Below are 57,671 nucleotides of genomic sequence, written 5' to 3' on the forward strand. Positions count from 1 at the left end.
TTTGCAGCCTGGGCGCATCCATCGAAGCAGTAGATATTGCCTCGATCACAGTGGCGGCAGATAATGACCGGTTGGTGGCAACGAGCGCAGTGGTAGCGCCGTGCAGTGTCCAGGTCGTCCATCGGCAATCCCTGCCGGGTAGCTCTGGATTGAAACCTAATGAAGTGCGATACTTCACTTGGCTGTGTGAAAACACGGTTGGGGATGCGGCGTCAGATCGGACCGTCAAATCAGGACTGGCGTCGCGTCTTTCTACACGGCCATTCCTTCCTATCAGTTGATTGAGTCTGTGTCACGCGAATCAGAGGATCGGTAACAAACTAACCTGGAACCCTGAACAGAAGTGATGAGCAGGGTTGTTTTATAATGCACTAGCTCCCCGGCAACTATGCGCGGGTATTGAGCGTCGTATACAGTCGGTTGCTTTTGGACAATGCATGAGCAATTAAAACTCGATGATACTGTTGGTATCGATCAATTTTTTCTGAGACTGACTCACTCATAAAAGCAAACCGTTTAAGCAAACATTAGACACTGCCGGCAGTTTGACGTAGTGCCAGACTTCGTATTGGAACACATCATCGGAAAGCACCCTGCTGAATGACCGGTTTAAGCACATACCGGACGATATCAAAGTCTGATTCAAGTGACTCAGGTAAAACTACCGCTTGTGACCGATAGGCGAACTCTGGCCAATCAGATGTGACCGTCCGGTTTAAGCACACAGCGGACCTAGCTGAAAGTTAACTATACATTTACGGCCGGCATTGTTCGACAACAGTCCTGATCTGAACTTCGAGAAAGTGAGTATACCGACAACCGGGCTAAACACTCCGGAGAACGTCGCCAACCATGCGCTGCAAAGCAGCAAACGTTTTGAACTGTATAGTGACGAACGAATCGGGATCTAGAATTCCGACGACAATCGGCAATCTGTAAAGCCTCAGATGTTAGACGCGACTCTTCGCATATCCAGAACGATCACGGCAGTGCCTCACTTTCGATCGCCTTCGAGGCAACTTAATTATTTGCTGGACAACTTACCTGGAGTTCACCCGTTTTAGTGGACACCGGGGTTATGCCACTTCAGCAGAAACAGATTGACTATTTTTTCTGAACTGGGCGGGACTAGTGTAACCGAGTTGTGAGTGTTTCCGGACCCGGTTATAGAACACTTCTATGTACTCGAATATAGCTGCTGCAGCTTCCCGTCTAGTCGTGAAAGTGAACCGGTGGATCAGCTCCTTCTTGATGGTTGCGAAGAAGCTTTCCGAGACTGCGTTGTCCCAGCAGTTGCCCTTGCGGCTCATGCTGCACTGTATGCCTCGATCTGACAGCGCCTTGCGGTAATCCTTGGCTGTGTTAGTTGCTGCCCCTGTCAGAGTGGTGGATGAGCCCTTCAGGTGGATTACGAAACTCCAGAGCCATGTCCAAGGCGTTCAATGTCAGTGTCGTATCATTGCTATCTCCCATCGCCCAACCAACCACTTCGCGGTTATACAGATCGATCATTGAGGCCAGATAGAGCTAGCCCTCCTCGGTGGGTACGAAGGTGACGTCTGTTACCCATTTTTCGTTCACACGCGTTGCCGTGAAATCCCTATCTAGCTCATTAGTCGCTACAGCATTGAGCTGATCAGCCTTGGTCGTGATGCATCGCCAGGTACGCACAGAGCCCACTACAATGCCGTTCTCGCGCATGATGCGGGCGACTCGCTTCTCAGAGATCTTGTGTCCTAGCTCCTTGAGTGTTGCGTGGATACGTGGGCTGCCGTAGGTCTCGCTGCTGGACTTGAAGATTGATTAGATCAGGTCCAGCCAACTCTCGTCTTCCACCTGCCGCTGGCTCTTCTCGCGCTTGCTCCGGGCATAGTAACCAGAGGTGGAAACCTCCAGAGCATTGCACAGTTCGGTGACTGGGAAATGGGTCTTCTGCGCCGCGACAAACTCGAATTTCACAGAGTTTCCTTGGCGAAGAAGGCCGTTTTTTTAATATATCGCGCTCCGACTTCAATCGTTTGTTCTCGGCACGCAACCGTTCCAGCTCCTGCTGATCGGTCTCGGACAAGCTATTCTGTGTCATCGTTCCATTGCTGGCTTGGTCTGCTTTGATCCACCTACGAACCGTTGATGCAGTCAGATCAAGGTCTCGGCAGATCTGCGATACGGGTTGATCTCCGGCACGAACCAATTCGAGTACTTGCTGCTTGTACTCGTCGTTGAAAGTTCGACGTTCTCTACGAGTCTTACGTTTGGCCATGTGATACCTCTGAGAGCATTATCGCTCAGAATTGAGGTGTCCACAAAATCGGGGGTATTCCACTGTCATGTAGGTGGCTTAGAAGAAATGAGGCTGAGCCCGTTACTGCTAGGGAGGAGTCTATTTAAGACAATAATCTACTTCAATCTTGACTGTCTAGACCTTTGGCCAGAAACGGCACCAGAATGTACTACCTACACGATTGCCGAAAGACCCATCAGTTAATTATTTGGCTTAGGCAGGAGGCTGGCATAGCGCGCCTCCGATACGTAAAGTCAAGTCCGTACTGCAATCGAAGGTAGGTGTAGATGGCTGCTCACATGTCCGCTACAAGAACCATAGGCTCACTTTGCAGACGACATATCCATTATTAGCTTCCATGGCTTTATGCCTAAGGCGTTAGACACTGAATAAAGAGTGCTAAGCGATGGTTGCCTCTTTCCACGCTCCAGTAGCGAGATATAGGTCCGATCTAGGCCGCTAGAAAACGCCAATGCATCCTGAGACAAGCCTACTGCCTTCCTCTGAGCCTTAAGGGCCATCCCAAATTCTGTTGCCAACCTTGAATCCATTGACATAGGATTGGCGATATGAGACATATAGTCGACGGACTATAGTCGGAATATATCAATGTTCAATACAGATGAAAGTGGAAGATCGTTTATGCCATTCGGCCTTTACGACGAAGGCGAATATAGCTGGGACCACGTAACCCTGGGCATTTTTGTACCTTGGTGGCTGGTCTCGATCGAAGTGGATTTGGATGGTGACGGCACATGGAGACAAACACAGATGCTCAAACACGTTCAGCAAATTGTTTCACTTGAATCTGAATCCAACGTTACATTGAGGCGCGTGCAGCAGATAAGCCCTCACTTCGAAAACAATCATGGGTGGGAGATGATCGATGTAAAAAAAATAGTACTTTGCAATAACGGAAACAACATAGCCAAAGAGCCAGTTGAATTTATTCAGTATGAGCTTACGAATGGCGAAATAATTACTATTCCTGAAGACATCACGAGTATCGAAAATGTGATAAAAATTATATATTCTTTCGAGTAAACATATCGGCTGGTGCTAGGCTATGATTGTTAATAGGGTGTTTTTAGCGAAATCGAAAATCACGCGGCCATCGGTGTTTGAAAAAGACCGTTGTAGTGTAATTGCCACGAATACTGACTGAATTGAGCACATTGATGTTCGACATAACCGCTGACAAACACCGTTGACTGTCCATCGAGCGCTTGATGAGCTCAGTGCTAGTTGTAGTATCGGCGAGACATATTTTTCCCTCGATAATAGCCTAACAACATCAAAACTGTGCGGCACTTAGTTTTGTGCGCGCCTCACTGGCTTTGGGTCAAATGAAACGGTCGCTTTCAGAGCGCTAGATATACTGATTAGTGCCATCACCACTGAGCCAGAGAACCAGATCAAACCTCCGCGGCAAAGACAAGACACCTCCGTTCAGCGGCTTCTTGTCCATTGAAGTTTTCACCAGTGCTGACATCCCTTGCACATGTTGGTGACACCCGCAGCTAACCAGATGGGCGCTCCTGCTGGCGGTTTAATCATTGGAGCGCTTCGTTCAGATTTGTCGCTGCTAATGGATCCTAGGCATGGGAAAAATCTGATTGCTGGCCGTTGATGCTTAGCTCCATAACTACCGCGCCAGTCACATGATTTGATAGGCCTATTGACTTAGTAGATGGCCACGAACGACAGTGGGGGTAAAACGCCTGCAGAAAAATTGCAGCAGGCCTTGGAGAAAGCAGTTACTGCGACCAGTTGAGGACAAGTGCGATCTGGGGCGTATTGCTCGATGGGTGGATTCTTCGTTACTGAATCTTCCGCGGTGGGAGGGCTATAGGTTTCCGCTATCGCTATTGCTGGTGTTCATTCATAGGGTCAAGCTACTAGAAGCCGCCTCACATTTGTTGCGCCACAATGGCATTCTAAAATTTAATTTGACATTCTCGTGAAAAACAAGTTCTAATGGAGACAGTGTTCAGATTTTGCATGATGTAAAATCTCCGAGTGCGAATTGCTATCGTGATGTCTCAAGAGTTTAGATGAATTTGTATATGAACTCTGCATAGCAGGAGCCTTTTGGCTCGGCGTCTAGTATTAGATCCTCGGGACTGAGTTCCTCGGAGTATCTTTTATAACGGATATTTAATTTTTTGGAAGTATCAACTATGTTGAGCTTCTTGATTATTTATCAAGCAACTGTACCTGACGATTTACGTCAAACCTACTTATGCATTTCTGTCAGCTCTACGCTAGATATCACTGTTTATGCTAGTGATTTAGCTTGCGCGGCTCAAGTGTAAATATTGGTGAAACTTTCGAACAATATTAAGGTGGACGCTTTTGCTTTGCGTTGCATAATTACAGTGAAGGACCACTTAATCGTAATTATAAAGGCTTATAATTTAAGCTGACAATTGCCTACTCCCTCCGTATCGAACATTCGCATGCCAGTACCGAGTCTTATTTAGATCGGTTTGAAATCAGACTTAATATACGACATGCCCTCGATGGGTGTTTCGCAGATAGTTTTTAGGAAAATATTCGTATCCATAAAAAACTGAACTTTTAGATGTATATATTTTAAATATATATTGCCAGATATCCAATAACCGGAAAGTTCAATCTGCATCTTCGTAATGCCAGCGCGATCTGTAAACACTACTCCTATTCTCACCAATATATGAGATATGGAAATTTAGAGTTAAAAGCAGATTGCTATTGTCTGAAATCAGCGCATATAGGCATTTTGCAGTTTTATCTCAGGCTAAGGAAGAGACGGATTATATCGGCATACCCTTCTTTTGGAATGTTGGCCAAGTGGCCGCTGTTCTCTAATATCTTGAAAAACTTCGTGAACTGATATTTAGGTCTACGGAGAAGATATCTCCTAACTTCGCAGTCCAGAACGCCGCACTAGTGATGATCCTCTAGACGATAACTGCAATTTCGAGTTGCCCTCGGCAAAGACCTACGCGACTGCGAATAATAATATATGACCCGCTCGATGATAGTAAATATCCTACCAATTTTCCCGAAGGTATTAAACTGCAGTATTGCATCATCAGTAGAAGCTAGCGTAATGGGTGCCTAGAGCAGTGTTTCCTATATGGCAGAGAATACGGTTGCTTACGGCTGCGTTTACCTTCTGGCATGTCTGACGGCGCTCTTTGAGTTATGCAGATTTCCATCAATTGACCGTTTTCAGCCGTTTTGGCTTGGCAGTATTAGAGCACTTGATAAGTATGGCGGAAATTAGATATACAAAAAATGCAAGGATCAACAATCTATTGGTAGAGCGATTCCCACTGATTCTTACGTCTACGAAAAGTGTGCACTGGATGTCTTTGGAGCACTTCTTTGATCTACGTCGCGAAGGTGCTGCGTTCAGTTCGATAGGCACATATGGGTCACACTTGGTGGATTTCATTTCTCAGATGGAAGTGGACGGCATAGAGATTAGTGAAATTGATGACCCTTGGCTCGAGGCCTATCGAAATGAAATATTAGCTAGAGGTGTCGGAAAACGCAAACAAAACACGAACAACTACGCATCACAAGTGCTGCGTACAGTAATAGTTTTCCTCTACTGGTTGGAGTCGAACGGTTACATCAAGGGCGTAGTCGGTGATAATAAAAAATATCCAGTTCGGATATCGGTGAGAACGCGCGGCATCAAACACTGGTTGATTAAGAACAGAGCCTCAGGTGAAAAGGTTGTCGCAACTCCGCGAGCTGATTGGATAAGAGCTATCAAGCCCTACGGGCCTAAAAGAAGCGATCTTTCCGAAAGGTTCGAGTTGATGATCGATTGGGGAGCCTCATTAGGGCTGAGGGCAATGGAAATTTGTAGCCTAACTATCCAGCAGTTGCCGGACGAGGAGTCCGCAGAGAGAGCGCTGTTGTTGGAGGAAAACCTGTACATAAATATTATTGTGAGTAAAGGAGGTAAACACTGGCGAGTTCCCCTGAGCCCCTTGCTCGTAAAAAAAACGTGGCAGTACATAAATGGCGTTCGAAAAATTGTAGTGAAACGACACTTACTGCGAGCTCAGAAAAATAATAGAAACTACGTAGATCCAAGTTACATATTTATATCTGATGGACTGGGGGGGGGGGTGAATCCGCGATCACTTTCGAACAGCGTGAGAGGAGCATTTCGAGCAGCAGTAGAAGCCAAGGAGCTTACGGAAGAGCAAAGGGTATGGCTCCATGGATTGAGGCACAATTTCGTGACTACGATATTGCGGAAACTTGATGAAGAGGGCATCCCTAGGGCGGAAGCTATAGCCAGACAAGTTACCAGACACAGTTCGGAGGATGCGATGGGGCCTTATCTGCAAGATCGTTACAATAAAAAGTTTGATGGCAATGAATAAGATTATTCGCAAAAAATTGGCAGTGCCAAAGAAGGCTTCCGTAGTTGATATCGCACCACGTGCTGGACTAGTAATCGATCTTGGGAAGAAAGGATTAGTTGAAGCAGGTTGGTTCGATTCTGTTGAAAACTCTACCGAGATTATTCGAGAGCTATCCATCTATGTTCGAGGAAAACGAAATTCTAGGGGCACAGTTAATACGGTCTTGCAATACTTGCGATTCGTAGCTGTAAATCGACTTCAAGTTTCTTCAGATTCCGCAAAGGCGTTTCGTAATGAGTTAGATAGAAGAAAAAACATTACCCCTAATACAAAATACCAAATCTTCTCTACAGCAATGGGCTTTCACCGTTCGGCGATTGCCGCTGGAGTGTTACCTGAAGAGAACTTACCTCAGAACTTCAGGACTCCCACATCAGAACCTAAAAAGAACTTTGTCGATTTATGCCGAGTAGAAATTGCTTCGCTGGATGACTCATCCAACGACACGTTTCGCAATGCGATTAGTGATCGGGGGCTTAACGCTGAGCAGGCCCAGGCCCTTCAATTCTCAATTAACTGTATGCAGTCGCTTCGACTTCGCGCTGTAAATTCGGTGCAGCAAATAGTTGAGGACTGGAATCGGGTATATGTTGCTATTGAAAGTCTGTCAGAAACGGATCTAGCACAACTCAGAGAATGCGATTTTCGACGCTTGGATGATAAAACACTGGAGGCAGCCTTTAGGATTCTGTATGCCCATTTTGGTTTTTCCTTGCCAGCTACGAAGGCGTGGCCGGCTGGGATATCGGATTGGTGTAAAGGACGCGACGGTTGGACGAGTAATCGAGTGAAGGGTGCGTTTTTTCCTGTTGTAAAAACACTAGATCCGTTTCTTTTACTTCTGCTTTCTGACGATTCACTTTCCTTAAATGTGGATTCAGCAGCAATGTATTCCTACATAGATTCGTGCAGGCCGTCGAAGTATGATGAGTTCACTGACGTTTATTTTGGAAAGTATCGAGGGTCGCCTACTCGGAAGTGTCTTCGTACAGATAACCCTACTATTGTCGGAATTTGTGCGCTTTCAGAGAAGTTGGAGAAGACACTTCCCTTTATGCCTGGCGGGGCCAAATGGCTCAGTAATGAACGCGCCCCTTTGATGGTTCATTGGTCGACTTTTTCAGGACTCGAAACAAAGCTTCGCGGTTTAGACCCTTCTACGCCAGTAAACATGGTGAAACGATTCATAGGAATCGCTTCTAAGGAATTCCCGTGTCTTCTACCACTGGTTGGCCGTACGTCTGGTGAGAATTTTCGCCCTACGCATGCCTTGATAAAGAAGTTGAGTGGAGAATCAATAGACAAAATTAGACTTGGGTTGAATCACAAAAACATATCAACTACGAAAGTTTACGTTGATCGTCTCGAAACTCAAGCAATGCTGAAAAATAAGCATTTGCTGTTTCAACGATATTTAATTGAGGAGGCGGTAGATACTCGGCGAACCGGATCAGGTTACGTGTGCTCCAACCCTGTAAGTGATGGCTGCGTCCAACACACTCAGTGCTTTGAGTGCGATGCAAAGCGCGTTGTGCTGAAAAGCCCTTCCATTGTGGCTGAATGGATTGCATTGGAAGAGCACATACGTTTAGCGGAGTACAGCCTTAGTGTAAGTAATCCTGAACGATGGGAGTATTTCTGGAAACCGAAATTGATCGAATATCAAACCCTTATCGACATGGTTGATGAAAGATACAAGAACGAAGCCATTTTACTTACCGGAGAGGTATTGCTGCCATGGTTAAGTTGAGCACAAAAAGACAACCTGATTCGATAGACGTTGTTGCTGGTCTTCGAAAGCTGTCGAATTTTAGACGACCTGAATGGCTAGGTACTGGTCCGGATGGCCGTCAGTGTGAGTTAGTGGATGACGTCTGGTACTTGAGCGACCATCTTCCCGGATATGACAAATCATCAATGAATGTCAGTTGGAAACGGCCTGAAAATACAGTTCTTAGGTCGCGGCGGACATTGTATTGGACAGATTATGCAAAGATCGTTGCCTACTACTCAATGGAATCGGACAAGACTAGGACGTCTCGTACAACTAGTCTGTCTAGGTTGGTACGGGTAGTTCTGGCTCTGTGTTTTTATTTACAAAACGAAAGGCGCAAGGAAAATATATCATCAGTTAAACCAGCAGACGTAAACGCTTATGAGGACTCATTGCAGGTGCGTGATATATCGGTATCTCACGCTGAGTGTTGTCTCGGTGTTTTCAAAAACTTTTATTTATTCAAAGCCGAAATTGGTGAAGGCCTTTCCTTCTGTCCCTATGTTCGACCTGGATCTTTAAGAACGGCAGCAAAGCGTGTAGGGCGCGCTAATGGTCACACTCTCACACTTGAGCCTGACGAGTTTTTTGCAATCCTTGAGTCTGCTCTGCGAGTAGTCAATAACAGTGATGATATTGTCAATACTCTTGATACATATCTAAATATAAGGGATCGGTGCCTGCAAGTTGGCAGAAAATCATCGTTAACTAAAATATCGCGAGAATTTAGAAATGCAACTGGAGGGTCATCTCGTGAACTCTTTGATAAAGTTCGATTAGCTTATGGGGCCGCCATCGTAGTTGTCTTCGCGCTGTTAGGAGATAGGAAGCACCAAGTGAGTTCATTGAAAAGAACTGATGTGAATGCACTTCTGGGTGATAGTTGTCAAGACCTTTCAGGTACTGTCCGCAAGACCTCACCTTCAATAGTCGGAACTCCAACTTCTACAGCCATTGATCCACAGGTAGAAAAAGCGTTACAGCTGATTTTGTCGCTGACACTTAAGACTCGCGAGGACTACAATGGCGATCTACTTCTTATCGTTCTTCCAGTCCAACGAACCGCAAACAAAAATCCTAGCATAGAATTACCTGGTACTAGCATGTACCGATTGCTCGATCTTGTAGCAAAAAATGCGCAGATCGATGTGACGTTAAGGCCTCATATGTTTCGTCGAGCGTTCTCAATGCTATGGACATGGCGTTTCGAGATCGGTGATATGTATTGGCTTTCCCAATTGCTTAATCACAGTAATCCTATATATACGCGTAGGTATACAGAGGATGAGGACGTTTGGAAATTTTTTCCAGAGCAGCAGCAGAAGCTTGCGTACTCAGTTATGGAAAGAGCATTGACTGGAAGAGATCTTATGGTAGGAGGAGTGTCTAAGTCACTTCGACGGTATAGGCGATTGATACAATCAAATGTTTCTGTCGTTGCCCCTGAATTGGTACAGGGTATTGTTGAAGAACTAATTGAACGGCATGAGTATCGGATTGTGCCGCAAGCCGATGGGTACTGCATTATGTCTAAGAAGCGTGGTGCTAGAGCGCGATGCTCGACGGACGGACTCGGACCAAATTACGCAAGACGGGATGACATTTATTGTGTTGAGTGTGCAAATTTTGGAGTGCGGCCCAGCAATCGCAAGCACTGGCAGGTCCGGTTAGATGCTCATGTCGCAGTATTTGACGCAGCAACAATACCGATCTTACGCGAAGCTTCAAAAGCTGCGATAGAGCGCGCTGAGACAGTATTAGGTTGGATTGACGAAGCTGTGGGTATGGAGGAGGATCATGGCGAAGAGAACTGACAGGTTCGAGAGCGCCATCCTTGAATCGCTGAATCGTTTAGTAGAGAGTAGCAATCCGATTACAAAAATAGCGGTGATCGAAAATGCGCGTTTCAAGAACGGTCGGTCAGTTGGAAAGTCGACACTGTATTCGAAAAAGAATGGTCAATTAGTCCATCCAGAATTAAACAGGAAGATTGAAGCAATTATCGAAGGTCGGCGCAAGAAAACAAGACGAGTTACCCGCAGTGATTCTGTTGTTCGACTCAAGCGAGCGATGGGTGAACTCCGATCCGAGAACAGTCGACTCGTGGACACAATTGTGTCTCAAGAAGCTAGGTTACAAGAGGCGCTTCGTAGGGCTAGTCACGACAGCACGGCAAGATCTAGCTATGAATCCGACATATATTTGCTGGCGAAAATCGTTGATTTGTTAACATCAGGGGCATTGGACGAGGTAAGTAAGACAGTGCGCCGATTCGAATCACGTGAAAGCGATAATGTGATCCTGAAAGAACTAGAGGCTGAAGTGGAGGATTGTATGGCACGTGTCAGTAGTAGCAAGGTCACACCCGTCATTCAGACAACTGTTTATAAAAACGGTATAGTGCGATGAATCTGTAGTGCGCCCTTCTAAGTTGGCGTATAACGTACTGATATTAATAAATAAAAGGGGAAAGTATATGGCTCGCGGCGTGAATAAAGTCATTCTGGTCGGCAATCTCGGCTCAGATCCCGAGGTACGTTACATGCCCAATGGCGGTGCTGTGACCAACATCAGTATTGCGACCTCAGAACAGTGGACTGACAAGACATCCGGACAAAAGCAGGAACGAACGGAGTGGCATAGGGTCACATTGTTCAACCGTATGGGTGAAATCGCCGGTGAGTATCTGAAAAAAGGATCTCAGGTCTATATCGAAGGTTCCATCCGTACTGATAAATATCAGGATAAAACAACCGGTGAAGATCGTTACTCCACTCAGATCATTGCAAGAGACATGCAGTTGCTGGGCGGAAGAACAGATGGCGGCGGTGGTGGTGGAGATAATTACAACCAGCAGTCGTCGTCTCGTGCAGCGCCGCCAACTCAGTCTCCAAACCAGCCTGCCGCTAACCCTTCTACGGCTCCGGCTGGCAATGATGAATTTGACACCGAAATCCCGTTCTGATTTCAGCTGACAGATAGAGTACGGCCTCTGGCGGCGCGGTGACGCGCCGCTCACATCCCAGGTATACGAATGCAACACTTCTCCATCGCATTGCTGCTGACGACATCGCTTCTGGCTGGTGCCGCGCAGGCTGCAGATTCTGACAACCTTTGCGAAGGTATGTTCACTGGCACGGAACGGGTCGTGATCCCGGCTGTTGCAAAGCCTCCGTTCATGAGGTACTACAAGGATCCGGCCTTTGGTAGCAAGGTCATCCGCATTACGGACGCTCGTGAGGGGGGAGTTTTCAAGCCGACCTATAGCTCGATGCAGGCCTGGAATGCAGACGAATCCATCCTGATGCTTTATCGGGGCGGCGAGGACTCAGCTCATGTGCTCTACGATGGCAAGACCTACGAACAAATCAGAGTTCTGGACATCGTGCCTTCTGATCTGGAAGAAGTGTTCTGGAGTCATACAGATCCTGACACCTTCTATTATGTGAGCAAATACTCAGGGGACTACGGTCACTTCAAGCGCTACAGCGTGAAAGACAATAAATCCTACAAAATCAAGGATTTCAGCAATATTTGCGGCAAGCGTGGGCTTCCCACTGGCGGCAACGATGCGCAGATGCAGTCACTGGATGATGATTTGTTCGGTTTTCGCTGTCGTAAAAGCGACGACGAGTTCTATATGTTCAGTTATCGCCTGAGTACCGATGAGGTCATTCAAGCGCCGCTAGGCAAGAAGCAGGGCTGGGAGCCATGGTCAGCGCCTATTCCCGGACCTTCTGGCGAGCGTTTCTGGTTGCAGGGCAAGGTACTGGAGCCTGATCTGAAGACAGTGGCGTTGAAACAGGATATGTATCGATATCACGAACATGCCAACATCGGATTGACCCACGATGGGCAAGATGCGGTCTTTCAGGCTGTGTTCGATCCTTCGCCCAACGGCTGTGATGACGATATCTGGCAAGGTGTCGGACATCTGGTCGTCCACAATATGGAGACCGGTAGCTGTCACTCGGTCATCAATGAGGCCAAGGGGTATCCTTACACAACCTCCGGCACGCATGTTTCTGCACAGGCATTCAAGAATCCGGGCTGGATAGCGATGTCCAGTATCGGCTATGACTCGTTCGAGTATTTCAGTAACAAGCGTAAGGCACCGGCATTGTTGTCAGAAATCTATCTGGCCAACACCGATCCTGACAATGAGGTGGTCTGCCGGCTGGCGCATCATCGCTCCTTTGGAAAACAGGCCAAACGAGGCGGCTACAAGGCGTATTTCGGCGAGCCTCATGCCACCATCAGCCCCAGTGGTACACGCATCGTTTTCGGTTCGGACTGGTATGACTCGGGTTCGGTCAACGCCTATGTAATTGAATTGCCAGCCTACAAGAAGTAGAGCCGGTATTGCCCGGATAGAGATATCCGGGCAGGCAATCCATGATGATCACCACATGAGGTCATCAGGTACTTCGTAGCCGGCATATTCGTCGTCGGCATCCGGTGCATTTTCATCCCGGGTGTTGAGTACGACCAACCAGCTCTCATCACGCTCTGCAATTTTTTCGGCCGCCTGTCTGGGGACGATACTCAGCTGATCCTGTTTGCCGACAATGGCCAGTGCGCCACGAATCAGTGCTTGCCGATGATCAGATTGCAACATCAGTGACTTGATGACGCCACCGTGGTCGAAGCCAAATTGCGTGTCACCGCGTTCAGCGATGGCGTTGAGCTCGATAATCTGCTGAATCTGCGCCTGAACCGCCTTCTGATCTGCTGCGCGGTCTCTTTCTTCGTTCAATGCCTTATCGCGTGCTAGCGTTTCTGCATCACGCTGTTTGACAAGGTCTGCGGTTTCATCCACTACATCCTGTCCTTTGCGCTGCTTTTTTTCCTTGGTATTCTGGGCCTTGCGAGCCGAGACGACCTGTTTCTGGCTGGCGATGCCTGCCTGACGTAGTTGTTCCTGTAATGACTTTGCCACTGTCGTGATCCTTTTTCTGTACGGTTTTACTTGAGAGGTTTTTTCAAGACTGTCAATGGTATATCGATATCCAGTTCAGCACTGACTTGAGCGCGTGCAGCCAGTGAATCGGCCTCTGGGAATATGTCGAGCAGTCGTATCGAAAGATTTTCAGCGCGAACGGTAACTCCGCCTGTGCGGGACGGGTCCTGGAGTTGTTGCTGCAAGCGCTCTTCAAGTTTACGCGTGTGGCTGGATAGGTCCACTATCGATCCGCGCTCGATGGCTGCAATTATCTGACCTTCAAAAATGCTGCTGACAAGATTCCACAAGGTCGAATCCAGGACTTTGGAAAGTTGAATGTTTTCCAGGCGCAACCGTTCGTCAGCAGCATCTACCACGGGTCTGGCATTCAGATAGATGATGCCATGGGTATCACGCCGGCTGCCGGGTAGTTGAGCTGTAAAACCCAGCGTGACTGTAACGCCTGCGGTGCTGCCTGAGAGTTTGATACTGTCTATCTGCACGGTGACCTTTCCAGCAGCAGACTCTGAGCTGAAACTGCGGTCGATAAGTCTTGGCCCTATGGCTGCTTCAAGCTGCGTGTAACCTGCTCGTAAAAGCAGGTCGAAATCTGTCCTGCTGGCTTGAAAGGCCACCTCGCGTAAGGCGGGCAAGGGGAGTGGTTCGATTTGCAGCGGCTCGCTGTCCACAACGGTGGTGCCATCAACTTCAAAGCTGACGCCAAATTTGTCGGGTTCGGTATGGATGCCGGAAAAGGCAAATCCGGAAGGCACGATGTTCAGATGAAGCTGCTGCGGAGTAGCGCTGTCATCAGGAGCCGGTATGTCCAGGGCAAAGGTGTAGCTGCGCCAGTAGCTGCCAAGCTGTTCACGAAATTTTTCGCAGTCTATTGCCTCGTTGAGCCTGGGCTCCAGTGTTGCCAGTTGCTTGTCCAGCGCATCGTTGACGATGTTTTCAAGGTCAAAATCCATTTTGCCGCGCCAGAGGGCCACCGGCTTTTGAACCCATTGGTAATCTACGACTGCTTCGATGACAGGGCACCAGTCGTCGCGCATGTTCAAGCCCATGCGAATGGTTGTCATCACCTCGCCCTGGACATCCAGTGCCGATAAGCCCAGTGCGCTTGCCATTGAGCCGCGAATTCCCACTTTGCCATCGAAACGGATAGGGGCAGATACCGTGATGAGCTGTTGTTGCCCGCTGATTGCGATGGGAGCGGTTCGGGACACGATCAGATTCCACTGCGCGGTTCCACAGGCTTTGATACCGATAATTCGTTTGCAGACTCGCCGGTCGCCTGCAACGGGGTAGCTGGCTGGTAGTTGTTCTGCCGCGATGGCCTCTATGTCGTCGTAGCTGACACGCGCTCGTAGGCCAAACCGGCTGGCGCGCGGTTTGGCTGTCGCGTTGAGATTACTACCTGTCAGGTTTTCCGGTTTTTCCGACACCTCGCTGGGAGATGAGTCTCTTTGACAGGATGAGAGGCTGAGGCTGCACAGTACGATACTCAACAGAAGTTGTTTGCGCCGCACACTTCTGAAGCCTGTCATGGTTGGACCGAACACTTTTTCAAGTAAGAGTCAAAGCTTTGCGATATCACTTGCCACTACTCGGTGGGAGGGACTACCAGACCGCGTTTGACGGCGGGTCTATCCAGGCAGCGATCAAGGTATGTCATGGTGTGGGTGTAACTTGCCATCTGAAAGTCTTCGAAGGCTCCGTAGGCATCTCGAACTGCGCGCAACCACGGGAAAATGGCAATATCCGCGATCGTGTATTCATCGCTCTGTATGTAGTCCTGACCGTCCAGTTGCTGCTCGAGTACATTGAGCAGGCGGCGAGACTCGTCAATGAAATGTTGCCGGGGGCGAGGGTCTTCAATGTCCTTGCCTGCAAATTTCTTGAAATAGCCGTATTTACCGAACGTGGGGCCCAGGCCTCCCATCTGGAACATCAGCCATTGTTGCGTCTGCGCCCGTGCACGCGCATCTCTTGGTAGCAGCTGGCCACTCTTCTCGGCCAGATATAACAAGATGGCGCCTGATTCCCATAGAGCGATTACTTGCCCGTCAGGTCCGTTCGGGTCAATGATGGCAGGTATCTTGTTATTCGGATTGAGAGCCAGAAATTCGGGCGTATGTTGCTCACCGCTGATTTTGACCGTATGCGCCTCATAGGCCAGTCCCATCTCTTCCAATGCGATGGAAACCTTCACACCATTTGGCGTCGGGTAGGAATACAGCTGTAGCAGTTCGGGGTTCTTGGCCGGCCAGCGGCGACTAATGGGGTGATCGACCAATGAGTCCATGTTTTTCGCTGTATCTCGATATCGTTTCGCAGGTCGCAGTATACGGCTCACAGCCCAGACTACCGAGCAGTTACACTACGCCATCATGCCTGTAACGGCGATCACTACTTAATGGCAGTGGGACCCCTGCGGGTGTGCCAGCTGACCGGATCTGATTCATGACGGGAATTTTCCTGATTTTCAGTGCCTGTATCCTCTGGGCGCTGGATACGCTAATCCGCTATCCCTTGTTGTTCAGTGGCGTAAGCCCATGGTCCATTGTCTGGTTCGAGCATCTGTTTCTCGTGCTTGTCATGAGTTACTGGGTTCTGCCCTTGTGGCGCAACAAGGCGCTGGATTCGCGCACCATCATGGCGTTTGTCGTTGTGGGAGGGATTGGTTCGGCTCTGAGCACTGTCGCTTTTACCAACGCGTTTTCTCTGATCAACCCCTCTGTTGTCATCCTGATACAAAAACTGCAACCGCTGGTGGCGGTATCCCTGGCCGTCGTGCTGCTCAAGGAGCGAGTTGATCGGCAATTTCTGATTTGGCTGGCGGTATGTCTGGCAGGCAGTCTGATGATTGCAGCGGGTGATCTTCTGCCGGCGCTGAACCCGGCTAACTGGTCAGGGCAGGAAACACAGGATCTGTTACTGGGCTACGGTTGTACCCTGATTGCCGTGGTGGGATGGGGGGCCGCAACTGTCTATGGCAAGCAATTGAGTAACAAGGGTTTTAGTACTACGGACTTGATGGCAGGACGATTCCTGGTCGGGTTTCTGGTTCTGACACCAATCGCCTGGCTGTTCGCGAACCCTGCCGAAGTGACAGGCATGCATATGCCTCTGCAGTTTCTCAGCGGCGACAAGCAGTTCAATACCCTGGTGCTCATCGCTGTCATGGTGCTGATTTCTGGTGTGGGCGGTATGGGATTCTATTATCTGGGAATGAAACGATTGCCAGCGCGTGCTTGCGCGGTCGCAGAGATGTTCTTTCCGGTTGCCGCCGTTCTCATCAACTGGTTGGTGCTTGGGCAAGCTCTGACCCCGCTACAGATGGTCGGTGCGGCCGTTCTGTTATGTGGCAGCACGATGGTGGCGGTATCGCAAACTCGATAGAACCTGACAGGCTCCAGGCGCCGAGTAACCCATTGAGCTGCAATAAATAGCCGCTTCAAAGGCCGAAAAGCTCGATTTCAGCACAAAGTTTGCCGCTATGGAAATACTCATATAAATACATCCTTATGTGTTTATGGGTACAATGAACCGATCCAACCTTATTGAGGCCTGTGCAATGGCGCAAGACTATATCTTTACTTCCGAGTCAGTATCCGAAGGTCATCCGGACAAGATGGCTGATCAGATATCTGATGCCGTGCTGGATGCCATCCTCAAGCAGGACAAGGGTGCGCGAGTAGCCTGTGAGACGCTGGTAAAGACCGGTCTGGTTATCATCGCCGGAGAAATTTCAACCAGCGCCTATGTCGATCTGGAAGCTCTGGTCAGGAAAACGGTTACCGATATCGGTTATGACCGTTCGGCCGTTGGTTTTGACGGTGAGACCTGTGCTGTACTGAATGGTATCGGCAAGCAATCTCCTGATATTGCTGGAGGTGTTGATCGCAAGACCGCCGAAGAGCAGGGCGCTGGTGATCAGGGCCTGATGTTTGGTTATGCCAATAATGAAACCGATGTGCTGATGCCTGCACCCGTAACCTACGCGCATCGCCTGGTCGAACAACAATCAAAGGTACGTCGCGACGGTACATTGTCCTGGTTGCGTCCGGATGCCAAGAGTCAGGTAACTTTGCGTTATCAGAACGGTAAGCCCGTGGGTATCGATGCGCTGGTTCTCTCGACTCAACATGATCCGGATGTCTCTCTGGCGGATCTTCGTGAGGCGGTGATGGAGCATATATTGAAGCCGGTGCTGCCTGCCGACTGGTTGGACAATTGTCCCAAGGACAAGATCCATATCAATCCGACTGGCATTTTCGTGATTGGTGGTCCTGTCGGCGATTGTGGTCTGACCGGGCGCAAGATCATCGTTGATACCTACGGTGGTATGGCTCGTCACGGCGGTGGTGCATTTTCTGGTAAAGATCCTTCCAAGGTCGACCGCTCTGCCGCCTATGCCGGTCGCTATGTTGCCAAGAACATTGTTGCAGCAGGCCTTGCTGACAAGTGTGAGATCCAGGTGTCCTATGCCATTGGCGTTGCCGAACCGACCTCCATCAGCATTGAAACATTTGGTACTGGCAAGATTGACGATCGACGTATCGAAGACATCGTCAAAGATATTTTCGACCTGCGCCCTTACGGCATCGTGACCATGCTGGACCTGATTCGTCCCATCTATCAACAGACTGCGGCCTACGGTCATTTCGGTCGTGAACTCCCGGATTTTACCTGGGAAAAAACAGATCGTGCCGACGCCTTGCGCCAGGCCGCTGGACTGGCCTGAGTCACAGGTCAGCCTCTTATAAACATTTTTCGAGATACCCAATAATGAATGCATCTGTACAAGACGTAAGCGGTGACTATAAAGTCGCCGATATCAGCCTCGCAGACTACGGTCGCAAGGAAATCAGGATGGCTGAGCATGAAATGCCGGGCCTGATGGCGCTGCGCGAAGAATATGCCGGCAAGCAGCCATTGGCTGGTGCCCGCATCGCAGGTTGCCTGCATATGACTATCCAGACAGCGGTTTTGATTGAAACCCTGACGGCTCTGGGTGCTGAAGTTCGCTGGTCTTCGTGCAACATCTTCTCGACTCAGGATCACGCCGCTGCTGCAATTGCTGCTTCAGGTGTACCCGTATTTGCCTGGAAGGGTGAGAACGACGAAGAATTTGATTGGTGTATCCACCAGACGATCAAAGGACCCAACGGCTGGGTGCCAAACCTGATTCTTGATGACGGTGGCGATCTGACGGTCATGATGCACAACGATTACCCAGAACTGCTGGCTGATGTCAAAGGACTGTCTGAAGAGACCACGACGGGTGTACACCGTTTGGTTGAAATGGCAAAGAAAGGTCTGTTGAAAGTTCCAGCCATCAATGTCAACGATTCTGTGACCAAGTCCAAATTCGACAACCTGTATGGCTGTCGTGAGTCACTGCTTGATGGTATCAAGCGCGCTACCGACGTCATGATCGCAGGCAAGATTGCCCTCGTGGTTGGTTACGGCGATGTGGGCAAGGGCTGTGCGCAGGCGTTCCGTGGTATGGGTGCCACTGTCTGGGTAACCGAAGTTGATCCTATCTGTGCCTTGCAGGCTGCGATGGAAGGCTACCGTGTTGTTGTCATGGACGATGTAGCTGACTTGATCGACATTGTTGTGACTTGCACCGGAAACGTGAACGTTGTCACGCACGAGCACATGAAGCGCATGAAGAACGAAGCTATCGTGTGCAACATTGGCCACTTTGACAATGAAATTGATGTTGCTGGTCTGCGTCAATATACGTGGGAAAACATCAAACCTCAGGTCGATCAGGTGATCTTCCCTGACGGTAAGCGCATCACCTTGCTGGCTGAAGGACGACTGGTCAATCTGGGTTGTGCAACAGGTCACCCCAGTTTTGTCATGTCCGCTTCTTTCACCAATCAGGTGCTGGCGCAGATAGAACTATGGGAGCGAAGTGCTGACTATTCCATCGATGTGCATGTACTGCCAAAGGCTCTCGACGAGAAGGTTGCACGACTGCACTTGCAAAAGATTGGTGCCAAGCTGACGACCTTGTCGAACGAGCAAAGCGATTACCTTGGGCTAGAGACAAGCGGACCTTACAAGCCGGATCATTACCGCTACTAGTCGAACATCTTGGCTGGTGACTCCTCGACTCGTCGAGGAATACTAGTGAAATGTGCTTTATCCAAAGCCGACCCGTGAAACAGTCAATACGACTGTTACACGGGTCGGCTTTTTACATTTTGTCTGACTCAGAGGTCATATGGCGCATTCTGGTATGATTATGTTCTGAAGACGACACTTATTCCTGCAGAGTTGATGTTTGTTCACTGCACTAAAGAGCTTGCGGCATGTATCGTAAGCCCCTGATCGTCGATATATCCAAAAATACATTTCATCCGAGTAGTAACGAGGAAAAATATGTTGAGAACACGATATCTGGCAAGTGCGGTAGTTGCCGCAGGTCTGATGGCAGGACAAAACGCGAATGCTGCAGAAGAATGCGGTGACGTCACCATTGCCAGCATGAACTGGGCATCTGCCGAGTTGGTTGCTGCCATTGACAAAACTATTCTGAGTGAAGGTTACGGCTGCAATGCTGAACTCATCGCCGGTGACACCATGCCGACATTCACCTCCATGAATGAGAAGGGCGAGCCGGATCTGGCTCCTGAGTTGTGGGTTAATGCGGTACGAGAACCCCTCGACGCAGCCGTTGCAGAAGGCAAGTTGATTATCGCTGCAGAGGTTCTTTCTGATGGTGGTGAAGAAGGCTGGTGGATACCTAAATTCGTAGCCGATGCTCATCCTGAGATCAAGACACCGGCTGACGCACTGGCACGTCCTGACCTGTTCCCGGCGCCTGAAGATGAATCCATCGGTGCAGTTCACAACTGCCCGGCTGGCTGGAACTGTCAGATAACCACTGGCAATCTCTTCCGTGCTTATGGCGCTGAAGATAAAGGCTTCGAACTGGTTGATACTGGCTCTTCTGCGGGACTGGATGGCTCCATTGCCAAAGCCAATGAGCGTGAAGAAGGCTGGTTGGGCTACTACTGGTCACCGACTGCCATTCTTGGCCGTTATGACATGGTCAAGCTCGATATGGGTGAGCACGACAAGGAGGAGTGGGATACCTGTACGGCTGTTCTGGATTGCGAAGCTCCGAAGGTCAATGGCTGGGCCAAGAGTGAAGTGTTCAGTGTTGTGACTAAAGAGTTTGCCGAGAAAGCGGGTGTTGCGATGGAATATGTAGGTACTCGCAGCTGGGATAATGCGACTGTCAACACGCTGTTGGCCTGGATGGTTGACAATCAAGCCACTGGTGAAGAGGCTGCACAGTATTTCCTTGAAAATCACGAAGAAATCTGGAGCGCCTGGGTTTCTGAAGAAGCCATGGGTAAGATCAAAGCATCTCTGTGATTTTCTGATTTTTAAATAGCAGAAAGGCGGCTAAGGTCGCCTTTCTCATTTCTACTGCTGAGGAACTACCTGTGGACTGGTTTACCGAATTTCCTGCAATGGACAAGACCGCACTGCGTGCGTTGAAAAAAAGCATCGATGGCGGCTTTCGCGCCTGGACTCGTGAGCATGGCGAAACGGTCGAAGCTTTTTTTGAGCCCATCAAGCAGATGCTGATCTGGTCTGAAAAATTTCTATTGAATACACCGTGGCCGTTCATTCTGTGTGGCATTGTGGCCATCGCCTGGTTTGCCAGTCGCAGCTGGAAAATCACGCTGATGACGTTCATGACCATGGTCCTGATCGGTTATTTTGATATGTGGGACAACACCATGCGCACCATCTCCATCATGCTGGTGTCCACCTTTGTCTCGATAGTGCTTGGTATACCCATCGGTATTGCCATGTCCAAATCGGACAAACTACAAGCCATGGTCACCCCGGTGCTTGACGTGATGCAAACCATGCCGGGGTTTGTCTATCTGATTCCCGTTGTCATGCTGTTGGGCATTGGCAAGGTGCCAGGATTACTCGCTGTTGTCATCTACGCAATTCCGCCCATTATCCGATTGACCAATCTGGGTATTCGAATGGTGGACAAGGAAGTGCTGGAGGCGGCAGATGCGTTCGGTTCATCTGCCTGGCAGAGGTTGAAGAACGTACAGATACCGCTGGCCATGCCGACCATCATGGCCGGTATCAACCAGACAATCATGATGGCGCTGGCACTGGTGGTCATTGCATCCATGATCGGTGTCAAAGGCTTGGGACAGCCGGTATTGCAGGCGATCGCCAATCAGTACTTCACGCTGGGTATGTTCAACGGTTTGGCAATAGTCGGTGTGGCTATCATTTTTGATCGTGTCAGTCAGGCTTACGGTAAGCGTCTGCAGTCTCATTCCGAGGTGGTCCATGGGAACTAAAACATCGGCGTCGGATACAGTGAAAGATTCAGGTGTAGAGATTCGCGGGCTTTACAAGATCTTCGGTAAGCAGCCCGGCAAGTACATGGATGCTGTCAAGGAGGGCATGTCCAAGCAGGAGTTGCAGGAAAAACACGGGCATGTACTCGGCTTGAAGGACATCAATCTGTCCATGGAAGCCGGTTCCATACAGGTAGTGATGGGTCTGTCGGGTTCGGGTAAATCCACCCTGATTCGTCACATCAATCGTCTGATAGATCCTACTGTCGGCGAGGTGATTGTCGGTGGACAGGATGTTTGCCAGATGAATACGAAAGCACTGCGTGATTTTCGGCGTCATCAAACAGCCATGGTGTTCCAGAAGTTCGCCTTGTTGCCACATCGCACGGTGATCAATAACGTGGTGTATGGGTTGGAAGTGCAGGGAGTGCCACGTAAAAAGCAGGAAACCGAGGCACGACGCTGGATCGATCGGGTCGGTCTGTCCGGGTTTGAGGATAATTTCCCCAACCAGTTGTCAGGTGGCATGCAGCAGCGTGTTGGTCTGGCACGGGCGCTGGCCAACGATGCACCACTACTGTTGATGGACGAGGCTTTCTCGGCACTGGATCCGCTGATAAGAATGGACATGCAATCGGTTCTGCTGGATCTGCAGAGTGAGCTTCGCAAGACCATCGTTTTCATTACCCATGATGTGGATGAGGCGTTACGGCTCGGTGATCGCATCGCCATCTTGCGTGACGGTGAAGTTATTCAAGAGGGTACGGGTCAGGATATCGTTCTTGAACCTGCTGATGAGTACATACAGAACTTCGTCAAGGATGTGAATCGAGGGCGAGTTATTCTGACTGAAAGCGTAATGAGTGCAGGCGCTCATCAGGATGCAGTCGGAGAGGTCAATGCATCGGATCATCTTGAAACGGCGGCGCGCAGTATTTCGGATTCGGATGCTCTGGCGGTCAATGTAGTTGACGATGATGGCAAGGTGGTCGGGCATCTGGATCTGGATACTACCGTTGCGGCCATCGTGAAGCAGGAATCACGACATACCACTGATGACGGTGAATACTCGGCATGAGATTGTGCAATTCTCTCTGATAATCCCTGCCTGGAACGAGGCTGATTTCATCGCGCAAACGCTGGAATCAGTCACGTCCGTCCTGGCAGAGCTGGAGAGACACAGTGCCCATCGAGGAGAGCTGATTGTTGTTGACAACAACTCCACGGATGCCACTGCACAGATAGCAGAATCATATGGTGCAAAGGTTGTGTTTGAACCCGTTAATCAGATTGCCCGTGCACGTAACTGCGGGGCGCAAGCTGCCTGCGGTGAGGTGCTGATTTTCCTGGATGCAGATACCCGGTGTAGCGAAAGACTGTTGAACCATGTGCTTGATCGACTACAGACGGGCACCGTGGTTGGAGGCGGGTCGACCATCGCTCCGGATAAACCGATATCGACGGCTGCCATGCGCGGTATGAGTGCCTGGAATGCCATATCCCGGACTGCCAATCTGGCCGCAGGGTGTTTTATATTCTGTACAAGAGAGGCTTTCGAGGCCATTGGCGGCTTCAGCGACAAGGTCTACGCAGGTGAAGAGATCTTTCTGTCGCGAGCTCTGAAACGTTGGGGGCGGGCACGGGCGATGCGTTTTGAAATCATGACTATCGAGCCGGTGGTAACCTCCGTGCGCAAACTCGAATGGTACAGCCCGATGCAACTGGCCTTGCAAACCCTGCTGGTTCTGATCCCTGGCGCACTTTTTTCAAAACGGCTTTGCAGTACCTGGTATGACAAGCGCAAGCATGGTCGTCGCTCAGGCCCCAAGCACTGAAAGAGTACACGTAAGGCCATTGTTCTAAACTATCAGGTGCAGGGTTGATAATTCTCAACAGCGGAGCAGTGCATTCTCGATAAAGTCCAATGAGCTTGCTCGCCAGAGAATTCGGAATGGTTACCCACGAATACGTAAAAAAAACGTCTGAAGCTCGAACCCCGGTATCTTCGCAAGAGTCTGGTCTGCAAAAAGGCAGCGCGATGTCGGTCAACAGGGTTCGTACGCTGGCTGCGAGCGAATGGCTTGTACAGGCGGCGATGGATATTCATGCCAGTCGTTACCAGAGTTTGTTGTACGGACTGTTTTTCGTCTTGATGGGCTTGGGTATTGATAGCGCTCACGAAGGTAACGCCGCATTCGCCATAGGGCTGAGTGCCGCGTTCATGTTTACAGGGCCATTTCTGTCAATCGGCTTGTATGAGTTATCCCGACAGATACAAGAGGGTGAAAAACTTGATCTGTGGTTGTCTATGTTCAGCTGGTGCAAAAATCCGGCAGCGGTCGGGCGTTTCGCTTTCTATCTGAGTGTGGTCATGGTTGCCTGGTTGTGGCTATCGACAGTCTTGATGGCAGCATTGCACCAACCCTCGGGTATGCTGTTCGCCGCTTTCTTGCTGAGCTTGTGGGCGGCACTGGCAATAGTTGTGTTCATGGCCAGTGTGGTTGCGATACCGATGATGCTGGATCGGCCAGTGAGTGCCGCGCAGGCTGTTCGATTCAGTCTCAGGTGTTGCCGGCTCAATGCCTGGGCTCTATGCCTCTGGGCATCTATCGTGGCCTGCGGTGTCGGTTTGTCACTGGCTCTGGGCTATTGGCCGCTTCTGTTGGTGGGTCCCTTGCTGGGTCATGCAACCTGGCATGCTTATCGAGATATGCTGGGTTGCCAGTACGCGGACATGCCGACAGACTCCGGAAAGGCATGATAGTTTTTTTGACGTCATGAATGACTAATGGTCGCTCGAGTGCCCGATATCGAAGCTTACTCTACCTCTGGCAAGCTGACTTCCAGAACCTGAACGTTACTCGGAGGTCGATCTGTATCGACGCCTTCGCCATCTATTTGTCCTACGGCTTGCACATAGAGGTGCAATCGGGATTGTTGTCTCCAGAGTTCAGTATCGTAGGAGGGTTCCCATCGGTCCACCGATTGATCAGTCAAAACAGTGTATTGCCACGTAGCACCGGTGGTGAGATTGCTACTGGCCATGATGGCGCGATCATCGTATTCTGAATCTCGATAGATGATGTGGAGTCGGTGGACGCCGTTTCGTGAATCAGAAATAATCTGCGGTCTGCTGATGGGTAGGCTTTTGGAACCGCCCCCGGATAGCGAAAAATCCATTTGCCTGTTACTGACTGTTTCACTGGTCCATTCAAGGGGTTCTCCACCCGAGCTTGTCTTGCTGATTGGATAGATGACATGGACTTGAGTGAACGCTGTGAGACTTTCACGGTAATAGGTCGCGATATAGGGTGTGCCATTGCTATCTGCTGTTATCGATGTCTGGTTGATCAGATTGCTGCCCTGACTAATGAGCCAGATTGGATCGACTGTCTGCTGTGTCATTGGAAGCGAGTAGTTGTTCCCGGTGGCGCTTTGCCAGCTAATGCCACCGTTGCCAGATCGGGCATAGTGCATGTCGTGATTGGTGGCAACATCGCCGGTTTCGCGCCAGACCCACGACAGGTGAATGGTGCTGTCTGAGCCGATATGAATTTGCCAATAGGCATTGCGTTGCCCTTCACCATCGAGCAGGTTGCTCTGAATGCGCTTCCACTGCATCAAGGCATGATCGTACTGGTTGATAATAAGTCGACCGTTGCCAGAACTGCCATCTCGGTAAGCAAACAGAATGTCCCCAGAGGGCAAGCGATGAAATTCGGGATAGGTGACTGCCATCTCGTCCGTGCCGACCATGGCCATCATGGGGCCCAATTGCAGACTCTCTGGAGCCAGCGAGCGTGCATAACGCAGAGTGTCAACATGATGATCCCAAGCCATGTGCACATAGCCAGTTCCATCGATCATGATACTGATACCGTTATGCGCATCGGTCGCTCTGCCGAAGTAGCCGGTTGCGGCCACCTCCCAGTCATCTGTGCCTAGGGGCCGCTTGCCCAGCATGACTTCGCTGTCATCTGAGTAGAAAGCGATGTATTGCTGCTGTTGATACGTTGCAAGGGAATTTTTGCGGAAGATGGTCGCATTGACACTGTTCTGCGCCCATCCCTGAGCAACATAACTCAGGTGATGATCGTATGGGTTATTTCCCGAGAGCTCAGTGTTGTTATCGCAGGCTGACAGGCTTGTTGCGACAAGCCAGGCTAGAAAGAGCACTGAACAGAATCTGCTCACTCGATATCCTGCCGTATACGGCCTCTGTAAAGTTCTCATCCGCAGTGGTGTGGATCATGGAAATACTATCTTAATTTCCGAGTTGCAAATTCCGATCCCGTTTCATTGTCATTCTGCTGTCATTCGCACGCGTTCTACTTGAGGTTTCTATTTCAAGCCTCGCTTTAAAACGGATTCGTGCCCATGCCTCCCACTCCTACTCGAACGCGCCTGTCAGTCATGATAGGTGGGATACTTCTGGCAACGTCAGTCTCGCCAGTGATAGCCGCCGACTACTTCGGGCGCATTGCCAGTTTTCCGGTTGCTGCTAATCTGCCCGTAGATGTTGCCCCTGATACTGAAACCTCCGCTGAAATCATCAGCGCCTCTGATGATGGCATGACGCTGATCTACAGTGACAGTCCCTTGGGAGGTATCGGTTTCATCGACATTACTGATCCGACTCTACCCGCGGCGGCAGGCTTTGTGTCTCTGGATGGTGAGCCTACCTCTGTGGTCGTTGCCGGATCCTATGCTCTGGTAGGGGTAAACACCTCTAGCAGTTACGCAGAGCCTGCCGGAAAACTGGTCATGGTTGAGATCTCCTCCCAGTCGGTAGTGGCTGAATGCGAGCTGGGTGGACAGCCCGATTCAGTAGCCTTGTCATCCGACAAGTCTCTGGTGGCCGTTGCGATCGAGAACGAACGTGATGAAGAGCTGAACGATGGAGCTTTGCCGCAATTGCCAGCAGGTTTTGTGAGTGTGCTGAGTCTGGGCGATAAGGGATCGATGGATTGTGCGGGGTTGAAGCGTATCGAGCTGACCGGTCTTGATATGGTTGGCAGTGATGACCCTGAGCCCGAATTCGTAGACTTCAATGAGAACAACGAATTGGTTGTCACATTGCAGGAGAATAATCATCTGGCAGTCATTGATGCGAACACCGGCAAGCTGTTGAACGACTTTACTGCCGGTACGGTCGATCTGATCAATGTCGACGTTGCGGAAGAAGGGGCGCTGACATTTTCTGGTCAGCAACTGGGGCGTGTTCGAGAGCCGGACGCGGTCAAATGGCTGGATGACGAGCGTTTTGTAACCGCCAACGAAGGTGATTATCAGGGTGGTTCAAGAGGCTTCAGTATTTTCGACAAGCACGGAGCGATGTTGTACGACAGCGGCCTTGATCTGGAATATCGTATTGCGCAGGCAGGTCACTATCCGGAAAATCGCAGTGGCAACAAGGGGGTGGAGCCTGAAGGGTTGGAAGTGGCAAGCTTCAATGGTGAAACCTATCTGTTCGTACTGGCCGAGCGTGCCGGTATGGTGGCTGTCTACAAGGATACGGGTGCCGAGCCTGAATTTATCCAGCTGTTACCCGCAGGTGTTGCACCAGAAGGTGTCATAGCCATTCCTTCCCGATCCCTGCTCGCTGTGGCCAATGAAGCGGATCTGGTTGCTGATGGCGGGGTGCGCTCACAGGTCATGCTCTATGCTCAGGATCAGAACGTGGCGAGTTATCCCACTATTGAGTCGGGAAGAATCGATGGTAAGCCGGTTGCCTGGGGTGCCTTGTCGGGGCTGGCTGCAGATCCTGTGGTACCTGGTCTGCTCTACGCGGTTAATGACAGCTTCTATGGTATGCAGCCGCAACTGCTGACTATCGATGCAAGCACTCAGCCCGCACGCATTACCCAGGCGACGACGATCACACGCAATGGCAGTGCTGCGCAATCACTTGACCTGGAAGGCGTTGCCAGTGATGGGCAGGGTGGCTTTTGGCTGGCCTCGGAAGGTCGTACGGAGCGTCTGATTCCGCATGCTGTTTTGCATGTGAATGCGCAGGGGCAGATCCAGAAGCAGATATCTTTTCCTCCTGAATTGCTGGCGGTAGAAAAACGGTTTGGCAGTGAAGGAATCACGCAAATTGGCGATACCTTGTGGATTGCCATTCAGCGCAGCTGGAGTGATGACCCAGAAGGTATGACGAAACTGTTGGCCTATGATCTGAAGAATGAGACGTGGGGAGCCGTTCACTATCCGCTTGAAAGTGCTGATGAGGGTTGGGTTGGGTTGTCCGAAATAACAACCTATGGCGATGCTGTCTATATCGTGGAACGGGATAATCAGATTGCGCAGGACGCTCGTATCAAGCGCTTGTACCGAGTCGCACTCGATGAGCTGAAGCCGGCGGCATTAGGCTCGCAGTTGCCGGTGGTTGAAAAGTGGTTGGTGCATGACTTTGTTCCGGACCTGCAGGCATTTAATGGCTATGTGCTGGATAAGATCGAGGGTTTCACTATTGATGCGGCAGGTGCGGCCTACGCGGTGACTGATAACGATGGTGTGGATGGCAGTAATGGTGAGACGCTGTTTTTCAACGTCTCGCTGGATGATAGGGTCAGCGTGGAATAGCTCCTCAGCGAGCACCGGTTTCAATCAAAAATGGCTGGTGCTCGTATCTGAATTGCTCTGGAATCACCGTAATGTCGGGTTTTTGACTTTAATGCATCGCAATGCAAGTCTGACAGTCGAAATATGCAATGCTGAATTGTTAAAATTCGTTAACTCGATCCCTTTTAAATCAATAATAATTTTGTGCTTTCAGGCAATTCATCTTTCGCATTTTGTCTCTAATTCATTGATTTCATAGATATGCACCAAAATGAATCGCAGAAAATGCGACCGCACCATCAAAAACGGCTAATACAACTCGATTGCCCATGCGAAAGGCGGTTTAGCACTGTGCCAAAGGGCTGATGATCTAACGGTTATCTTGTTTATGCCGCAATGCAATAGAAGTAATGAACGAATTCGACTGTTGTATCTGTGCCTGATGACGACATAATACTCATCGAAAGGGGTTATTGATGAATCACGTAACCTCATTCGCTAATTCAGTTGGCAGGGTGTTTCCTGTCAACACAATGATCAGGAAATGAATCATGAGTATTTTCAACAGTATTAAAGAAGCCTTTATCCGCGCCTCTGTCCACAACGGTAAAGTACGTGCCCGCCAAGAACTGATAAACATGAGCGACCGTCAGTTGGAAGACTTCGGTTTCTCAAAAGAACTGTTGCTTGAAGGTGTAAAAGCATGGCCATGGCGCGCTGATACTGGATCAGAAACTACGGTCAGTGCTGTTGTTGTAAACGCTTCTGCCAAGCCAGTGCAAGATCAACGCATTATCAGTCAGGCTATCAACGAACTGAGTTCTTACACAGATCGTGAGTTGGCAGAACTGGGTGTTACTCGTAACGGTATCGAAGAAGCTGTGCGCTACGGTCGTCCTGCAGTAGAAGGCGTGTTCGAATCACACAAGCACGCAGCTTGAATGTGGGAGCGGCATGAGGCGGCTTGACGCCGCCTTGTGTTCGAACGTTTTTACTTATGCCCGAACAGGTGCATGAATCAGTGATGCACGATTGTAGTTAGTGAAGTATTTGCTCGATGCAAAGACTCGAGAGTTCGAGGCAATCTAGCCTGCCTCCGAGTCCACGTGGGGTGTTAATGCCACGTGTCGATGAGCTGGCCTAAGCCGCATTTTTTGAATAGTTCAGTGTGGGTCTTGCCACTGGGCTTCCGAAACCCAAACCCGATAACGTCATGCTCCTGCCGGAGCGCAGAGTACGACGCCTCGTTTAGTGCCTACAGGCTCAGCTCAAATGAGCTGAGCCTGGCTTTATGGCCTACTCAGGTGGATTGAGAACACCACGACGTCGCAGTTCGGCAACCACTCGTTCTGCCGCCTGTTCGGCGCTCATGGCAGATGTGTCGACCATGATCTCCGGCTGTTCTGGTGCTTCATACGGTGAGTCTATACCCGTAAAGTTGCTCAGTTCGCCGCGGCGTGCTTTCTTGTACAAGCCTTTGGGATCGCGATCTTCAGCGATGCTCAATGGCGTGTCGACATGCACCTCGATGAATTCACCTTCCTCGACCAGTGAGCGGGCGAGAGCGCGCTCGGAGCGGAATGGCGAGATGAAGGCTGTCAGCACGATCAGTCCGGAATCGACCATCAGGCTGGCTACTTCACCGATACGTCGGATGTTCTCGACACGATCCGCGTCAGTGAAACCCAGGTCACGATTCAGGCCGTGACGAACATTGTCACCGTCAAGAAGGTAGGTGTGATGTCCTTTGGCCAGCAACTGCTTTTCAACCAGATTTGCAATCGTTGACTTGCCAGCACCTGAGAGTCCGGTAAACCAGACAATCGCTGGTTTCTGGCTTTTCTGTGCAGAGCGAACCTTCTTGTCAACATCAGTTGCCTGTAAGTGAATGTTGTCAGCACGTCGCAATGAGAAGTGCAGCATGCCTGCGCCCACAGTTGCATTATTCATCCGGTCTATCAGGATGAAGCCGCCCATTTCACGATTCGTTTTGTAAGAATCAAATGCCAGTGGCTGGTCGGTGCTGATGTTGCAAACACCAATGGCGTTGAGTTCCAGCTGCGTTGCTGCACTCTCTTCCAGTGTGTTGACATTCACCTGGTGCTTGATAGTTGTCACTGTCGCATTGACGGTCTTGGTGCCCATCTTCAGCAGATAGGGGCGACCCGCCAGCAACGGTTCATCATGCATCCATACAATGGTCGTTTCAAACTGATCGGCCACACTGGCCGGTGCTTCGCCAGCTGATATGACATCACCTCTGGAGGCATCGACTTCGTCGGTCAGTGTCAGTGTCACGGACTGGCCGGTGACAGCCTCATCAAGATCGCCATCAAAAGTCACGATACGAGCAACCTGGCTCATGCGACCTGATGGTTGTATGCGGATTGCATCGCCGGGTGCGACACGGCCACCGGTAATGGTGCCTGCGTAGCCACGAAAATCCAGTGACGGTCGATTGACCCACTGTACAGGCATGCGAAACGCTTCTTCCTGGCGACGCTCGTTGTCGATCTTGACGGTCTCCAGCCAGGACAGCAGTGTTGTGCCGTGATACCACGACATGTTGTTGCTAGGCTCGGTGATGTTGTCGCCCGCCAATGCCGACATGGGAATGGCGGTGATGTTTTCGATATTCAGAGACTTGGCAAACTTCATATAGTCTTCAGTGATGCTGGTGAAGACACTCTCGTCATAATCCATCAAGTCCATCTTGTTGACAGCCAGTACGACGTTGCGAATACCCAGTAGCGAAACCAGGTAGCTATGACGCCTGGTTTGGGTTAGCAGGCCGGCGCGAGCATCAACCAGAATGACGGCAACATCAGCCGTGGAGGCGCCAGTAACCATGTTTCGCGTGTATTGCTCATGTCCCGGGGTATCGGCAACAATGAACTTGCGACTGTCGGTAGAAAAGAAGCGATAGGCAACATCAATGGTGATGCCTTGTTCGCGTTCTGCAGCAAGCCCATCGACAAGCAGTGCGAAGTCGATGTTCTTGCCTTGAGTTCCCCATTTTTTCGAGTCGTTAGTGACCGTATCCAGCTGGTCTTCGAAGAGGGTTTTTGATTCATAGAGAAGACGACCAATCAGCGTACTCTTGCCATCGTCGACGCTGCCACAGGTAATGAATCGCAGCAGGCTTTTGTGTTCGTGTTTGTCCAGGTAGGCACTGATATCGTTCGCGATCAGCGCATCAGATTCGGCTTGCATCAGAAGTAGCCCTCTTGCTTTTTCTTTTCCATGGAGGCGGCTGAATCGTGATCGATCATGCGGCCCTGACGTTCGGAGGTGCGCGTCAGCAGCATCTCCTGAATGATTTCTTCAAGTGTGGTTGCAGTAGATTCGACCGCACCTGTGAGCGGATAGCAGCCCAGGGTACGAAAGCGTACGCTGCGCATTTCCGGTACTTCACCTTCCTTCATGGGCATGCGATCGTCGTCCACCATGATCATGGCGCCATCGCGCATGACAACAGGGCGTTCGCCAGCCAGGTACAGGGGCACGATGGGGATGTTCTCGCGGTGAATGTATTGCCAGATATCCAGTTCTGTCCAGTTGGAGATCGGGAATACGCGGATTGATTCATCGCGTTGTTTGCGTGCGTTGTACAGGCTCCAGAGTTCCGGGCGCTGGTTCTTTGCATCCCAGCGATGTTGCGCGCTGCGAAAGGAGAACACGCGTTCTTTGGCTCGTGATTTCTCTTCATCGCGTCGGGCACCGCCAAAGGCGATATCGAAGCGGTGCTCGTCCAGAGCTTGCTTGAGACCCTGAGTCTTCATGATGTCGGTGTGTAGAGCTGAACCGTGTGTGAAAGGGTTGACCTTCTGAGCCACGCCTTCAGGGTTGATGTGGGTCAGCAGTTCCATGCCATATTCCTTGACGATCTTGTCACGAAAGTCGTACATGGCCTTGAACTTCCAGCCGGTATCGACGTGCAGCAAAGGAAAAGGTGGGGTCGCCGGAAAGAATGCTTTTCGGGCCAGGTGCAGCATGACTGCGCTGTCCTTGCCAACGGAGTAGAGCATGACTGGATTGTCAGCTTCGGCCACCACTTCGCGCATGATGTGGATGCTTTCAGCTTCCAGGCGCTGCAGGTGGGTGAGTGTGCGGGCGTTGCTCGTGCTGCCGGTCTTGCTGGCAGGCGACGCCGCAGGCTTTTTGTCGCTTGTTGATGTCATGGGGGTGGTCGTTTGTTGAGTTAAAGGCTCGTTATCTAGAGAGGAATAATCGGTCGGTTCGGTGATGACCAGGGTTTGCGTATCGCTGTCCTGCAGCCACCGCGCCAAGAGCGGGTCTCGCAGCAGATGGGCGCCGGGCAGTACCAATGCAATGCCGGTGGTGTGTTCCATGGCCAGTGCCTGGAAGAAGCTCAGGTACTCGCTGGCTTTTGGGGTTGTAGCGGTGAGGCTCCAGTAAGCATGACCGCGCAAGTCATGAGCAAACAGCTGGTGTCGTGATCCTGCCAGTCGTCGGCTGGCCACCCAATGTACCGGGGTGCCGCGGCGGCGTGCCTTGCGAGCGAAGCGTTCGTGTTCGGTTTGCCAGTGCGATGTGCCTGGACGATTTTGCAAGCGACGATAGCGACTGTCGGGCTGTAACGACCATTTGCTCAGCCAGCTGAGCACAGTCGAGCGGCTGATCTTCAATGACTGGGTTTCCAGCCATTGGCGGGTGCGCTCGCTGTTCCACAATGGCTGGGCCTGGCGGTTCGAATCCGGCCTCAAAGTTGCTGCATTCAAGAGGTGCTGGAGCAGTTTGTCCAGCTCCATGACTGCAGTGTTGGCCTTGGGGCGGCCACGAGGGCCTACATCAACGGCTTCCCAGCCACCTTGCTGGTACGCCTTGACCGCTGCAATGATGGTGGGGGCGCTGAGGCCGACGATGCTTTGGGTTTCTGCGAGCGTTCTGCCATCCAGGCGCTGCTGCACGGCTCGATGCCGCAAGGCATTGAGTTCGCTGACAGACTGGCGAGAGGAGGGTTGTTTGCTCAAGAGAGGTACTATTAAAGTTTATTTCATACTGTAGCGGCAAGTTTGCATGCTTCATGCCGTTAATTGCGTTTTATAAAACTTTAATACCTGTCATTATGTGAAGTGCCTTCGACTCGCGATAGATACCGCAGCAGCGTATACTTGGGTTTTTGGCGTTTCACTACATTCATGACACGAAAGGTATTCATCAAGACACACGGTTGTCAGATGAACGAATACGACTCGGCAAAGATGCTTGCTGTGCTGGCTGAAGATGGCCCGGTCGAAGCGACATCTGATCCTGCCGAAGCTGACATTCTGCTGCTCAATACGTGCTCCATCCGTGAGAAGGCTCAAGAAAAGGTCTTTTCGCAGTTGGGACGATGGCGTCCCTACAAGGAGGCCCGTGAGGGGGTGGTCATTGGTGTTGGTGGCTGTGTGGCCAGTCAGGAAGGCGAGGCAATCCACCAGCGAGCACCGTATGTGGATGTGGTGTTCGGTCCACAAACCCTGCATCGCCTGCCTCAGTTGCTGGAAAAAAGTCGACTCGACAGTGCTTCTGTGGTGGATATCAGCTTCCCTGAGATAGAGAAGTTCGACTGCTTGCCAGAGCCCAAGGCCGAAGGTCCGAGTGCCTACGTCTCTATTATTGAAGGGTGTAGTAAATACTGCAGCTTCTGCGTGGTGCCCTATACGCGCGGCGAAGAAATCAGCAGACCTCTGGATGATGTTGTTGACGAGGTCATGTCGCTGGCAGAGCAGGGTGTTCGGGAAATCCATCTCCTGGGTCAGAATGTAAACTCCTACCGAGGCACGATGCACGAAGGAGGAACCGCTGATCTGGCCTTGTTGATACGTTACGTGGCAGCCATTGAGGGTGTCGAGCGCATTCGTTTTACTACCTCACATCCGGTGGAGTTCAGTGATTCCCTGATAGAGGCCTATGCCACAGTGCCGGAGCTGGTCAGCTTTCTGCATCTGCCAGTGCAAAGTGGATCGGATCGCATATTGGCGGCGATGAAGCGTGGACATACAGCAATTGAGTACAAATCCAAGATCAGGAAGTTGATGTTGGCGCGTCCTGACCTCACATTGTCGTCTGATTTCATCGTCGGCTTCCCCGGCGAGACTGACAAGGACTTTGAGGACACCATGAAACTGATAGAAAGCATGGGCTTTGACCAGTCCTACAGCTTTATCTTCAGTGCGCGTCCCGGAACGCCGGCAGCCTCGCTACCTGATGAGACGCCCATGGCGGTCAAGAAGGAGCGTCTGGCACGCTTGCAAGCCCTGATCATCCAACAGGCTGCAGCCATTAGCAAGAGCATGATTGGCAGTACTCAGCGTGTGCTGGTTGATCGTCCCTCCAGAAAAGATCCTGAGCAGATGAGCGGGCGGACAGAAAATAATCGTGTCGTCAACTTTAACGGTGACACCTCCATGATCGGCCATTTTGCCGATGTGAAAATTACTGAAGCACTGCCCAATTCCCTGCGTGGCGAACTGGTCGAAATGGCTGAAACTGTGGTTGTTGCATGTCAAGATTAGAGTTTCGTGTCACGCCGCCTGACAATCAGCGACTCGCAAGATTGTGTGGCCAGTTTGACGAGCATCTCAAGCAAATCGAGAAGCGGCTCAATGTCTCGATTAGCAATCGCGGCGATCAGTTTTGTGTCGAAGGCGATTCCTCCTCTGCAGACAGCGCCAAGGCGCTTATCGATTATCTATACGAAATGACTGAAAACGAATCTCTGGCCCCTGAAGAGGTGCATTTGTCCTTGCAGGAGTCCGGGCTGGACGCCATGAAGAAGCCTTCTTCGGCGCCGCGTATCAATACGATTATCAAGACGCGTAAATCCACTATTCAATGTCGTGGGCCCAGACAGGTCGACTACGTGACGAGTATCAAGGAGCGTGATCTGACCTTTGGTATCGGTCCTGCGGGAACCGGCAAGACTTTTCTGGCGGTCGCCTGTGCGGTGGAAGCTCTGGAGTCTGACCAGGTGCAGCGCCTGGTGCTGGTCAGGCCGGCAGTTGAAGCCGGTGAGCGGCTTGGTTTTCTGCCCGGCGACATGATGCAGAAGGTTGATCCCTATCTGCGGCCTATCTATGATGCGCTGTATGAATTTCTGGGTGTTGAGCGGGTCGGCAAGCTGGTGGAGCGCAACATCATTGAAATCGCGCCTCTGGCTTACATGCGGGGACGCACCTTGAACCATTCTTGCATCATCATGGATGAGGCACAGAACACAACCGTTGAACAGATGAAAATGTTTCTGACACGTATTGGCTTTGGTTCCAAGGCTATTGTCACTGGTGATGTCACGCAAGTGGATTTACCGAAGCATCAGATGTCTGGACTGAAGCATGTGCAGCAAGTGCTCAACGGCGTGGAAGGGTTGAATTTTTGTGAATTCACGGCCGCCGATGTTGTCAGGCACCCCCTGGTGCAGCGAATTGTTTCCGCTTATGAAGCGGTTGAGAAAAAAGAAGACAATGCCTGAGTCCCAACCAGAACCCGAGCCTGCCTCGACAAGCTTGTTAGTCGGCGTTACCAACCAGCCAGAAAATCAGGAAATGCGATTACACATCCTGTTTGAGGCTGGCTCGGAAGCCATGCCTGATCAGTTGACAGAAGAGCTTGTCGAGCGCTGCTGTCGTGCGGCCTTCGCTTCCCAGACGCTATTGGATCTGGCTGAAGTGGCCGACCTGGAAGTGTCCGTGCAGCTGCTTGATGCTCAGGCGATGCGTGCTCTGAACCTGGAATATCGTCACAAAGACAGCTCCACCAATGTCTTGAGCTTTGCTTCGGAGATGCCAATGATGTTGGCTGAAGAGCAGAGTGAGGCCAACGGCGGTGGTTTGCTGATTTTAGGGGATCTGGTGCTGTGTCCCGAGGTTATTGCTCGCGAGGCAGGCGAGCAATCCAAGCCGCCCTTGCAGCATTGGGCGCATATGCTGGTTCACGGTAGCTTGCATTTGTGTGGTCATGATCATGAAAATGAGCAGGATGCCCATGAAATGGAGTCAATTGAAATTCGGATATTATCGGGGCTGGGTATACCAGATCCCTATGCAGATACCAACGCAGCGGACATGCAATGAGTGACGATACCCAGGACGGTAATTCTTCTGGCCGATCTTTGATGGAGCGATTGGTTCACGCCATTGGCGGAGAGCCGAGAGATCGCGATGAGCTACTGGAGCTGCTGCGTGATGCGCAGGCGCGTGAAATCTTCGATGCCGACACGCTGCAGATGGTGGAGGGGGTCTTCCAGGTTGTGGAGATGCGTGTCCGTGACATCATGATTCCTCGCGGGCAGATGGTCGTTATTGAATACGATGCAACGCCTGAGGAAATCCACGCGGTGGTCATCGAATCAGGTCACTCGCGTTTTCCGGTGATTAACGAAGACAAGGATGACATCGTTGGGACGGTGCTGGCAAAAGACATGCTGCGCTTCTCCAGTAGCGATCCGGCGCATCCGTTCAAGCTGGATGACATCATCCGCAAGCCTACCTTCACACCCGAAACCAAACGATTGAACGTGCTTCTGAAAGAGTTTCAGACAGCGCGAAATCACATGGCTATCGTGCTGGATGAGTACGGAGGTGTGGCAGGCCTGGTAACCATCGAGGATGTGCTGGAAGAGATCGTTGGCGAGATTGACGATGAGCACGATACGGAAGAGGATGCCGATATCCGTGATCACGGTGATGGTCGTTTTTCGGTCCGAGCGCTGACCCCCATTGATGAATTCAATGAAGTGCTGGGTACGCACTTTGGTGACGAAGACTTCGATACGATTGGTGGCTTGCTGATGCAGCACATCGGTCATGTGCCCAAAGTCGGGGAAGTCGCCGTCATAGAGGGCTGCAAATTCCGTGTGCTTTCAGCAGATTCTCGTCGCCTGGAACTTCTGCAGGTTACTCCGCCTGTTCCAGAATAAACAGATAGCCAGACTCTGAACTATGCCTGTCCTACCTCGCTGGATCGCATCGACGCTGGCTGTTTGCAGTGGCTTGATATTACCGTTGTCATTTGCCCCGACACATTGGTGGTTGTTGGCGATACTGACAGTGATGACGCTCTATGGGCTGATTCAGCAGGCAACGCCGCGTCAGGCGTTATGGCTGGGTTGGCTTTTTGGTCTGGGCTATTTCGGTATTGGTGTTCACTGGGTCTATTTCAGTCTGCATCTGTTCGGTGCTGCCATCGCGCCGCTGGCCGCATTGCTGACGCTGGTTTTTGTGCTGGTGATGACGGTGTTTCCAGCGCTGAGCTGCTGGTTGTGGGCACGTTTTCGTCTGGCTGATGCGTCGCTGCGCAATGCACTGTTGTTTGCCTCGATCTGGGTTTTGTCCGAGCTGCTGCGCGGCAAGCTGATGGATGGTTTTCCCTGGATACTGATTGGTTATAGCCAGACATCAGGCCCACTAGGGGACTTTGCGCCTCTGGTCGGCGTCTATGGCATCAGCTTTCTGGTGGTGTTGCTGGCAACGATGCTGCTGGTTGTACTGGCGGGAAGCTGGAAGCAGCGTGCCGGTGCGATTACCTCGATATCAGCTGTGGCCTTGGTGGCCTGGGTGGCCGGTACTCTGTCTTTCTCGGCTCCTGCTGGAGATCCGCTCACTGTTCGCTTGGTGCAAGCCAATATTGCTCAGGAGATGAAGTTTTCGCCAGAGCGTCTGAATCACGCGCTGAAGTTATACGCATCGATGACATCGCAGGACGGGCTCAAGGATGTTGATCTGGTCGTTTGGCCAGAAACCGCTATTCCAACGTATTTCGATCGGGTGGAGTCGGCGATGTCTCCGTTCATAGCCTCGATGGAGGCTCGGGGTGTTGATGTCCTGAGTGGTGGTTTTCAGCGTGACGGCGATGATGTCTACAATGCGGTCAGGCAGCTCGGTGGCGAGCGTGCTGTGTATCGCAAGCGGCATCTGGTGCCATTTGGCGAATACATGCCACTCCGGTTCGTGCTGGACTTCGCTGCGCGTTTTATCGACATTCCCATGTCGGACCTTGCCGCTGGCAGAGGACCGTATGTGCCGATCAAATTGCAGGGAACCTCGGTGGGTGTCTCCATCTGTTATGAAGACGTCTATGGAGAGGAGATGAGAGCCTTGTTGCCAGAGTCACAGATGATGGTCAATGTTTCCAACGATGCCTGGTTTGGCGATTCCGCCGCACCTCGCCAGCATGAGCAGAAAGCACGCATGCGGGCGCGTGAATTTGCACGCCCTCTGGTGAGAGTAACCAATACCGGTATCTCGTCGGCGATGGATTTCAAGGGTAATATTCTGGGACGTATCGAGCACGACACGCAGGGCATACTGGATGTGCAGATTCAGCCGCGTTCGGGCATGACGCCCTATGCTCGCACCGGTAACTGGCCTGTTTTTATCCTCGCGCTGATTCTGTGTTTGGGAATTGCCTGGGCTCGTCGCTTGCGAGCGTAGCCCACTGAGTCAAGTACTGTCGTCCAATGCAGTACAATTGGCATATTGATACGTTGATGTGTTGTTCATGGCACATGGATGGAGTCACGCAATTCAGAAGAGGTAGGCCACAGATTCATGAGTAAACAGACACCGCTATATCAGGCGCATCAAGAGCACAACGGCAAACTGGTTGATTTTGCCGGCTATTCATTGCCCATTCACTACGGTTCACAGATCGCTGAACACAAGGCCGTGCGTGATTCCGCTGGCATGTTTGATGTTTCACACATGACCATCATCGATTTGCAGGGTGAGGTTATCCCCTGGCTGCGTACGTTGTTGAGCAATGATGTGGCCAAGCTCAAAGACGGTCGCGCTCTGTATACCTGTATGTGTACTGAGACCGGTGGTGTCATCGATGATCTGATTGTCTATCGCCTCGAGGAAAATCGTTTTCGTCTGATCGTCAATGCGGCCACTCGTGAAAAGGATCTGGCGTGGATGGAGTCACACAAGCCTGCCGATGTCGAATTGCAGGAAGTCAGCAATACGGCGCTTATCGCGGTGCAGGGGCCTGATGCTGTCAATCTGGCCAACAAGGCACTCGCTGAAATGGGCGTATCGGCCGATCTCAACGCGATGGGGCGTCATACGGCACTGGAGCCTGGCGACTGGTTCGTCGGTCGTACCGGTTACACCGGTGAAGATGGGGTCGAGATCGCACTGCCTGCGAACAAGTCAATCGAGCTATGGAAAGCTCTTGCAGCACAAGGTGTTGAGCCTGCCGGGCTGGGTGCACGCGATACGCTGCGTCTGGAAGCCGGGCTTTGCCTGTACGGGCAGGATCTGGACGAGCAGCATACGCCAGCTGAGTCTGGTGTCGCTTTCACTATTGATATCAAAGATCCGGACAGGAACTTTATCGGTCGCGAAGTGCTGGAAGATCACAAGCTGTTCGGCGGGCGTTTCGTTCAGATCGGAATTATACTGGAAGGACGCGGTGTACTGCGCCACGGTCAAGTTGTCGAGCGTGCGGGCCGACCTATAGGAACGGTTACTTCGGGTTCTTTCAGCCCCACTCGTGGTTTGTCGGTTGCGCTTGCCCGGGTGGACAAGGAATTCAAGGGTGGGTGTGATGTGAAAATTCGCGATCGCCTCATTGCAGCCCGTATTGCCTCCGTACCTTTTGTGCCTCATGGTCGGGCACGAGAGTAGAATATTTCCACCACTCTAATTAGGAGACAAATCGTATGGATATCCCAGGCGATCTGAAGTTTGCACCATCCCACGAATGGGTTCGAGTCGAGGAAGATGGAACCATCACGGTCGGTATCAGCGGTCATGCCCAAGAGCAATTGGGTGATCTGGTATTCGTCGAAACACCGGAAATAGACCGTGATTGCGAGGCTGAAGAAGGCATTGCCGTGGTTGAATCTGTCAAGGCGGCATCGGATATCTACGCACCGGTTGCTGGCAAGATAATCGACACCAACCCGAATCTGGCCGATAACCCAGAGCTGGTCAATACTGATCCTTACGGTGAAGGCTGGTTGTTCAAGCTGGCACCGAACGAGGTTGAAGACGTGGAAAACATGATGAGTCCGGATGACTACGAAGCTTTCGTTGAGTCTGAAGAATAATTGTTGATTGCCTACCTGCCCAGGCAGGTTCAATTCACCCCCTACTGAGAAAATCGCCGGTATGACTGAGCACAAGGATTCTGTCGCAATGCAGTTTGCAAACCGACACATCGGTCCTCGAGAAGAGGATATCGCTCACATGCTGGCAACGATTGGTGAGTCCAGTCTGTCCGGTCTGATCGCCAAGGTCATACCGGACGGAATTCACCAGCACGAGTCGCTGGCTCTGGCTACAGGCATCGATGAGCCTCAGGCACTGGCGGAGCTGCAGGCTCTGTCAGAAAAAAACCAGATTCTGACTAGTCTGATCGGGCAGGGATACCATGATTGCCACACACCGGCAGTCATTGCACGCAACGTGTTTGAAAACCCGGCCTGGTATACGGCCTATACGCCGTACCAGCCCGAGATCGCCCAAGGGCGTCTGGAAGTGCTGTTCAACTTCCAGACACTGATTGCCGAACTGTGCGCCATGCCGATCGCCAACGCCTCCTTGCTGGACGAGGCGACAGCCGCAGCAGAAGCCATGAGCATGGCTCATCGCGGATTACGTGGTAAGCGCAACACCATCATTGCTGCCAGTGATTGTCATCCGCAAACGCTGGATGTCATGCGCACACGCGCCGAACCACTGGGAATCGTTGTGCAAACGGTTGCCGTGGCCGACATGAGTGAGCTTGTCAATTCAACCGCTGACGATGTCTTTGCGATTCTCGTGCAATACCCTGGTACAACCGGTGAGGCTGTTGTGCCGACAACGGCTGTGGCGGCCGCCAAAGAGGCGGGTGCTCTGGTTATCGCAGCTGCTGATCTGTTGGCATTGACACTACTATCACCGCCCGGAGAGTGGGGTGCGGATATCGTGGTCGGCAGTGCTCAGCGCTTTGGTGTGCCCATGGGATTTGGTGGCCCGCATGCCGCTTTCATGGCCACAACTGATGCCTATAAACGTAATTTGCCGGGCCGGTTGGTTGGGCAGTCTCGAACGATAGATGGCAAGCCTGCCTACCGTCTCGCGCTGCAAACGCGTGAGCAGCATATACGTCGTGAAAAGGCGACGTCCAATATCTGCACGGCGCAGGCTTTGCTCGCCATTATGGCAACGCTCTATGCGTGCTATCACGGTCCGCAGGGACTAAAGCGCATTGCAAGTCGTGTACGTGCTCATGCCGATATGATGGCTGCACTGCTGCGTGATAGCGGGCTGGTTGTCAGCAATCAAGACTGGTTTGATACGCTGAGTGTCGTGGTGACAGACGGTGCGGCTTGTCTGCAACGACTGGAGCAGGCCGGTTACAACGCCCGCCTGTCTGGCGAGGCGCAGCTGAGTCTGGCGTTTGATGAAACCACAAGTCGTGAACAGGTACTGGAAATAGCTTCCCTCATTGTTCAAGTGTCCCTGGATTCAATGGCTGGCAAAGCCAGCAAGCTGGAAGTCCGGCAGCGTGATGATGCAAGCGATCGACCCGTAAGCTTTCTGTCGCAAGCCTGCTTCAACGATTTCCAGTCAGAAACAGAGATGATGCGTTATCTGCGGCGTCTGGCCTCGAAAGATATCGCTCTGGATCAAGCCATGATTCCGCTGGGTTCCTGCACCATGAAGCTCAATGCGGCTGCCGAGATGATGCCCGTTTCATGGCCGGGATTTACTCGCATCCATCCGTTTGCCCCGCAGTCACAGACCGAGGGCTATCGTGAAATGATTGCTCAGCTGGAAGCCATGCTTTGCGCCTGTACGGGCTATGACGCGGTGTCGCTGCAGCCTAATGCGGGTAGTCAGGGAGAGTACGCCGGTCTGCTGGCTATTCGTGCCTATCATGAAAGCCGTGGTGATCATCAGCGGACTGTCTGCCTGATTCCCAGTTCGGCTCACGGCACTAATCCTGCCAGTGCGCAGATGGTCGGCATGCAGGTGGTTGTGGTCAAGTGTGATGCGGCCGGTAACGTGGATATCAGTGATCTGCAAGCCAAGCTGGACAAGCACGCCGACAAGGTTGCAGCCATCATGATTACCTATCCCTCAACCCATGGTGTGTTCGAGTCGGGCGTCACCGATGTCTGTGAGCGTGTTCATGCGGCAGGGGCTCAGGTCTACATCGACGGTGCCAATCTCAATGCCATGGTGGGCACGGCCCAGCCTGGCAAGTTCGGCGGGGATGTATCGCATCTGAACCTGCACAAGACTTTTTGCATTCCACACGGTGGTGGCGGTCCGGGAGTCGGGCCTATCGGTGTGGGTGAACACCTGAAGCCCTGGTTGCCGGGCCATGCGACACTGGATAACAAGGCGGGTGCTGTCAGTGCTGCGCCTTACGGCAGTGCCATGATATTGCCCATTACCTGGATGTATATACGCATGATGGGGCCGGCAGGCTTGCTGCATGCGACTGAAGTGGCCATTCTCAATGCCAACTACATTGCCGCGCGACTATCGACGGTGTATCCGATTCTTTATCGCGGTGAAGATGGTTTTGTGGCGCATGAATGCATACTCGATACGCGGCCGCTGAAAAGCGAAACGGGCATCAGCGTTGATGACATCGCAAAGCGTTTGATGGACTATGGCTTTCACGCGCCGACCATGTCATTTCCCGTTGCTGGCACCTTGATGGTTGAACCGACCGAAAGCGAATCGCTGGTTGAGATCGACCGATTTTGTGATGCCATGTTACAGATCCACGCCGAGGCTCTGAAGGTCAAGGAGGGCAAGTGGTCCGCTGAAGACAATCCACTGATCAACGCCCCGCACACAGCAGAGCAGTTGACGGCTGATGAGTGGACACATCCCTATACAAGAGCTGAAGCTGTATTCCCGGCAGGCAGCGAGCAGTCCGCAAACAAGTACTGGCCACCGGTGCAGCGAATCGACAATGTCTACGGCGACAAGCATCTGATCTGCTCCTGTCCACCGCTCAGTAGTTACCAGTCCGAAGAGGATTGAGAGAGAATGGCTCATCCTGCAATAGGCTGAGTCCTGAACATGCAAGAGAAATTGGCGGTGCTTAACCGGTTCGTTCAGAACCGGTTAAGCCAGAAGCAATTAGGCTGATGCTTCTGCAATGCATGGGATTTACCTCAATGCCTTTATTTCAAAAAATCATGTCAAGCCGCGCACTACTTGCTGTTGCCTTGTTGCCGGTCATCTTTGGTAGTAATAACGCTTTTGCCATCGGCTACGTAGGATTGGATGGTAGTTCGATAGGCGTCCAGAACAGCCTGGATGATGACCTGAATCCTCGCGGTTTTCGTCTGCGCCTGGGTATGCCAATCGCCCATTTACTGGATGCCGAAATACATTTTGGCGGCGGCCAGGATTCAGAAACATTCGTGGCAGATAAATTCAAGGCTTACTACATGGGTGCCTTTCTGAAGGGCCATTTGCCTGTGGGGCGGCGCAGCGCCTTGTTCGGCCTGGCAGGCTACTCTTCAGTCGAATTCACGCAATCCAACAAAGCCCGTGATTTTATCGATGAGCGTTCCGGGTTTTCCTACGGCTTCGGCCTGGAAACGGAAATCACCAGGAGAATGGATCTTTCAGCAGACTATGTGCGTTACCTCAGAGATGAGGGATCCTATTCAGGTGTGTCAGCCGTGAGCCTGGGTGTGAAGCTCTATTTTTGATTTATGTCCTCGGGCCTGGCGTTATCGCTCGGGCCCTGGTCTGGATCATTCATGAATAGTCCAGGCCAGGGGCGTCAGTCAGCTCGTTTGAATGGCATGTGCCCGAAGCATTTCATAGTGGGGGCGACAGGCATCGGCAATAGCTGATTGCTGCTCGTCCAGAACCGGGCTGGAGACACGGGCAGGTGCGAAGCCGGTGCTGCGATTCACAGCGTCATACCAATGCTGCCCCCAGATGCCATCGCTGAGTCTTGCTCCAGCAGGCCATGTCAGCATGCCTTGCTGAAAGCCGATTCCCAGTTGCTCGCACAAACTGCGCAGTTGTGCTTCGGGATTTTCCAGAAATTGTTTGCTGTCCAGAACGACAGGGCAGCTGCCGGTGCGACTTGTCAGAAGCTCGAACAAATGGGCTTGCTGCGCATATCCCAGGTCGCTGGCCGTCAGACCTTCTCGTTTGACGGCATAGGAGGCGACAACCGGTTCAGGTTCGCGTATCAGGAATATATGATCGAGCTCATCCAGCCAGTCGGTCGAGAAATGGTCGAGCCAATGGGTCGCGATATGTTTCTGATAGAAAATACCTGTCTCGGGTCGTTTGACCAATGACTGGACGACACGCTGCCAATCGGTTTCACCGGTGCTGATCACCTGCTCTCGCATAGGGTGATCCAGCCCGGTGGATTGCAGAAAATGGGCGTAGAACGGTTCGTCCACAACCATGGTGTCATCCCGGTTTTCCCAGGCACGCATCATGGCGGTGGATATATTGCGTGGTCCGGACCACATGGCAATGCAACGACCCGTCATCAGAATTGCTCCTTGATCAAACTCTTATCCATGGCTCGAAATCGCGAAGCTGTTCAGGCAGCCGCCATGTCCAGAAAAACTTTCCGGGCAATGTCGATGGTTTGCTGAATGTCCTCTTCGCTGTGAGCTGCGCTGGAGAAACCTGCCTCAAAGGCCGATGGGGCAAGATAGACGCCAGCATCGAGCATGCCGTGAAAGAACTGTTTGAAGTGCTCGGCGTTGCAGGCCATGACTTCATCAAAACTGGTGACTTTATCTGCACTGCTGAAGAAAAAGCCGAACATGCCACCGGCATGTGCGACGCACAGCGGGATGCCTGCCTCGTCGGCTGCCGCTTTCAGGCCGCTGAGCAAACGCCCGGTTTTTGCGTGCAATTCGCTGTGAAACCCGGGCTTTTGCAGTAGTTGCAGTGTCTTGATGCCCGCGCACATGGCGATTGGATTGCCGGATAATGTGCCTGCCTGGTAGACGGGACCGACAGGGGCGATTTGTTGCATGATATCGCGCCGACCACCAAATGCGCCGACCGGCATGCCACCGCCGATAACCTTGCCCAGCGTTGTTAAATCGGGTTTGATGCCGTAGTGCTCTTGCGCACCACCCAGTGATACCCGAAAGCCTGTCATGACTTCATCGAAGATAAGCAGGGTGCCATGCTGAGTGCATAGTTCGCGCATGGCCTGCAGGTAGCCGGCATTGGGCTCTATGAAGTTCATGTTGCCGGCGATGGGTTCGACGATGATGCAGGCGATGGAGTCGCCGCGTTCGGCAAACAGCTTTCGCAGTGCTTCTTCATCGTTGAATGGCAGCGTCAGTGTGTGTTTGGCAAAGTCGGCAGGAATACCCGGAGAGCTGGGCACGCCCAGAGTCAGGGCACCAGAGCCTGCTTTGACCAGCAACGAGTCAGAATGACCGTGGTAGCAGCCTTCGAACTTCAGAATGTCATCGCGACCGGTGAAACCGCGAGCCAGCCGGATGGCGCTCATGGTGGCCTCAGTGCCAGAACTGCACATGCGTACAGACTCAATGGAGGGCACAATGCTGCAGATAAGTTCGGCCATCTGCACTTCCAGTTCGGTGGGTGCGCCAAAGCTGAGGCCGTTCACCGCCGCTAGTTGCACTGCTTCGATTACTTCAGGATGTGCATGACCCAGCAGCATGGGGCCCCAAGAGCCGACATAGTCAATATAACGCTTGCCCTCCGAATCGGTTATATGGGCGCCACTGGCGCTGGCAATGAAGCGTGGTGTTCCGCCGACACTGCCGAATGCGCGTACCGGCGAATTGACGCCACCGGGGATGACTTTCTGTGCGCGTTCGAAAAGTTGCTGGGCGGCGTTGGATGATGCAGGCGTAGTACTGGCTGACACGGTGGACTCCGGTGTTGCGTTCATGCGAAATTCGATACATGCATATTACGGCATGTCAGGTGGGTAAATGAGACAATACCTGTATCTGGATCGTGGTGAGGTCACTCGTAAGTGATTTACAAGAAATACCTTTGCCGTGTGTGTGGCCTTCTGTATGACGAGGCAGAAGGTTGGCCAGATGACGGTATTGCCCCCGGCACAGTGTGGGACGATGTACCTTTGACTTGGAGCTGTCCAGATTGTGGGGCAGCTAAAAACGACTTTGACATGGTGGAAATCTGATGAGCGAGCTAGGCACGACACTGACGCAGTACATTATTGAACAGGGCCGCGCACAGAACAATTCGCGCGGCGCATTCACAGCGTTGCTGAATGATGTGGCAACTGCCTGCAAGCGCCTTTCCAATCTGGTTCGGTTGGGTGAGCTGGCCGGTGTGCTGGGTGCTGCAGGGCAGGAAAATGTTCAGGGTGAAGAGCAGAAAAAACTCGACATCATTGCCAATGAGGTTTTCATCGAGTCGATGGAGCGTTCAGGTTTGCTGGCCGCTATTGCGTCCGAGGAAATGGACGAACACTACCCGATTCCCGGTCGCTACCCACGGGGTGACTATCTGCTGGCATTCGATCCGCTGGACGGCTCCAGCAATATCGATGTCAACGGCGCTACGGGCACCATTTTTTCCATCACCCGGCATACTGATTCGTCTGCGCCAACGGATGCTGACTTTCTGCAGGCAGGTAACAAGCAGGTCTGCGCCGGATATTGCCTGTATAGCTCGGCCAGCATGCTGGTCATTACGACTGGGCATGGCGTGGCAGGGTTCACGCTTGACAATAGTGTGGGTGAGTTCATCCTGACGCATCCGGATATCAAGGTGCCAAAAGAAACCAGTGAGTACGCCATCAACTCTTCTTATTCTCGTCATTGGCTGGCACCAGAAAAGCGTTATGTAGAAGAGTGCAATGCCGGTGTTGATGGTCCTCGCGAACGTAATTTCAACATGCGTTGGGCCGGTGCAATGGTTGGTGATATTCATCGAATCCTTTGTCGTGGTGGCATTTTCATGTATCCGATGGATGCCAAGCTGGAAGCTGCTGGCAAAGAGGGTAAATTGCGTCTGCTGTACGAGGCCAACCCGATGGGTATGCTGATCGAGCAGGCAGGTGGTCTGGCACATACCGGCACGCAGCGCATTCTCGATATAGAGCCCACCTCGCTGCACCAGCGTGTGCCTGTGATCATGGGCTCAGCTGACGAGGTAGAGCGTGTTGTGCGATATCACGAAGAAGCGTCTGCAAAGCAGTGAGTAAAGGCGATCGACCATTCTGGGAAGATCTGTCGCTTGATGACATGAGCGATGAGCAATGGGAGTCATTGTGCGATCGTTGTGGTCGATGCTGCCTGCAAAAGCTGGAAGATGAGGACACGGAAGAGGTCTGGTTTACCCGGATCTCCTGCCGACAGTTGAATACGCAGACAGGTCGGTGCAAGGATTACGCCGGCCGTTTCCAGAAAGTGCCCGATTGCCTGGCGGTTCGACCGATAACGGCTGAAAAGATCAGGTGGTTACCTGTTAGTTGTGCTTATCGCAAGTTGGCAGTGGGTGATCCACTGGAAAGCTGGCATCCCTTGATCAGTGGTCGTTCAGAGAGTGTTGTGGAGGCAGGAATTGGTGTTGCCGGGCAGTGCGTCTCTGAAAATAATATCCCGGTGGCTGAGTATTTCCGCTACGTTGTGCATTGGGATGAAGAGGGTGGCGACTAGTTTTTGATTAGTCGTTTGTACAATCTTGAAATGTTCTATTTATCATTTATTTATGATCATCAGTAACTAACTCGGAACTTCCGTTTTCTCGGTAATATTGCAACCTTTATGGTTAAATTGCCACGCTAATGGCAGCATCCTTGCTTTAGTTTGATGACATCATATCTGCCCGTCTTTTGTCATTTTATCGTCCGCGCCGGAGATTCACATGTCGACAGTTAACGCTGAAGCAAACAACGTGGCCACACCCTCAGGCGTCGACCGTCGCGAGCGTCTTCACAATACGATTGAGTCACTGGTCAAGTTACGCCAGGAAGTTATCGTCAGTTACTGCCAGTTATCTGGCGTAAGCTCATTTTCCGCAAGAGACGAAGAATCTCACGACGTAGAAGCAGACCAGCTGCGACGTTTTTGCCAAATCATGGTGGACTACACCGCAATGGGGCACTTCGAGGTTTATCAGCGTATAATCGAAGGCAAGGAACGCAGACGGGCTGTTAAAGACGTCGCTGCAGAGGTGTATCCTGCCATTGCGGAAACCACTGATTATCTAGTGGACTTCAATGATAAGTACGATGCCTTTGAAGGCACCGATGAAGATGTAGACATGCTCGCGGGAGATCTGTCCCGATTGGGCGAAATCATAGCGATTCGTGGGGAACTGGAAGACCAGGTTCTTGCGGCTCTCGAACAATAAAAACTCCTGTGCCGTTCCGTCGGCATTAACTATTTGCTCTGTTCCTGAACAGTGCCCTTACAGCGGAGGCATGCCGACCGCGTGACTGCACTCAGACTCAAAAAGCGTGAAGAACGCCGTGTCCTGGCCGGACATGGTTGGATTTTTTCCAACGAAATAGATATAGAACAGACACCGCTCAAGGGTCTTGACCCAGGCGCTGCTGTCACCATTGAATCGGCCAACGGCAAGTTCCTTGCCCACGCCTATGTCAATCCCCATTCCCTGATTGCTGCCCGTGTAACCAGTCGAGAGGCGCGTGAACCATTCAACGCCACTGTTCTGCGTGCCCGCTTGCAACAGGCTTTGTCCCTGCGTGAGTATCTGTATCCGGATCCCTACTACCGATTGGTGTATAGCGAAGGTGACTTCCTGCCGGGTCTTGTGGTCGATCGCTACGGCGATGTCATGGTCGTGCAGATCACCACTGCTGGTATGGAGCGATTCCGCGACGATATCGTCGATGCGCTGCAATCAATTGCGGGCGCTACGGCCATTTATCTGCGCAACGATGCCTCTGTGCGCAAACTCGAACACTTGCCAGACTACCGTGAGTGGGCGTTGGGTGAACCTGTTGAGGTTCTGCAGATTCGTGAAAACAATCTGTTGTTTGAAGTGCCTGCAGAACTAGGTCAGAAAACCGGCTGGTTCTATGATCATCGCGACAGCCGTGCTGCTCTGGCTCCCTGGGTGAAAGAGCGCCGGGTGCTGGACGTCTACACCTATCTTGGTGGATTTGCCTTGAACGCTGCTGCGGCTGGTGCCTCAGAAGTTGTGGGTATCGATGCTTCACAGACAGCGGTCGATGCGGCTACGGCCAATGCGAAGCTTAACGGTTTGCAGGACAAGGTTGAATTCCGTTGTGACGATGCCATCGAAGCCATGCGCAGCTTGTTTGAAGCAGGGGAGCGGTTTGATGTTGTTGTGCTGGATCCGCCCGCCTTTATCAAGCGTCGCAAGGACAGAGATGCAGGCTTGCGTCACTATGCGCTGAATAATCGCCTGGCAATGAGATTGCTCAATCCAGGTGGAATCATCGTTAGTGCGTCCTGTTCGCAGGCGCTCAGTCATGAAGATTTACAGCAGCAGATGCGTCTGAGCATGCCCAAGGGCAGTCTGGGATTGCAGGTGCTGGCGCCGTTGCAGCAAGGTGCGGATCACCCGGTGAATATCGCCATGCCTGAAACACTCTATCTGACTGGCAGTATCGCCCGACTCGTTTGAGGGTGATGGCTTGATGACTGGATGTCATTATTGGCAAGCCGTAGGGACGCTATACTTTACGGCTTGATTGCCCTTTGAACGTCGCTTGGATCAATTCTCCGGATGCTGCAATACCCTGATATCGACCCCGTCGCGTTTTCGCTCGGGCCATTAACCGTACATTGGTATGGCATCACCTATCTGGTCGCGTTTCTGGCGGGCTGGTGGCTAGCCACACACCGGGCCAGAAAACCCGGGTCCGGTTGGGATCCTGAGGAAATCGGCGATGCTGTTTTCTACATTGTTCTGGGTGTGGTTGTCGGAGGCAAGCTCGGATCTCTGCTGTTCTACCAGACTGACATTCTGCTTACTCGACCATTGGATGCCATCAATCCATTCAGTGAGCTGGGATGGCGTGGCATGTCCTTTCACGGTGGGTTCATCGGTGTCATCGTTGCATTCTGGCTATATGCGCGCCATACGAAGCGAATTTTTTTCCAGGTAGCCGATTTTTTTGCACCGGCATTTCCCATTGGTCTGGGAGCCGGTCGCATCGGCAACTTCATCAATGGCGAGCTGTTCGGGCGAGTCACGGATGTGCCTTGGGGCATGGTTTTCCCCAATGGCGGTCCTGACCCTCGGCACCCCAATCAGCTGTATCAGTTCTTCTGTGAGGGCATTCTGCTGTTCGCCATTGTCTGGTGGTTCTCATCTACACCACGGCCCAAGAAAGCGGTGTCGGGCATGTTTGCAGTCTGTTACGGCGTCTACCGCTTCTTCATCGAATTCGTCAGGCAGCCTGATCAGGACCTGGGTTTCATCGCCTTCGGTTGGTTGACGATGGGGCAGTTGTTGTCCTTCCCGATGATACTGATAGGTGCCTACCTGCTTTACTCCGCTTATCAGTCTCAGTCTCGTACTGCCTGATCGAACTGTAGACAATTCCATGCAAACCTATCTTGACCTGTTGCAGCATATTGTTGACAACGGAACAGACAAGGAAGACCGAACCGGCACCGGGACACGCTCGGTGTTCGGTTATCAGATGCGCTTTGATCTGAATGCAGGTTTTCCGGTACTCACCACCAAGAAGCTACATCTCAAATCGATCATTCACGAGCTGCTGTGGTTTCTGGCAGGCGATACCAATATTGCGTATCTGAAGCAGAATGGTGTGCGCATCTGGGATGAGTGGGCGGATGAGAATGGTGATCTGGGCCCTGTCTATGGCAGTCAATGGCGTAGCTGGCCAACACCAGATGGTGGCCATATCGATCAGATCAGTCAGGTGCTTGAACAGATCAAGACCAACCCGGATTCACGTCGTCACATCGTCAGCGCCTGGAATGTCGCTGAGATCAACAACATGAAGTTGCCACCGTGCCATGCGCTTTTTCAGTTCTACGTGGCCGATGGTAAGCTCAGCTGCCAACTCCTTCAGCGCTCTGCAGACGTGTTTTTAGGCGTCCCTTTCAATACTGCAAGTTATGCCCTTTTGACCATGATGGTGGCACAGGTGTGTGATCTGAAACTGGGTGATTTCGTGCATACGCTGGGTGACGCGCATATCTACAGCAATCATTTCGATCAGGTTCATACACAGCTTGCGCGAGCTCCTGGTCCTTTGCCTGTCATGAGGATAAATCCCGAAGTGCGCGATTTGTTCGCCTTCACGTTCGATGATTTCACGTTGGAAGGTTATGAGGCGCAACCATCGATAGCAGCGCCGATTGCCGTTTGAGATTGAGTATTAGATAACTCGCGCTCACTATGTGATCCCACGATGATGATGTTCAAGATTTGGATTGTGGGTAAGACAGGGGCACTGCCAGGGCATGTGTTTGGTAAGCCTGCCTTGCCACCGGACTGTAACGGTAGCTCGATCTCATGGACCGACTAGCCAAGCCGCGTTACCATTTCATTGATTATAGTGTAGATTATCGACCGGAGGAAACGCAGCTCACCTGTCAGGGTGGCGGACAGATCCGGTTGTACCTTTGAAATACGAGCATTTTCAGATGCAATCTCGTCGTAGAGAGTCAGTGCTTCCGGAGTGATGCGATTGCGTAGTTTTTCCAGCAAGCGCTGCGCTGTTCCTTTGGATAGATTCAGCGCAGTGGCTGCTTCAAGGAGGAGTGTGCGGTTAACGTCCGAAAAATGATGCACACCCAGAATTGGCCAAGCGAGTAAAGTTTTCGTTGGCCAGCCGTTGCTATCAAAGGCACGAGTGTCATAATTTGCAACGCTCAGCAGATCGTAGAATGGTGCTAGCTGAATACCTTCATGAGAAACCATGAAACTCAGATTTTTCAGATGGGCGTCACTATTTCCGACAAGCACATTGAACACTAGCCAACTAAAGAGTCTAGTGCGTGAAACTGCCGGGCTTCGACACTTTTCTGAAAGTAACGACAGGCTCTCCATGCTTCCTTGGCTGTATTTAAAAGTACGGTCCAGACCCAACAACTGACAGGCATCAATCGCATGCAGGCGTTGCCATCCCTGAGAGCTGGCAGCCCGATCGAAACGATCGATTAGAAATATCGGTGATGGAATGTACCGGTAGTTGACATCAGGCACATCGAGACCCAGGCGTTTGGCGAGACGCATCACAAACCATTCATTGAGTACTGAATGGCAGTAGTCCACATCCGGGTGGTCAGGTTTTAGTATGTGGGTAGACGGTGTAGCACCCGCGGGCTCAAACAGTTCCCCGTCTTTCATGACGATGGCCAATTTGTGCTGTGCTCCAGCAAGCGACATGCGCTTGATGGCTGATTGTGTCAACGGGATCTTTGGTAGTTGCCGGATACGTGCTTCAAGAGCCTCTTCCGCTAAGGGGCGCAAGTGTTCGACTGTCTGTGGTCCGACATCCGGCGGCAGCAATGTCACAGAGCCTGCTGACTCCGCACCGTAGAAGGCCAGCAGACCGAACGCGTCTGCCGAATCGAGCCTGGCATCTGCGGAGAGTAGAGTTCTCTGCCCTTCTTCCGGTAGTAGATTGTCAAAATACCACTGTACCGGACGCTGACTTGCGCCGTCCAACAGGGGGCCTGTTGCCAGTGGAAGGCTAGGGCTAAGCGCGTAACCCAAAGGGTTGTTCAGCCACGCTTGTGAATATTGGAAACTCCAAAGTCCATCAACCTCCCGCAGCGTGCCTACTTCCGCCTGATTGATCGAAGCGCACAAGGATCTACTTTTCAAGGTTTGTTCTGACTATTTGAAAGCCCATTCAAATAGGGACCAACACTATCAGGGATATCCACCGTGACTCGGATCCCGAGGCCATCAAGTACTTGAAAGAGCTTCCCCCATTGAACGGCATCGCTACCACGCTCGACTTTGCCCAGAAAGTTTTCGCTGACGCCCATGCTACCTGCCGCATCATCCTGTCTGATTTTCTGTGACTTACGGCTTGCGCGAACTACGTTACCAATAGCAGCTGCATTGTCGATGTCTATTTTCATAAAATCCTCACGTATGTGAGGATATTGAACTAAATTTGATGATCAGGCAACAAATCCTTATGATCGTGCGGATTATTGGATCAATTAGTCTGATTGAATATAAATCTTTGCAATCGTGAGGATTTCGACTCCATTGATTTGTATTTGGTGGTCGACATCTTGCTCCACATCGCACCCGAGTTTGACTGAGAGGTCAGAAAATCCGCAGAACGCATAAAATCCGGTCAGGATAATTTTCGCCGAACACTCTATGGTAATACATAGACGACTGAGTTCCATATGGTATGTGTAACTGTTATCAGTAAGTAGAGGGCATGTAATGTCCATCGACGAGACACTCGAACCCAGGGATTGTCGCCGTGCGCACAGAGATCGCTGTGAAATTCAGAGACTGAAATCTGAAGCTGATCGATCGAGAAAAATTAAGGCTGGAAAGGGTCAGAAGCAAACGGTACCGTAGCGATATTAGCCTGAAACCTGCTGACCGGAAAACCTTTTAATACTGCAAGTTATGCCCTTTTGACCATGATGGTTGCGCAGGTGTGTGATCTGAAACTGGGTGATTTCGTGCATACGCTGGGGGACGCGCATATCTACAGCAATCATTTCGATAAGGTTCATACACAGCTTGCGCGAGCTCCTGGTCCTTTGCCTGTCATGAGGATAAACCCCGAAGTGCGCGACTTGTTCGCCTTCACGTTCGATGATTTCACGTTGGAAGGGTATGAAGCGCAGCCATCAATAGCAGCGCCGATTGCCGTTTGAATGGTCTTTTCGGGATTGCGGCTTCAGGCTGTGATGCCTGTTCCTCGTTCGACCTGTAATCGCACGTCACGCTCCAGCACGCGCAAGAACCCGTCACGCCTGAACGTACCCTCTATCTCGGGCTCTGACAGAAAGCGGCTCATCTCGTTGTGAAACGGCGCGCTGTTGATCAGTTCGCCAAGCCGGTCCAGCAGGTCGTCGCGCAATGTGTCGAAATCTTGCACGCCATAGTCCTGAATCTTTTTCGTAACAAGGCTTGGGTTCGGGGCGATGCGATTTCGGGCTGCCCAGCCGAGGTCCCAGATATCACGATATCGAGGGTTGACTGCGGATGATGAGATCAGCGATTTTACCTTGTCCGAGGCAATCTCGACAGGAGTCTCCGTTGTGACGAGGAAACTGTCTGCGCCACCGTAGCTATCAGCCAGTCCTTCATAATTGCGGTGCAAGGGTAGGGGGTCGCCAGTATACGCTGGCACGTTTGCCACCTCGAGCCTGATCCTCTGTCTTGGCATGTCAGGCCTAGCGGGTTCTGTATCAATCGATAGAGTCCAACGGCTGACCTTGACGCTGCCCGGTCGCGAGGAAGTATTTTGTACCTTGGGCTCCTTGACTCTTACGTCAAGACCATAACGATTCCCAACGAAGCGCTCAAGCGCTTCTTTGATAGGCGCAAGGCTCGAACCGTCAAAGTCTTTGCCGCCTGCAAAATCGAGGTCCTCGCTCAGACGTTGGGATCCGTGAACGAGTCGAAGCGCCGTCCCACCCTGGAATACGAGTCCGTCGAGTAGCTTTAAGCGTTGCAGCGCGAACAGCATGTCATAGTGCAATAGTTCTTTCACAATGCCGGGTCGCATACGCGCATACCCTGGTGTTCGCAAGGCAAGCGTAACCATGTCACTCAAGCCCTTGCGCTCATCGTCGATGGCTTGCCTAGGCGACATCTTCCAGCTCTTCGTAGTCGACCAGATGAAGGTTGCGGCCGACATGCCGGAGATCAGACAGCGCCGTTCTAGCACGTGCAAATCTCAGCGGACGGCCGATCTCGACTATGCCGTCAAGTATTGTCGATCGGGATTGACGAGTGTGGGTGAACTCAATTGCCCCGCAAGTCGTGTTCACAAGTCCGCTGCGGCCGGTGGTCATGACGGTGACGACACTCAGCGGCACTTGCGAGATAGCACCATACTCGGATAGCGCTGATTCAAGACTTACGTACGAGTAGTGCCCGCGTCGCAGTGCAATCGCAATGTGTTCCACTGTATAGCCGATATCACTGCGTGCGCGAGGCAATACGTAGACGCTGCGACAGGCGCGGTCTAACGTTCCATCACGGACGAATCGTCGAAGGCTCATCTCGAGAGACTTCGACGAGTCATCGGGGAACTGCATTTTAAGATCGTGCTGGGTCCATACGTAGCGCCCTTTATCATCCCACGTGTTCAGTCGATCCAAGAGCTCGTTGCGTTTCATGCTACTTGTTTCCGCGATCGAGTTTACGCTCATACTACATAAAAATAGTATGTACGTATATCAATAATGCGTATTCAATCACAGGCCGGGTAACGCTGAAATCCGACGGCATCCATGTTCACGAGCACATTAGGCTGGCAGCGTCGGGTTCTAGCTTCTTGCCGGTAGCGGTATTTCCTACGTGTCGGATCGTTATTGAGGGCTATAGCGAAAGCGGTGGATAAGGCTTAATGAATACCTGTTGGTGGGCGTTGCCAGTATCGTATTCGTGGCGATCACTCGGCACCTGCTATGGACTATCGTGCTGGGAATGGCATTGTTTCTGACGCTGCGGTTTTTCTGTAAGCCAGCTGTCTTCGGCAAAGAAAGTTGCATACGTCAGGAAGTCATGCAAAGCTACTCTACGATGCGGGCGTATGACCTAGTCTCAAGAAAAGGAAAACCATGACAGATCAAACTTCTGAAAGCGGTGAAATAGAAACAGATTTTACGGTTGGCCAGGACAACGTTGACGGCAAACTTGGCCCCCTTGGGTTCGATATACATAATCCGGTATTTGCCATTTCCGGGCTGGCGGCCGTCGCTTTCGTGCTCCTGACATTGATCTTTCCCGAACAGGCGGGTACCACGTTATCTGCTGTGCGTGATTTCGCGATCACCAAGCTTGACTGGTTCTTCATGATCATCGTCAATATTTTTGTGATTTTCTGTCTGGTGTTGATTTTCTTGCCTATGTCAAGCGTGAGGCTAGGCGGTAAAGACGCGGTTCCGGACTATTCCTATCTCGAATGGTTTGCGATGCTTTTCGCCGCGGGAATGGGGATTGGCCTGTTGTTTTTTGGTGTACTCGAACCCGTTTACCACATGAATGTGTCGGAACCCCTGGGCGTTGCCTCACCTATTGCCGCTGACGGCAGCATCATCGCCGCAAACGTTGAGGCGGCACGTGCGATGGGACTGGCTGCAACCTTCTATCACTGGGGCCTGCACGGCTGGGCCGTCTACGCCATCATGGCACTGGCGCTTTCACTCTTCACCTACAACAAGGGTCTGCCGTTCTCGATCCGCTCATGTTTCTACCCGATTCTGGGTGATCGCGTCTGGGGGTGGTGGGGGCATTGGATTGACATTCTGGCCGTATTCGCGACTCTTTTCGGTCTTGCCACCTCATTGGGGTTGGGTGCACAGCAAGCCAATGCGGGTTTCAACTTTGCTTTCGGACTGGAAATATCCACCAACACTCAGGTTGTGATCATTCTGCTGGTGACGGCCGTTGCGCTGGTTTCAGTCTATCGCGGCCTTGATGGTGGCGTGAAAATTCTCTCTGAAATCAACATGGTAATTGCGATTCTCTTCTTCCTGTTTGTTCTTGCCGTTGGACCCACTCTGGTTGGTTTGAACGGTTTCTGGACGGGGCTTGTCGCCTATACCAAGGAAATCATCCCGCTATCAATGCCTTTTGGCCGCGAGGATGACGCCTACCGCGAAGGCTGGACTGCTTTCTACTGGGCATGGTGGGTGTCCTGGGCACCCTTTGTTGGCATGTTCATTGCCCGTGTTTCAAGAGGACGCACAGTTCGCGAGTTCATCATCTGCGTACTGCTGATCCCCTCGCTCATCATCTTCATCTGGATGGGTGTATTCGGCGGCATCGCCATTGATCAGATTATTACCAGCCCGGAAACCTCGCTAGTCAAGGCAAACGTGATTGACAGTTATTCGCCTGAGCTTTCTCTGTTCGGCATGCTTAACGAATTGCCGTTCACCAAGGTTGCATCGACAATCGCAATTTTTCTGGCGTTGGTCTTTTTCGTAACCTCGTCAGATTCCGGCTCACTCGTGGTCGATACAATCACAGCAGGGGGCAAGATCGATGCGCCAGTACCCCAGCGCATTTTCTGGTGCGTGGTAGAAGGCTTGATTGCCATCGCGCTCTTGATTGGTGGTGGTCTGGCGGCACTCCAGGCGGGTGTGACAGCCACGGGCGTGCCATTCGCAGTCCTCATGCTGGCTATGTGTTACACCATCTTTCAAGGCCTGCGTAGC

Annotated in this window: 47 protein-coding genes and 2 pseudogenes (1 of these 49 cut by a window edge); 35 read left to right on the top strand and 14 right to left on the bottom strand. The window is 51.7% G+C overall.

The window, feature by feature from the left end; genetic code table 11:
- Positions 1 to 1,076: 1,076 nt before the first annotated feature.
- Positions 1,077 to 2,260 (bottom strand): annotated as a pseudogene (locus IMCC3135_RS09960) (IS3 family transposase).
- Between the two features lie 344 nt (positions 2,261 to 2,604).
- The gene (locus IMCC3135_RS35470) at positions 2,605 to 2,859 is read right to left on the bottom strand and encodes a helix-turn-helix domain-containing protein (protein ID WP_418251425.1); all 255 of its coding nucleotides are present in this window, start codon (positions 2,857 to 2,859) and stop codon (positions 2,605 to 2,607) included.
- A 31-nt stretch (positions 2,860 to 2,890) separates the two neighbouring features.
- Between IMCC3135_RS35470 and IMCC3135_RS09970 the strand changes: the two genes are divergently transcribed.
- The 7 genes from IMCC3135_RS09970 to IMCC3135_RS10005 all read left to right on the top strand — a co-directional run bounded on the left by IMCC3135_RS09970 (position 2,891) and on the right by IMCC3135_RS10005 (position 12,842).
- Positions 2,891 to 3,325 carry a hypothetical protein gene (locus IMCC3135_RS09970; protein WP_157735894.1) on the top strand — a complete coding sequence of 145 codons (435 nt, stop codon included), beginning with the start codon at positions 2,891 to 2,893 and terminating at the stop codon, positions 3,323 to 3,325.
- 2,138 nt (positions 3,326 to 5,463) lie between these two features.
- Positions 5,464 to 6,672, top strand: a complete 1,209-nt coding sequence (locus tag IMCC3135_RS09980) for a tyrosine-type recombinase/integrase (protein WP_157735895.1) — start codon at positions 5,464 to 5,466, stop codon at positions 6,670 to 6,672.
- Positions 6,665 to 8,464, top strand: a complete 1,800-nt coding sequence (locus tag IMCC3135_RS09985; protein WP_157735896.1) for a hypothetical protein — start codon at positions 6,665 to 6,667, stop codon at positions 8,462 to 8,464. The genes IMCC3135_RS09980 and IMCC3135_RS09985 overlap by 8 nt, the downstream gene beginning before the upstream one ends.
- Positions 8,452 to 10,302, top strand: a complete 1,851-nt coding sequence (locus IMCC3135_RS09990) for a site-specific integrase (protein ID WP_157735897.1) — start codon at positions 8,452 to 8,454, stop codon at positions 10,300 to 10,302. Before IMCC3135_RS09985 ends, IMCC3135_RS09990 begins: the two co-directional genes overlap by 13 nt.
- Positions 10,286 to 10,897 carry a hypothetical protein gene (locus IMCC3135_RS09995; protein WP_088917471.1) on the top strand — a complete coding sequence of 204 codons (612 nt, stop codon included), beginning with the start codon at positions 10,286 to 10,288 and terminating at the stop codon, positions 10,895 to 10,897. Before IMCC3135_RS09990 ends, IMCC3135_RS09995 begins: the two co-directional genes overlap by 17 nt.
- Positions 10,898 to 10,964: 67 nt before the next feature.
- Complete coding sequence (ssb, locus tag IMCC3135_RS10000; protein WP_088917472.1) at positions 10,965 to 11,453, top strand: single-stranded DNA-binding protein; 489 nt, start codon at positions 10,965 to 10,967, stop codon at positions 11,451 to 11,453.
- Positions 11,454 to 11,522: 69 nt separating this feature from the next.
- Positions 11,523 to 12,842 (top strand): hypothetical protein, encoded by a 1,320-nt coding sequence (locus IMCC3135_RS10005; protein ID WP_088917473.1) that lies wholly within the window; start codon positions 11,523 to 11,525, stop codon positions 12,840 to 12,842.
- A 48-nt stretch (positions 12,843 to 12,890) separates the two neighbouring features.
- Here IMCC3135_RS10005 and IMCC3135_RS10010 read toward each other — a convergent pair whose 3' ends face one another.
- Genes IMCC3135_RS10010 through IMCC3135_RS10020 form a run of 3 tightly spaced genes read right to left on the bottom strand, consistent with a single transcriptional unit; the run spans position 12,891 to position 15,738 of the window.
- Complete coding sequence (locus IMCC3135_RS10010) at positions 12,891 to 13,427, bottom strand: DUF2058 domain-containing protein (protein WP_157735898.1); 537 nt, start codon at positions 13,425 to 13,427, stop codon at positions 12,891 to 12,893.
- A 26-nt stretch (positions 13,428 to 13,453) separates the two neighbouring features.
- Entirely contained in the window at positions 13,454 to 14,980 is a 1,527-nt protein-coding gene (locus tag IMCC3135_RS10015; RefSeq protein WP_088917475.1) for a DUF4403 family protein, read from the bottom strand.
- A gap of 56 nt (positions 14,981 to 15,036) precedes the next feature.
- The gene (locus IMCC3135_RS10020) at positions 15,037 to 15,738 is read right to left on the bottom strand and encodes a glutathione S-transferase N-terminal domain-containing protein (protein WP_088921783.1); all 702 of its coding nucleotides are present in this window, start codon (positions 15,736 to 15,738) and stop codon (positions 15,037 to 15,039) included.
- Positions 15,739 to 15,896: 158 nt separating this feature from the next.
- Here IMCC3135_RS10020 and IMCC3135_RS10025 point away from each other — a divergent pair, with 158 nt between their 5' ends.
- From IMCC3135_RS10025 to IMCC3135_RS10060, 8 genes are all read left to right on the top strand, one after another.
- On the top strand, positions 15,897 to 16,835 hold the full coding sequence (locus IMCC3135_RS10025) for a DMT family transporter (protein ID WP_088917476.1): 939 nt from the start codon (positions 15,897 to 15,899) through the stop codon (positions 16,833 to 16,835).
- A gap of 175 nt (positions 16,836 to 17,010) precedes the next feature.
- Positions 17,011 to 18,180, top strand: a complete 1,170-nt coding sequence (metK, locus tag IMCC3135_RS10030; protein WP_088921784.1) for a methionine adenosyltransferase — start codon at positions 17,011 to 17,013, stop codon at positions 18,178 to 18,180.
- Between the two features lie 44 nt (positions 18,181 to 18,224).
- The gene (gene ahcY / locus IMCC3135_RS10035; protein ID WP_088917477.1) at positions 18,225 to 19,535 is read left to right on the top strand and encodes an adenosylhomocysteinase; all 1,311 of its coding nucleotides are present in this window, start codon (positions 18,225 to 18,227) and stop codon (positions 19,533 to 19,535) included.
- 297 nt (positions 19,536 to 19,832) lie between these two features.
- Entirely contained in the window at positions 19,833 to 20,834 is a 1,002-nt protein-coding gene (locus IMCC3135_RS10040; protein WP_088917478.1) for an ABC transporter substrate-binding protein, read from the top strand.
- Positions 20,835 to 20,905: 71 nt separating this feature from the next.
- Positions 20,906 to 21,796, top strand: coding sequence for an ABC transporter permease (locus IMCC3135_RS10045; RefSeq protein ID WP_088917479.1), 891 nt, complete (start codon positions 20,906 to 20,908; stop codon positions 21,794 to 21,796).
- Positions 21,786 to 22,874 carry a quaternary amine ABC transporter ATP-binding protein gene (locus IMCC3135_RS10050; RefSeq protein WP_088917480.1) on the top strand — a complete coding sequence of 363 codons (1,089 nt, stop codon included), beginning with the start codon at positions 21,786 to 21,788 and terminating at the stop codon, positions 22,872 to 22,874. Before IMCC3135_RS10045 ends, IMCC3135_RS10050 begins: the two co-directional genes overlap by 11 nt.
- A complete protein-coding gene (locus IMCC3135_RS10055; protein WP_088917481.1) occupies positions 22,852 to 23,631 on the top strand; it encodes a glycosyltransferase in 780 nt (259 codons plus the stop codon). The genes IMCC3135_RS10050 and IMCC3135_RS10055 overlap by 23 nt, the downstream gene beginning before the upstream one ends.
- Before the next feature lie 89 nt (positions 23,632 to 23,720).
- The gene (locus IMCC3135_RS10060; protein ID WP_088917482.1) at positions 23,721 to 24,557 is read left to right on the top strand and encodes a DUF2189 domain-containing protein; all 837 of its coding nucleotides are present in this window, start codon (positions 23,721 to 23,723) and stop codon (positions 24,555 to 24,557) included.
- A 56-nt stretch (positions 24,558 to 24,613) separates the two neighbouring features.
- Here the strand turns inward: IMCC3135_RS10060 and IMCC3135_RS10065 are convergent, their stop codons facing one another.
- Positions 24,614 to 25,990 carry a BNR repeat-containing protein gene (locus IMCC3135_RS10065; protein ID WP_157735899.1) on the bottom strand — a complete coding sequence of 459 codons (1,377 nt, stop codon included), beginning with the start codon at positions 25,988 to 25,990 and terminating at the stop codon, positions 24,614 to 24,616.
- A gap of 183 nt (positions 25,991 to 26,173) precedes the next feature.
- Between IMCC3135_RS10065 and IMCC3135_RS10070 the strand changes: the two genes are divergently transcribed.
- Entirely contained in the window at positions 26,174 to 28,381 is a 2,208-nt protein-coding gene (locus IMCC3135_RS10070) for an esterase-like activity of phytase family protein (protein WP_169727436.1), read from the top strand.
- 530 nt (positions 28,382 to 28,911) lie between these two features.
- Positions 28,912 to 29,301, top strand: coding sequence for a hypothetical protein (locus IMCC3135_RS10075; protein WP_088917484.1), 390 nt, complete (start codon positions 28,912 to 28,914; stop codon positions 29,299 to 29,301).
- Between the two features lie 355 nt (positions 29,302 to 29,656).
- Here the strand turns inward: IMCC3135_RS10075 and cysN are convergent, their stop codons facing one another.
- Positions 29,657 to 31,573 (bottom strand): sulfate adenylyltransferase subunit CysN, encoded by a 1,917-nt coding sequence (gene cysN, locus IMCC3135_RS10080; protein WP_088917485.1) that lies wholly within the window; start codon positions 31,571 to 31,573, stop codon positions 29,657 to 29,659.
- A complete protein-coding gene (cysD, locus tag IMCC3135_RS10085) occupies positions 31,573 to 32,541 on the bottom strand; it encodes a sulfate adenylyltransferase subunit CysD (RefSeq protein WP_088921786.1) in 969 nt (322 codons plus the stop codon). Before cysD ends, cysN begins: the two co-directional genes overlap by 1 nt.
- Positions 32,542 to 33,522: 981 nt before the next feature.
- On the opposite strand from cysD, the gene miaB reads away from it, so the two are divergent.
- The 9 genes from miaB (at position 33,523) to IMCC3135_RS10130 (ending at position 44,039) form a co-directional block, all read left to right on the top strand.
- Positions 33,523 to 34,881: a tRNA (N6-isopentenyl adenosine(37)-C2)-methylthiotransferase MiaB gene (gene miaB / locus IMCC3135_RS10090; RefSeq protein WP_088917486.1), complete on the top strand. Its 1,359-nt coding sequence runs from the start codon at positions 33,523 to 33,525 to the stop codon at positions 34,879 to 34,881.
- The gene (locus tag IMCC3135_RS10095) at positions 34,869 to 35,837 is read left to right on the top strand and encodes a PhoH family protein (protein WP_088917487.1); all 969 of its coding nucleotides are present in this window, start codon (positions 34,869 to 34,871) and stop codon (positions 35,835 to 35,837) included. Before miaB ends, IMCC3135_RS10095 begins: the two co-directional genes overlap by 13 nt.
- The gene (gene ybeY, locus IMCC3135_RS10100) at positions 35,830 to 36,438 is read left to right on the top strand and encodes an rRNA maturation RNase YbeY (RefSeq protein WP_157735900.1); all 609 of its coding nucleotides are present in this window, start codon (positions 35,830 to 35,832) and stop codon (positions 36,436 to 36,438) included. The genes IMCC3135_RS10095 and ybeY overlap by 8 nt, the downstream gene beginning before the upstream one ends.
- On the top strand, positions 36,435 to 37,283 hold the full coding sequence (locus IMCC3135_RS10105; RefSeq protein WP_088917489.1) for an HlyC/CorC family transporter: 849 nt from the start codon (positions 36,435 to 36,437) through the stop codon (positions 37,281 to 37,283). The genes ybeY and IMCC3135_RS10105 overlap by 4 nt, the downstream gene beginning before the upstream one ends.
- 22 nt (positions 37,284 to 37,305) lie before the next feature.
- Positions 37,306 to 38,796, top strand: a complete 1,491-nt coding sequence (gene lnt, locus IMCC3135_RS10110) for an apolipoprotein N-acyltransferase (protein ID WP_088917490.1) — start codon at positions 37,306 to 37,308, stop codon at positions 38,794 to 38,796.
- Positions 38,797 to 38,913: 117 nt separating this feature from the next.
- Positions 38,914 to 39,993 (top strand): glycine cleavage system aminomethyltransferase GcvT, encoded by a 1,080-nt coding sequence (gene gcvT / locus IMCC3135_RS10115; RefSeq protein WP_088921787.1) that lies wholly within the window; start codon positions 38,914 to 38,916, stop codon positions 39,991 to 39,993.
- 35 nt (positions 39,994 to 40,028) lie between these two features.
- The gene (gene gcvH / locus IMCC3135_RS10120; RefSeq protein ID WP_088917491.1) at positions 40,029 to 40,418 is read left to right on the top strand and encodes a glycine cleavage system protein GcvH; all 390 of its coding nucleotides are present in this window, start codon (positions 40,029 to 40,031) and stop codon (positions 40,416 to 40,418) included.
- A gap of 61 nt (positions 40,419 to 40,479) precedes the next feature.
- Complete coding sequence (gene gcvP, locus IMCC3135_RS10125) at positions 40,480 to 43,359, top strand: aminomethyl-transferring glycine dehydrogenase (RefSeq protein WP_088917492.1); 2,880 nt, start codon at positions 40,480 to 40,482, stop codon at positions 43,357 to 43,359.
- A gap of 137 nt (positions 43,360 to 43,496) precedes the next feature.
- Positions 43,497 to 44,039: a porin family protein gene (locus IMCC3135_RS10130; RefSeq protein ID WP_157735901.1), complete on the top strand. Its 543-nt coding sequence runs from the start codon at positions 43,497 to 43,499 to the stop codon at positions 44,037 to 44,039.
- A 78-nt stretch (positions 44,040 to 44,117) separates the two neighbouring features.
- On the opposite strand, the gene IMCC3135_RS10135 is transcribed toward IMCC3135_RS10130, so the two are convergent.
- Together IMCC3135_RS10135 and hemL are read right to left on the bottom strand one after the other, a co-directional pair.
- A complete protein-coding gene (locus IMCC3135_RS10135; RefSeq protein ID WP_088917494.1) occupies positions 44,118 to 44,846 on the bottom strand; it encodes a sulfotransferase-like domain-containing protein in 729 nt (242 codons plus the stop codon).
- Between the two features lie 53 nt (positions 44,847 to 44,899).
- Positions 44,900 to 46,216: a glutamate-1-semialdehyde 2,1-aminomutase gene (gene hemL / locus IMCC3135_RS10140; RefSeq protein ID WP_236994763.1), complete on the bottom strand. Its 1,317-nt coding sequence runs from the start codon at positions 46,214 to 46,216 to the stop codon at positions 44,900 to 44,902.
- Between the two features lie 111 nt (positions 46,217 to 46,327).
- Here hemL and IMCC3135_RS10145 point away from each other — a divergent pair, with 111 nt between their 5' ends.
- The 7 genes from IMCC3135_RS10145 (at position 46,328) to IMCC3135_RS10175 (ending at position 51,661) form a co-directional block, all read left to right on the top strand.
- On the top strand, positions 46,328 to 46,498 hold the full coding sequence (locus IMCC3135_RS10145) for a rubredoxin (RefSeq protein WP_088917496.1): 171 nt from the start codon (positions 46,328 to 46,330) through the stop codon (positions 46,496 to 46,498).
- Entirely contained in the window at positions 46,498 to 47,523 is a 1,026-nt protein-coding gene (locus IMCC3135_RS10150) for a class 1 fructose-bisphosphatase (protein WP_088917497.1), read from the top strand. The genes IMCC3135_RS10145 and IMCC3135_RS10150 overlap by 1 nt, the downstream gene beginning before the upstream one ends.
- Positions 47,520 to 47,981 (top strand): YcgN family cysteine cluster protein, encoded by a 462-nt coding sequence (locus IMCC3135_RS10155; protein ID WP_088917498.1) that lies wholly within the window; start codon positions 47,520 to 47,522, stop codon positions 47,979 to 47,981. The genes IMCC3135_RS10150 and IMCC3135_RS10155 overlap by 4 nt, the downstream gene beginning before the upstream one ends.
- Positions 47,982 to 48,189: 208 nt before the next feature.
- Positions 48,190 to 48,678, top strand: a complete 489-nt coding sequence (locus tag IMCC3135_RS10160) for a sigma D regulator (protein ID WP_088917499.1) — start codon at positions 48,190 to 48,192, stop codon at positions 48,676 to 48,678.
- An 81-nt stretch (positions 48,679 to 48,759) separates the two neighbouring features.
- On the top strand, positions 48,760 to 49,941 hold the full coding sequence (locus IMCC3135_RS10165; protein WP_088917500.1) for a class I SAM-dependent rRNA methyltransferase: 1,182 nt from the start codon (positions 48,760 to 48,762) through the stop codon (positions 49,939 to 49,941).
- A gap of 102 nt (positions 49,942 to 50,043) precedes the next feature.
- Positions 50,044 to 50,847 (top strand): prolipoprotein diacylglyceryl transferase, encoded by an 804-nt coding sequence (gene lgt / locus IMCC3135_RS10170; RefSeq protein ID WP_088917501.1) that lies wholly within the window; start codon positions 50,044 to 50,046, stop codon positions 50,845 to 50,847.
- A 19-nt stretch (positions 50,848 to 50,866) separates the two neighbouring features.
- Positions 50,867 to 51,661, top strand: coding sequence for a thymidylate synthase (locus IMCC3135_RS10175; protein ID WP_088917502.1), 795 nt, complete (start codon positions 50,867 to 50,869; stop codon positions 51,659 to 51,661).
- A gap of 155 nt (positions 51,662 to 51,816) precedes the next feature.
- On the opposite strand, the gene IMCC3135_RS10180 is transcribed toward IMCC3135_RS10175, so the two are convergent.
- Positions 51,817 to 53,124 carry a HipA domain-containing protein gene (locus IMCC3135_RS10180; protein WP_088917503.1) on the bottom strand — a complete coding sequence of 436 codons (1,308 nt, stop codon included), beginning with the start codon at positions 53,122 to 53,124 and terminating at the stop codon, positions 51,817 to 51,819.
- On the bottom strand, positions 53,121 to 53,387 hold the full coding sequence (locus IMCC3135_RS10185) for a helix-turn-helix domain-containing protein (protein ID WP_088917504.1): 267 nt from the start codon (positions 53,385 to 53,387) through the stop codon (positions 53,121 to 53,123). The genes IMCC3135_RS10180 and IMCC3135_RS10185 overlap by 4 nt, the downstream gene beginning before the upstream one ends.
- 486 nt (positions 53,388 to 53,873) lie before the next feature.
- Between IMCC3135_RS10185 and thyA the strand changes: the two are divergent.
- Positions 53,874 to 54,152: pseudogene (gene thyA / locus IMCC3135_RS10195) on the top strand (thymidylate synthase); the annotation flags it as partial.
- Positions 54,153 to 54,175: 23 nt separating this feature from the next.
- Here the strand turns inward: thyA and IMCC3135_RS10200 are convergent.
- Complete coding sequence (locus IMCC3135_RS10200; protein WP_157735902.1) at positions 54,176 to 55,096, bottom strand: nucleotidyl transferase AbiEii/AbiGii toxin family protein; 921 nt, start codon at positions 55,094 to 55,096, stop codon at positions 54,176 to 54,178.
- The gene (gene abiEi, locus IMCC3135_RS10205; protein ID WP_205737989.1) at positions 55,086 to 55,658 is read right to left on the bottom strand and encodes a type IV toxin-antitoxin system AbiEi family antitoxin; all 573 of its coding nucleotides are present in this window, start codon (positions 55,656 to 55,658) and stop codon (positions 55,086 to 55,088) included. The genes IMCC3135_RS10200 and abiEi overlap by 11 nt, the downstream gene beginning before the upstream one ends.
- A gap of 411 nt (positions 55,659 to 56,069) precedes the next feature.
- Here abiEi and IMCC3135_RS10215 point away from each other — a divergent pair, with 411 nt between their 5' ends.
- Positions 56,070 to 57,671, top strand: partial view of a BCCT family transporter gene (locus IMCC3135_RS10215; RefSeq protein WP_088917510.1) — the 5' portion only. Its footprint extends 12 nt past the window's final position; the window shows 1,602 of its 1,614 coding nt (coding positions 1-1,602); the start codon lies at positions 56,070 to 56,072; the stop codon falls past the right edge of the window.

It is taken from the genome of Granulosicoccus antarcticus IMCC3135 (assembly GCF_002215215.1).
Lineage (GTDB): Bacteria > Pseudomonadota > Gammaproteobacteria > Granulosicoccales > Granulosicoccaceae > Granulosicoccus > Granulosicoccus antarcticus.

Bases quoted from the DNA above. Each gene is read 5' to 3' on its own strand.
- IMCC3135_RS09970 (WP_157735894.1), top strand. From the start codon at position 2,891: ATGTTCAATACAGATGAAAGTGGAAGATCGTTTATGCCATTCGGCCTT.
- miaB (WP_088917486.1), top strand. From the start codon at position 33,523: ATGACACGAAAGGTATTCATCAAGACACACGGTTGTCAGATGAACGAA.
- IMCC3135_RS10050 (WP_088917480.1), top strand. From the start codon at position 21,786: ATGGGAACTAAAACATCGGCGTCGGATACAGTGAAAGATTCAGGTGTA.
- IMCC3135_RS10005 (WP_088917473.1), top strand. From the start codon at position 11,523: ATGCAACACTTCTCCATCGCATTGCTGCTGACGACATCGCTTCTGGCT.
- IMCC3135_RS10135 (WP_088917494.1), bottom strand. From the start codon at position 44,846: ATGACGGGTCGTTGCATTGCCATGTGGTCCGGACCACGCAATATATCC.
- IMCC3135_RS10200 (WP_157735902.1), bottom strand. From the start codon at position 55,096: ATGTCGCCTAGGCAAGCCATCGACGATGAGCGCAAGGGCTTGAGTGAC.
- IMCC3135_RS10185 (WP_088917504.1), bottom strand. From the start codon at position 53,387: ATGAAAATAGACATCGACAATGCAGCTGCTATTGGTAACGTAGTTCGC.
- IMCC3135_RS09995 (WP_088917471.1), top strand. From the start codon at position 10,286: ATGGCGAAGAGAACTGACAGGTTCGAGAGCGCCATCCTTGAATCGCTG.
- IMCC3135_RS10055 (WP_088917481.1), top strand. From the start codon at position 22,852: ATGACGGTGAATACTCGGCATGAGATTGTGCAATTCTCTCTGATAATC.
- IMCC3135_RS10160 (WP_088917499.1), top strand. From the start codon at position 48,190: ATGTCGACAGTTAACGCTGAAGCAAACAACGTGGCCACACCCTCAGGC.
- IMCC3135_RS10025 (WP_088917476.1), top strand. From the start codon at position 15,897: ATGACGGGAATTTTCCTGATTTTCAGTGCCTGTATCCTCTGGGCGCTG.
- IMCC3135_RS10070 (WP_169727436.1), top strand. From the start codon at position 26,174: ATGCCTCCCACTCCTACTCGAACGCGCCTGTCAGTCATGATAGGTGGG.
- ssb (WP_088917472.1), top strand. From the start codon at position 10,965: ATGGCTCGCGGCGTGAATAAAGTCATTCTGGTCGGCAATCTCGGCTCA.
- IMCC3135_RS10020 (WP_088921783.1), bottom strand. From the start codon at position 15,738: ATGGACTCATTGGTCGATCACCCCATTAGTCGCCGCTGGCCGGCCAAG.
- lnt (WP_088917490.1), top strand. From the start codon at position 37,306: ATGCCTGTCCTACCTCGCTGGATCGCATCGACGCTGGCTGTTTGCAGT.
- IMCC3135_RS10150 (WP_088917497.1), top strand. From the start codon at position 46,498: ATGAGCGAGCTAGGCACGACACTGACGCAGTACATTATTGAACAGGGC.
- IMCC3135_RS10075 (WP_088917484.1), top strand. From the start codon at position 28,912: ATGAGTATTTTCAACAGTATTAAAGAAGCCTTTATCCGCGCCTCTGTC.
- abiEi (WP_205737989.1), bottom strand. From the start codon at position 55,658: ATGAGCGTAAACTCGATCGCGGAAACAAGTAGCATGAAACGCAACGAG.
- IMCC3135_RS10060 (WP_088917482.1), top strand. From the start codon at position 23,721: ATGAGCTTGCTCGCCAGAGAATTCGGAATGGTTACCCACGAATACGTA.
- IMCC3135_RS10105 (WP_088917489.1), top strand. From the start codon at position 36,435: ATGAGTGACGATACCCAGGACGGTAATTCTTCTGGCCGATCTTTGATG.
- IMCC3135_RS10015 (WP_088917475.1), bottom strand. From the start codon at position 14,980: ATGACAGGCTTCAGAAGTGTGCGGCGCAAACAACTTCTGTTGAGTATC.
- gcvH (WP_088917491.1), top strand. From the start codon at position 40,029: ATGGATATCCCAGGCGATCTGAAGTTTGCACCATCCCACGAATGGGTT.
- ahcY (WP_088917477.1), top strand. From the start codon at position 18,225: ATGAATGCATCTGTACAAGACGTAAGCGGTGACTATAAAGTCGCCGAT.
- IMCC3135_RS10040 (WP_088917478.1), top strand. From the start codon at position 19,833: ATGTTGAGAACACGATATCTGGCAAGTGCGGTAGTTGCCGCAGGTCTG.
- cysD (WP_088921786.1), bottom strand. From the start codon at position 32,541: ATGACATCAACAAGCGACAAAAAGCCTGCGGCGTCGCCTGCCAGCAAG.
- gcvP (WP_088917492.1), top strand. From the start codon at position 40,480: ATGACTGAGCACAAGGATTCTGTCGCAATGCAGTTTGCAAACCGACAC.
- IMCC3135_RS09985 (WP_157735896.1), top strand. From the start codon at position 6,665: ATGAATAAGATTATTCGCAAAAAATTGGCAGTGCCAAAGAAGGCTTCC.
- IMCC3135_RS10095 (WP_088917487.1), top strand. From the start codon at position 34,869: ATGTCAAGATTAGAGTTTCGTGTCACGCCGCCTGACAATCAGCGACTC.
- IMCC3135_RS10130 (WP_157735901.1), top strand. From the start codon at position 43,497: ATGCCTTTATTTCAAAAAATCATGTCAAGCCGCGCACTACTTGCTGTT.
- ybeY (WP_157735900.1), top strand. From the start codon at position 35,830: ATGCCTGAGTCCCAACCAGAACCCGAGCCTGCCTCGACAAGCTTGTTA.
- IMCC3135_RS10175 (WP_088917502.1), top strand. From the start codon at position 50,867: ATGCAAACCTATCTTGACCTGTTGCAGCATATTGTTGACAACGGAACA.
- IMCC3135_RS09990 (WP_157735897.1), top strand. From the start codon at position 8,452: ATGGTTAAGTTGAGCACAAAAAGACAACCTGATTCGATAGACGTTGTT.
- lgt (WP_088917501.1), top strand. From the start codon at position 50,044: ATGCTGCAATACCCTGATATCGACCCCGTCGCGTTTTCGCTCGGGCCA.
- IMCC3135_RS35470 (WP_418251425.1), bottom strand. From the start codon at position 2,859: ATGTCTCATATCGCCAATCCTATGTCAATGGATTCAAGGTTGGCAACA.
- cysN (WP_088917485.1), bottom strand. From the start codon at position 31,573: ATGCAAGCCGAATCTGATGCGCTGATCGCGAACGATATCAGTGCCTAC.
- gcvT (WP_088921787.1), top strand. From the start codon at position 38,914: ATGAGTAAACAGACACCGCTATATCAGGCGCATCAAGAGCACAACGGC.
- metK (WP_088921784.1), top strand. From the start codon at position 17,011: ATGGCGCAAGACTATATCTTTACTTCCGAGTCAGTATCCGAAGGTCAT.